The organism is Candidatus Jidaibacter acanthamoeba, from assembly GCF_000815465.1.
GTDB lineage: Bacteria > Pseudomonadota > Alphaproteobacteria > Rickettsiales > Midichloriaceae > Jidaibacter > Jidaibacter acanthamoebae.
In genome coordinates, this window is record NZ_JSWE01000096.1 from 173,015 (window position 1) to 223,849 (window position 50,835).

The following is a 50,835-nucleotide window of genomic DNA, read 5'->3' on the forward strand; positions in this document are numbered from 1 at the left end:
CATCATATCGGGAAATTAAGCGGTAATTCCTATGATACCTGCATTGAAGATTTAATAGCATTTCTACAAAGTAAAGCGGAAGAAAAGCAAAACTTTACCCTTTTCTTAGATGAGTGGCTGAGTAAGTATTAGTTTGCAGCGTCTGCTTAGCACTTGAAGAGAATGCTCAAATGCATGAAAAAATGCATCGGTGCACTTTCTTTTCCACTTGTGCTTGGCTTGGAGATCATAGTTGCCAAATGGGGTTGTATATTATTTTATTGGCAGAAGGATTGCTTCCCGTAGAAGTTTGCGAATATTTCTGTTTTACTGCGCTCTTCGTGCACAAATAGTGAAACATCTTTAACTGTTATAAGGCACACAAGTAGAATAAATTTTCTATACTTTTATAATAAGTAATATTGTATATTATCTCAGATAAATTTAATATTGTGAAAGGATTCTTTCTGAAATTTCCACTATTGCAGGGTTACCTATTTGATCTTTATTTATTGGGAGCTTATTTCTTGAGAAAACTATAATGCCTTCTTTTGATCTTTCCAGTTTCTTTTGCCTATTTATAGTTGGCTTATTAGTTACAGAAGGAGATGAGGATCTTACTTTGGACACTAATAAAGGTTTTTTATTATCTTCGTCATATTCTTTTTTATATCCGGCTGTTTTAACAGGTAAAGCTTCACGAAGGAATAATTTCCATCTTGTAATCACTTTGCTTGCATATTTTTCACCCAAGTGAGGAGTATGAGAATGATATCGTGCTACTGCCAACCCCCAGTTCTTGGTGTTAGTATAATGATTTTTCAAAAAATTAGCAGCATAGTTGGTGTTTATTACAGGGTTAAATGCTTGCTCAATATTAGAGAAATTTTTTCCGTGGTGGTGTAGATTAATTTGATTGCACCCGACATCAATGTTGCGTACTCCTTTATGCATCTGCTCTTTAACAAATTTCACAGCTTTATATTTGTTTTCAAAAAAATAAGGTTTGCCTTCTATCCCGACTGCCCAAGGCCAAGGGTAAAATTTTTTGGCACTTTTATCCCATCTTCCGGATTCAATAATAGCGATTGAATGAAGTAAACTTTCCGGGATATCATATTTATTTTCATAATATTTAATAGCAACACTGCATTGCTGTGCATCATATGAATTATAAGAGGCATTTGCCTTTAAACATATCACACTTAATATAGCGATAAAGAAAGCCTTTGCCCAAAACCCCATATTACTTATATAATTCCCTTCAGTATAACTAAAATCTAGCATAATTATTTGCCGGTTAAAACTACTTTTAACTAAGGGGGCAGAAAATTACCGACCGGATTACTTATTTACTTGTGGTTATTCAGATAATTCTTTTTAAAATATTTGTAGTAGTGGAAGGTACTTAAAGGTATTAGTAGAAGATAGGTTAATCCGACTATCGGTAAAGTTATCCACGGCTCAAGTACCATGCTTGCGATTAATAATCCGACACTAACCAACATTAGGGTAACATATTTTCTATTAATATTTATCTTTTTAAATGAAAAAGTCGGTACACTGCTTACCATAAGAATACCAATTACGAACATATAAGCGGCAATAATCCATGGAGAAAATTTTATATCTAATAATTCAAAGCTCGAAATCATAGGGGTTAATGCTAATGCAGCAGCTGCAGGCATGGGTATACCTGTAAAGTAATATTGTGCAGTGATTGCCCCCAATTTATCGGTAGTTTGTACGTTAAATCTTGCAAGTCTCAGCGCTGAGCAGGTAATATAAAACAATACTACTGCCCAACCGACACCTTTATAAGGAATTTCATGCAATGACCAAGTATAAATTACGATAGAAGGAGCTACTCCGAAGCTCACAATATCCGCAAGGGAATCAAGTTGAGCGCCGAAAGGACTTGTGCTGTTCAATAGCCTGGCAATTTTACCGTCCAAACCATCCATAAACGCTGCAACAATAATAAGCCCAGCTGCAATTTGCCATTTTGAGTCAATAGAATATCTTACTGCACTAATACCTAAACATAACCCTAAAATTGTAATCATATTAGGGAATAATTTTTGTATCGGAACTTGTAAGCTGGGCTTGTGTCTTTTTCTACTCACTTTAATAGTTACCTTACTTCGCCGATTCTCTTGTTTTGAACACCTTTAAGGTTAGCTATGATACTTTCTCCTCCGACTACTCGTTGGCCTTCAATTACTTGCGGCTCGATGCCTTTCGGTAAATAAACGTCAACTCTGCTACCGAATCTGATAATACCGAACCTTTCACCTGTTTTAACCTGTTCGTGATCTTTTAGATTACAAACAATTCTTCTTGCAATGAGCCCTGCAATTTGAACAACACCGACAAGTTTGTTTTCCGGGGTTTCAATTAAAATAGACTGTCTTTCATTATGCTCACTTGCTTTATCAAGGGAAGCATTAAAAAATTTGCCCGGATGGTAATGTAGTATCTTAACCTCACCTTCGATCGGAATCCTATTCACATGCACGTCAAATACATTTAAGAATATACTTACTCTGGTATATTCCTCATCTCCGCCTTCAAGCTCAGGAGGCAATTTTGCGGTAGTAATTCTTTGTACAAGGCCGTCAGCAGGGCTTATTACAAAATCCTTCTCAATCGGAGTAACTCTTTCAGGGTCCCTAAAGAAAAATACGCACCAAATAGTTAGAAGAACCCCAATCCAACCTAATTTTTGTGAAATCAGGAACAAAACTAGTGTAATTATAATAAATATAAGGATAAAAACATAGCCTTCTTTATGAATACCAGGGATAAAATCTTTTATGCTTTCAATCATCGACTTCTTAGTATATATTGTTATATCGTGTTTACTATATATCAGAATGGTAAACTTATTACAAAGAAATTTTAATATAAATTAGTTGAATATATGAAAATTAAAAGTGTTTGTGTATTTTGTGGGGCGCGGGACAGCGTAGATAAAGAGTATATTGATCTTGCCGCAGAGTGCGGAAAGATGATGTCCTCCAAAGGTATTGATTTAGTTTACGGCGGCGGTAGAACCGGTATGATGGGCGCTGTTTCAAAGGCGGTTACCGATACGGGAGGTAAGGTAGTTGGAATTTATCCGAAACTTCTTGATGACCTTGAGCCTTTGAATACAAATTTAGATAATACTATCTTTGTAAAAAGCATGTTTGAGCGTAAAGAGCTTATGATCGAAAAATCAGATGCATTTTTAATTCTTCCCGGCGGATTCGGAACACTTGATGAAATATTTGAAGTTGTTACTTTAAAAATTCTTAAGCAGCATGATAAGCCAATTATTATATGTAATTATAATAATTTTTGGCAGAACTTAATTGATTGTTGTGAGGAAATTATCAATAAGAAATTTGCTCGCACTCATGCAAGAGATACTTATGAAATAGCTGATACATTAGAAGACGTATTTGTTAAACTTGGTTATTAAAGTTAATGAAAGTTGGTATTATCGGTGCTTCAGGCAGAATGGGGCAGGAGTTGGTTAAAGTCGCTTTTGAAGAAATGGAGCATAATAAGTGCCAACTGATAGGGGCGAGTGTAAGGAACTCAAGCTATTTACTGGATAAAGAAATTATAAACCCTATAGAAAACAAATCTATCGGGGTCGCATATTCGGATAATATAGAAAATATTATCAAAAATGCTGATGTAATAATCGATTTTACCGGGGCTAGTTATTCCTTGAAAGTTGCCGAATTGGCTAATAAATATAAGACTGTTCATATCTGCGGCACCACAGGATTTAATCACGATGAATTCGACCGACTAACTGAGATAGCTAAGCAAACGGTGTTGTTTTGGTCGCCTAATATGAGTATTGCAATATATACACTATCAATGCTTGCTGAAAAAGCTGCTGCGCTTCTTGGTGAGTCATTCGATATCGAAGTGCTTGAGATGCATCATAAGTATAAAATTGATGCGCCGTCCGGCACGGCTCTTATGCTCGGCAAATCCGCCGCTAAGGGTAGAGGTATTAATTTTGAAGATTCTAAAGTTTTGAATAGATCGGGATCTAATGGCGTTAGGCAGGAGGGGAGTATAGGTTTTGCAGCTCTTAGGGGTGGAAGTGTAGTCGGAGAGCATTCGGTGATTTTTGCATCTGCAAATGAAAAGATTGAATTATCCCATACTATGTATAACCGTAAAGCTTATGCTGAAAACGCCTTTAAAATTGCATATTGGGCTAGCACACAGCTTCCGGGTAAGATATATACCATTGAGGACTATATAAACACCAAATAATAAAGATATATTAAACACTTCTCTTAAAAACAGTATTCGATATATAATCCTTTTTTACTCCTTTAACCGTATGTTTAATCTCAAAGGTTTCTTTGTTGTTATGGAAAATATACTTTGTATCATAGTTATCAGATCCGCAAATATGAGAAGCCATAGCTTGCCATTTTTCTATAGTCTTTCTAATACGCTCAAATTTTATTATATGAAATAAATCACCTTGTTTCCCATTATGATAAAAATATATCTCTAATACAGAATCTTTATATAGGTATATATATTCTTTATATACCTGCAAGGTTAAGTTATCAGTTATAAGCTCTCCATCCTCTCTATAAAGAAGAGAAAGATTCTTGCCCGTATTGCCGGCAGTAAAGCTCGCTTCTCCTATTACTCTGCCTGACCAAGGCGTGCCCACTATTACTCGGGTGAAATACCAATTACCTTTTAGTAAATCAAATATTTTAGTTGTATGCACAATTTAGTTTTCAAATTTATTGGTGTTCCAATAATATTCAAGTTAATTTCAAAGCTCAATGGCTTATAAGAATAATATTTTTATTGTATTGTAACAACATAATTGACATAGCACACAAACTCAATTATTGACTAAACTTAAGTAAGTCTTCAGGGCAGGGCGCGATTCCCTACCGGTGGTAAATTCATTGTAATTCAATGGAAAGCCCACGAGCGCTTAAGTAAATTTAATTTATTTAAGGACAAGCAGATTCGGTGTGAATCCGAAGCCGACGGTATAGTCCGGATGGGAGAAGGCAGTAGTTGGATATATATCATCTTGTATAAGGCGCTAACCTTGCAAGCTATTATCTGCCTAATTCTTTTGGTGACGACAAAAGTTTTAAGGGTTTTTAAGTGGAAGATAATACTCATTTATATTATATGAAAAAAGCTCTCGAGCTTGCGAGGAGAGGGGAATATACAGTTTCACCCAATCCTATGGTCGGGTGTATAATTGTAAGACAGGGTAATATAATAAGTGAAGGATGGCATGAAAGAGCGGGGGAAGCGCATGCTGAAATAATTGCGATTAGAAAATCTACTCCCGAGCTAACGAAAGATGCCGATATGTATGTCACGTTAGAGCCTTGTTGCCATTATAATAGAACACCACCTTGTACGGATGCTATAATAAAAGCAAAGATAAAACGGGTTATTATTCCGTCTCTTGACCCGAATCCAAAGGTTTCCGGGCGGGGGATAGAGATGCTAAGAGAGGCCGGTATTGAAGTAATTACCGGTGTACTGGAAAATGAAGCTTTAAAATTAAATGAAATATTTTTTCATTACCAAAAAACAAGGCTACCGTTTGTTGTATTAAAGTGGGCAATGTCATTAGATGGTAAGATGGTAACAAGCGCTCATGATGATAAAAAGCTAAGCTCAAAAGAATCATTGGAACATTTACACTTGAGCAGGGCAAAAGTCGATGCAATATTGGTAGGAGCTAATACTATAAGGGAGGATGATCCGCTGCTTACCTGTAGAAGTGATGAATATAGTAATAATAATCCGTTAAGGATTATATTATCAAACGACTTAAGTTTCCCGCTATCGGCAAAAGTTTTACAGGATCAGGATAAGGCTAAAACCTTAATCGTTACTACAAATAAGGTGAGTGTTGAGCAAATAGAAAAATTTTCTTCTAAAAATATTGAGGTGTTAGTTACTGAGGGTGATGAAAATGAGCAAGTTGATATAAAAGCTTTGCTTATCGAGCTAGGTAAGAGAGAAATCACCGGTTTACTCGTAGAAGGAGGGAGCAAAGTGCATGTATCATTTTTTAAGGCTAATTGTGTAAATAGAGTTGAAGCTTATATAACGCCTTACATAGTTGCGGATTTACCTAAAAAGCTTGCCCTTAAGCCGTTTGATTTTCAAGCTATGGGTAATGATATATTTATAAAATCAAATGTATGAGGAATAGTATGTTTAACGGCATAGTCGAAGGAACGCTAAAACTTTTAAGTAAAACTTTAAACAATAACTCATGTGTTATGGAATTCGAGCGTTTAGTAACTTTAGATGATTTAAAAATCGGGGGTAGTATTGCTATAAATGGAGTTTGCCTTACGGTTACTGAACTAACAAATGACAAGTTCTTTGCTGATATTATGCCGGAAACTTTAAATGTTACCGCCTTAGGTTATCTTGCGACAGGGAATGCTGTAAATTACGAAAGGTGTTTAAAGTTAAACGCAAGAATAGAAGGGCACTTAGTTAAGGGACATATTGACGAAATCGGAGTAATTGAAGAAATTTATGATGAAGGTAATGCTAAAATTATTAAGGTGAGTATTTCAGAAAATATTCAGCCTTACTTAATAAAGAAAGGTTCAATAGCTATTGACGGGATGAGTATAACTATTATTAGTGTAGGAAATAAATATTTTACCGTAGGGTTAATTCCGCATACGGTAAAAAATACTGTTGCCCGAGTTTATAAAGCCGGCACAAAAGTAAATTTGGAAGTTGACGATATGGCAAAATATATGTGGAACTTTATGCAAAATAATTTATTAAGTAAGGCTGGTTAAGTATGAACCGATTTAAAACTATTAGTAAAGCTCTAGATAGCTTAAAATCCGGCAAAATGGTTGTTTTAGTTGATGACCACGACAGGGAAAACGAAGGTGACTTAATACTTGCCGCTCAGTTTGTGACACCTGAAGCAATTGCTTTTATGTTAAAATATACCAGCGGCATAATATGTATTCCTATGCATAAGGAAAGGCTTGATGAGCTAGGGATAAAGCTTATGGTAAATGAATCCGAAAACACCAGCCGAAACAAAACTAAATTTACTACCTCGGTAGAAGCAAGACACGGGGTTTCAACGGGTGTATCGGCTCAGGATCGCACAACTACAATAAAAGCTTTATGTAATCCTGAAAGCTCAGCGAGAGATATAAGTCAACCCGGGCACGTATTTCCACTTGAATATACACCGCTTGGGGTAATTAAAAGAAGGGGGCATACAGAAGGTGCTATCGACTTGATGAGGGCAGCAAATTTAAATGAAACGGCAATTATTTGCGAACTTATGAATGAAGATGGCACAATGATGAGAGGAACACAGATTAATGAGTTTGCTGCTGAGCATAATATGGAGATAATTTCTATTGAGGATATTTATCAATATAGAATATATCATGAAACTATAGTTAGCAAAGAAGCATCAGCTACACTTCCGACCGAATTCGGAAATTTTAAAATTAGTATCTTTAAAACTGAGATCGATGATAAGGAACATATAGCCTTAACTAACTTAAAAGAAAATCAAAGCGAGGCTTTGGTCAGAATACATTCTTCATGCACAACAGGTGATATCTTCCATTCTCTAAGATGTGACTGCCAAAAACAGCTTGAATACGGGCTTAAGGAAATAGGCAAAAATGGAGGTGTTTTACTATATCTTGACCAAGAGGGTAGGGGTATAGGGCTAACTTCGAAGATAAAAGCTTACTTACTTCAGGAGAAATATAATTTTACTACTGTGGAAGCGAATGAAGAGCTCGGCTTTCCCGTAGATTCCAGGGAATATTTAATTGCCGCTCAAATCATTAAGCATTTCGGTATCACTTCGGTTAAGCTTCTAAGCAACAACCCTAAAAAAGTTGAAGGATTAATTAGAAACGGAGTAGCTGATGTTGAAAGGCAACCGGTACCGGTTTTTATAAATGAGCATAATAAAGCATATTTAGAGACTAAAGAAAAGGTTCTAGGACATATTTTAAAATAAGGATAAAAATGAATAATTATAAAATTGCGATAGTACAAAGCAGATTTAATCCCGAAATAACCGATAGCTTATCTTCTGCTTGTATAGAAAAGCTAAAACAGCATGGAGTGCATGAAGATAACATTAATTTATTTTATGTACCGGGTGCAGTTGAGCTTCCGCTTGCAAGTAAACTACTCGCTAAGAAAAAAGATGTTGATGCGATTGTTTGTATCGGGGCGGTAATTAAGGGTGATACCGATCATTACCAATATGTTTGCGAACAGGTAAACTACGGATGTCAAAAAGTAGCTTTAGAGCAGGAAATCCCCGTTATTTTCGGAGTTTTAACCGTGCCTACCTATGAGTTGGCTTTAGCGAGAGCAGGGGATGATTTAAGCTTGAATAAGGGGGTGGAATGTGCCGATGCGGCTGTTGAGATGTTGAAATTTATCAAGGAAATTGAAGCGGCGTAGAAAGAGGTTGAGTTATCATTACTTATTTTCTCTACGCCTTTTCCGGTTTTTTGATTTCTTATTACTACTGATACTTTATTGAAGCATAAGTGTAGAAGATAATTTATTCAATACTCGAGAAGCAAAGCTATCTTGGTTAAATGTCTTGAGATGCTCTTCAGGGATATTATTTTTAAGTAATGTATCAATAAATTTATTATGCTCATTAAAATTAAAATGTAGCATTGATGTAAAGCATAGTAACGGGAGATAACCGATTCCTAATATGGAAGTAGTAAGTGCAAAGAAACCTGCTAAAGGAACAAGCTTTTCTATATTATTTATTGTCAATTTGCGATCATTGTTATTTTCATATTCTTGCATCATTGTCTCAGCAAGCGGTAAACAGTAATTACTAATATTTGCCAAATATTTGTCGCCAAAACTAACCAAGCATTTTCCAAGGTTATCGATAGATCGGTAGTAGTTTAAACCTCCGAGAATCATTGTACCAACTGCCAGTGCAGGATACAATTGAGTTGTTGAGAGAGAGCTAAATAACTCTGACGAGATTATCCCGAGGTTGTTAGCTTCAAGTAAGGCTAAAGCTGCAAGGGCCAAATGGCTAGTATTTGTAAGGTTAATAATATTATATTTCATTTTATATATTAATAAGTTGATTTAGGTAAATTATATATAATAAATATGAATTTTTCAAATAAATTGCTGTTAAATATTTGTTAAGCTTGAGTTTAATGGTTTTTAAAATGCCTGCTTATGAGTCAGCATTGGCATGTTTAGGGGAACGGCTTAAATCTTAATAAAGGTGCCAAATATGCCAATGCAGCGGTAGAGATGTTAAAATTTATTCAAACTTTATAAAGGATATGGAGGTAACGCGTGGCTTACCTCCCTGCACTTATCTTTGGCTACCTATTTTAACTTTTTGAGAGCGTCTTTCATCGCTTACTTTCTTCACCAATTTATTTTTTTCATGTTCTTGAGTTTCATCAAGCGGTTTCTGCTTATCATTCTTCGAGTTTTGCGATTTAGTGTTTTTCTCACTTGGTTGTTGCTCATCTAAAGGGACTTGATTTCTTACTTTCTGTTTCGGTAGTTCATCAAGGGGAACTTCTTTACCAACCTCGTATTTTTGTGCTTGATCTATAGAAACAGTGCCGGCTTTCTTCAAAGTCTCTTTTAAGTAAAGCTTTTCCGAATTATATTCTTTTTGAAAATTTTCAATTTTATCTATTATTTCTTCTTTTGATTTAGATTTTGAAAGTTTATCTAAAGGCATCATTTCAAGGTCTTGTTTAAAAATTTCTGCAACTTGGTTTGAGGCTAGTTTCATATTTTTTTCAAATTTATCAGGGTTTTTCATACCGCTTTCAACAAAACTTTTAAATACTTCTTTAAAATTTGCTTGTAATTCTTGATGTTCTTCCCAGCGGTTAACAAATTGAGGATCCTTTTCATGAAAGTAAGACCCATAGTTTAATAAGTTAGAATGGTCAACAGATTTACCGTGTTTTTTGAAAGCTATCAAATGCATAACAAGTGGGTATTTGTTTATAATTAAATCTTCTAGTGCGCTAAGCTGTTCAGAGGTATTTGCTCCGTTTTTATTAGCTGTAATAATATCCTCTATTGCCGATACATCTCTTTTATAATCCTCTCTGGAAAAATCTTCATAAATTGAGTTAATTAAAATTTTCATCATATCACTTGTCATCATCAGATGTCTTCCATCACCTGAAATTAAACTTTTAGTTTTACCTGCTTTTAAATTTTGCATAAAATCTTCTAATTCTTGGGCATCTTTTGCTGGACCGCCTAACGAATCTCCCCATTTTGCGGATTTAGGCTTTACGATCATGTCTTTAGCCATATATTTATTTGTTTCATTCATGTGATTAGCTAACTTGACAAAGTGACTATACTCTTTAGGTATTAAGTTCTGGTTGTTAACAATATTTCTTACTGCTATTACCTTTTCCTCAGGCTCTTTCGCATTTCTGAAGTCTTCAATTAAACTGTCTACCTCGATTTTATCAAGACCGAAAATACTTTTTCTCATACCGCGGGGCAAAATTGCTTTAACAAGGTTACGTATACGACCATCGCTTCTTTCTTCAGGAATTTGTATAATTTTATTTCCCTTATCACCATCACTTCTTTTCATGGATATACCCCCACATATTTAATACATATATATAAAGGTATATTAAATTTATTAATATTTAGTTAATTAAGAAATTAATGATAAAATAAAATTTATTTGAAATATTATTTAAAATGAGCATAATTTATGTTATTAGGTTTTCTTCTTTTAAAGAGCGCTGAACCGGCTCTCTGGCTAAAACCTTTTTTTTGTAATCCGCAAGTAAAGGCCAGTTGGAAATATCCAGACCAACGCGTGCAAGCCAAGTTAATATTACAAATAAATAACCGTCGGGAAGCATATATTCTTCACCGAGTAAATATGCATTTTTCTCTAAGTGCTTATTAATAAAGTCTAATTTTTTTATCAATAGAGGTTTGAAAATTTTATCCTTTAAATCTTCCGGGATTTGGGAATTAAATAAAGGCGCAAAGCTTTTATGAAGATCCGAGGTGATAAAATTTAGCCATTCTAAAGCCCTATACCTGAGAAAATTATCAGCAGAGGGAAGTAAATTATAAGCTTGATAGGTATCAGCCAGGTATTGTTGAATGACTACATTTTCGGTTAATAATTCACCATTATCAAGCAATAATGCAGGCACAGATCCCTTGGCATTAACAGATAAAAAGTCGCAACCGCTTTCAGTAATCTTTGTAGCAAGGTTAACCGCTTCATATTCGCAATCTATTCCGATTTCATTAATTAAAATTCTTACCACAAGAGAACAAGAACCTTTTGAATAAAATAACTTCATCTAAATTACCTTAATTAAATTTTTACCACTTCGGCTGGTTTGCATTAAATTCTTCAATATTCAATTTTACTACATCAATTAATGAATTTGTAGTTTCAAATACTTGTTTCTGCCTTTGGGAGCTTGTTCCATTTTTGCATATACTTTTAATATCTTCAAAATATTTTTCATATTTTAATTTTGTAATATACGGCTCAATTTTATTAACCCATTCCAAAATATCATCTTTAAGCGGTTTAGTATCACCTTCGGTATTTGTCACGTAAATTGCTTCCATACCGTGTCTGATTACGCGCCATTTATTTTCTCTCAGTAACCACATCGGCGGTGCAGGGAAGCTATCAACCCAAGTGCCATTATCTTTAAACCAATGTGCAAGTGCATGAATGAATGCAACTATAGCGGTTGCTTCTTTTAGGGTGGCGGTGCCGTCACAGATTCTGATCTCTAATGTTCCGTAGTTAGGGCTGGGTCTTAAATCCCACCATAAATCTTTAAATGATTTTATAGCACCGCATTTTTGGAATGTTTTACAAAGGTGAACAAATTTTCTCCAATTCATACCTTGGTTCGGGAGTCCTGAGGTCGGCATTGATTCAAATATTGTCGGTCTGCATGATGCAAGCCCTGTATCCATTCCCTGCCAAAACGGAGAGCTGCCTGATAAAGCCAGCATATGGGGAATAAAGTGCATGAAAAAATTGTTAAATTGCATACATTCATCACCGCTTTGCATACCTAAGTGAACGTGTAAGCCGTATATCGCCCATCTTCTGGTTAACCATTGGTTTCTATCAATTAAATCCTTATATCTTTCCGCGGAATAAAGCTCCGAATCCTCATAACGGGCAAAAGGATGTGCGCCGGTTGAGGATAATAGGATCCCCAGTTTATTAGTAACGGAAGATAAGATATTTACGGTTGATAACAAATCCTGTTCCAACTCGGTTACTGTTTCACAAATATCACTATTTATTTCTAAAAAACTTTTAAATATTTCAGGCTTAATTTTATGAAAATTGCTAAACTCTTTTAAAATATCATCTACTCTTGGGCATAAGTTATAATTTGAAGGGTCAATCAGTTGAATCTCAAGTTCAGCTCCGAGAGTTAGAGGTTTTGAAGGTTTGAAAATGAGTTCATTTTTATTAAACTTATGAGTAAAAAAGTTTTTAAGGTTAGTTAGCATAAATATTTACTCGTAATTTATTTAAAATAATAGATTAATACTAACCTTTAAGAATTTCAATTATTAAATTGAAATAATTTTATAAGCTTGTAAATAAAATTGAAATTGCTCCGAGAGGAATTCCGGTTTTTTAATAGATAAGAATGTATTTAATAAAAAAATACATTCTTATTTTAAGATCAGTGCTTAAAAAGTATCTTGGTTAAGTACATTATTATCAATGTTTACTTGTAATAGGAAGTCTTTTTGAAATGCGGCTCTGTTAGAATCAGTTGCCATTAAAACTATAGTTTTATCAGGGATCAGGTCTTCAAGCACGGTGACTGCCTCAAAATTATCCGCCCAAGAATATCTTGCTTTATCTTCTTCAGCTGAAGCAGGATTGATTTCCAATAACTCAACTCCTGATACAGTTTCACCGCTTTCTACGCCGCCTAATTTAGAAGCGCTTACATATTTCAGTTTAATCCAGTATTTTTCCGCTGTTTTAGCAAAATTTCTCTCAAACATTCTTTCGAGAACAAGTAAGCCCCCATTGCTCAAGAATGTCATCCCTGAAACTCCATATCCAGGAGAGCTTTGATAATTAAACTCTTTAAGATTATTTAAAGTATTATAATCACTATTTACTGACCATAAATAGGCTTCATGCATGCTGTTGTTTTCATCTTGTTTATTTCTGCCGTATTCACTAACAGCAAGTGCAATACCTTGTTGTGAAATACCGAAAGCTTCTATGCCCTCATTTTTAGGTAAGGTTTTAATATTATCAGGATAGGCAAAACTTTGCTTTTTAGCGCCATTCTCAAAATCACAGCCTTTATAAACACTAAAATTTTCAATATTCAAACCTTCATGTGAAACAATACAATCACCCTTATAAAAGGTAACTTCTTCAATATCTCTAAGATTGTGAGGTAAAAATTTACCGTTTTCATCTTTGAAGTTACCAATTACGGAATCCTTAAATCCTGTGATTATTTCACCTTCTAATATAGGTTGAGCTTTTATATAAGCCCCGCGATCGGAAATAAGTATTAATTTCCCGTCACCATCAACCGTTGCCCCGGAAAACTCACCAAACCATTTCTCTTCACTACTAAACAAGGAAGCTTTTTGAGCATAGCCGTGTAAAACATTATTCTTAACTATCTTTACTCCTTCTTTTAACGCTCTTGCACCTAAATGAGTATAGAGGTGATATTCATTAATATCACTTAAGGTAAAGTTAAAACTTGTTTCATTTTTGATATCTTGTTTATTTAGCCTTAAAAATTTCCCGACATACGGTAAAAAACGGGAAGCCATCTGTTGAGCGCTTTCTAAAGCCTGCACCGGCCTATCCCAAAGCTGGCTTAATAATTTATAAGGGCTGTATATTGCCGGTTCTACTATCCATTCCTGTAAGTGTTGAAAGCTTGGAATATAGTTATATTCACTCGGTGCGGTCATTTTATCTCCTATAGTCGTTATTATGTTTTCTGCATGATGAATTATTGAGGTCTTATCTTGCCGTAAATCACTGAAATTTTCATAAATTTGGTGGGTAGCAGTTACAACCAGAGCTAGGGTTAAAGGCGCAGCAACCAAATTAACCCCGGGAGTAGCAGCTACTGCATACAAGGCAGGTATAACCGTTGAACTGAAAAGATTCACCATAAAAGCGGATGCGGCTCCTTCTATTGTACCCTTAATTAATGCTGTGCCGAAATTAGGTAACAATCTATACAGCTCTTCACATATAAGCTCGCCTGCTTCTTTATAATTCTGCTCTAAAAAATTTTCTTTGGCTGCTGAGATCGTATTCCAATTAACATCATTTATAATTACGCGGCTTATTTCGGAAATTATACCGGCAGGTATTTCAATTGCATATACTTGAGTATCGGCCGATAATATTCTATCGGTCACTCCGGTATCTGTGTTATATTTTGCGGCATATTCATAAGTAAAACCGTAATAGGAACCGGTATGTAAAAAACTTTTAGTACCAATATTTTTAATTGCTCCAAAAATTATTCCTCCTGTAAGCGGCATCTTTAAAAATTCCTTCGCAATATAACGTCCGGTATAGCTTAATACGGCGCTTGGTACATGAGAAGCTAATGCATCCTTAGCTAAAAACTCTTTCGATTCGGTAACATCACTGCACAATCCTTTAATAAACCAATTGGAATCGGTAATATTTCCGCAAGTGTTATATTGTAGGCTATTAAGGAAATTGGTACCCATGCCGATTAGAATTTCAAAGGCAATCGTATCGGAAATTTTTTCGGCTAATATTTGTGGTATGCTCATAATAATATATAATAAGTTGGTAGTTTGTCGGCACAATGAGATAATAAACAGTTCAAAGCAACCAACAATTGCGCACAATTATACCATTAAATCTATTTAAATAAACTAAAAGAATGTCTATATTTAACTATAAACATTACTATTTAAATAGCTTAATGAAGAAAATGTTATGTTTTATTAAATATTATTTATTTTTTATGAATGTTTTCTCGGTATATAATGATGTAACAAATTCCCATTTTCTTTAAGCCAAATATCAGCTTCCTTACATCTTGGGTTTACTTCCGCTAATAAGCTCCAAAAACGCTGATTATGACTCATCTCAAGTAAATGACATAACTCATGTGCAACAACCGACTCAATTACGAAAAGCGGAGCGAATGCAAGCCTCCATGAAAATGATATTCTTCCTCTTGAAGAACAACTGCCCCATCTGCCGCTCTGATCCCTTAAAGATATATTAGCATATTGAGTTCCAAGTTTTTCGCAAATCTCATCTGCATAAATATAAATCTTTTCTTTTAATAATGCGGAAAGATGTTTTTTGACTTTATTTAAGGAATTATTATCAATTTTAGAGACTAGGATTTTACTATCTTCAATTTGAATCTTCTTTGAAGTAGTATAGGTGGCTTGAATAGTATGAGGTATACCGAAAACCATTACTTCATTACCTACCGGACAAGTAGATTGAAACTTCTTTAAATTTTCTCTAATCCATTCTTCTTCAGTCATTAAGAAGTTATGCGCATGTTTAATGTTTACCGATATCGGAGTGATAAGGCGTACTCCTCTAAGACCGACATGAATTCTAAGCTTTTTGGCGCGTGCGCTTTGTCTTAGTTTTACTTGTATGACATCAGAACCATTGATTAATTCAATCGTTTTTATTTGATTTGCAACTATGGGGGTAGTTATATTCTTTTTCTTCATTTTTATTTGGGGTTAGTTAATTTATAAAAAGCGGTTTTAAAAGCAATACAATTTGTGGTAGAGGGCAAAATTAAGTAATTCAAATATATTTTTAAACCGACAAAAAATCATTTTAATAAGCATTACAATTTTATTAAGAATAGGTGTAAGTTAAAATCCTCATACATAGCTCTGGCACAAACTTATATCTTCTTATTGAGCATTCTTCAATTAGCAAATATAATAAGCTTTTAAAATATATAGCTAACTGTTGCACTTAGTTAACTATAATATAAACGGTGTATAATTTGGGTAAAAAATGGAAAGAAAGCGGAGAAAAGTAGAGGTTGTGGCTTATAAAGAGGAGTGGAAGAAGATATTTCATGAAGAAGCAACAAATATCAGAGAATTAATGGGTGAACTTATAACGGATATTTATCATATCGGCTCTACGAGCATTTCTAATATAAAAGCTAAACCGATCATTGATATAATGCCGATAGTTAAAGATATTACTCAAGTAGATGCTTTTAATATGAAAATGGAAGCCTTAGGTTATAAAGCTTACGGAGAATATGGGCTAACGGGGAGGAGATACTTTGCTAAATTTTCAGATTGGGATGAAAACATCAGGTTTGCACATGTGCACTTTTACCAGACAGATAACCCGGGAGTAGAGCAGCATTTATTATTTAAAGATTACTTACTTTCTCATCTGAAAGATGCTCTTGAGTACTCTGAGCTTAAAGAAAGCTTATCAGAAAAATATCCTAATGACATTGATAGGTATATGGTAGGAAAGGATTTATTCATTAAGCAAATCTTAAGTAAAGCGGGTTTTGCTCGCACATACTTGCGTGAAGTAAAGACGGATAATGAATGGGAGCAATATCATATTATCCGCGAAGCCGAGCTTTTTAAAAATCCTGATAATAAATATGATAGAATGCATCCGAGCTTAAGCGACTCAAATAATTTGCATTATGTATTTTATAAGGGAGCCGATATAATCGGAGTTATTCAAATAGAGCAATTGACTTCTGAGAAAGTTGCTTTTCGAAATATAGCAATAAAAGGAAATTTTAAGAACCGTGGTTTCGGTAGTGACCTGATAAAACAGGCTGAAAGAATTGCAAAAAATAAAGGCTATAAATTAATTTTACTTCATGCCGCCAAGGAGGCTTATAACTTTTATAAGAGAAACGGATTTAGTGAGATGGAGTTTAAAGAAGAGGTTGAGTTTAACTTGGAATGTATTGATATGGGCAAAAAGATATAAACTTTACAGTGTTAGTGCTAATACTATTTAGCAGACTTATTATCATCAATAATATCTTGCAAAGTATGTTTAAACTTTTTATCCTTTAACATTTCGGCTAGAAACGAACGAAGTTTAATACATATGCTGTTGCCTTCGATATCATGCACATCTACACAACTTTCTTTACTATAATTGTTTAAAAGATCTTCGGCTTTTATCCACATGAAGTCATCTTTCTCTTTGTGAGTTGAAATATTTGAGTTATTACGATTATTAATTAAAGTATCTTTCTTAGTATAAAATGGCGCTTCAACAAAGTTTATCATTACTTCACGATTAACTGATCTTTGATAACAAGCTTTGCCGTTCTCAAGAATATATTCACTGTCAAGCCTATAGGTTCCTGCCGTCTCTTCCTCTAATTCTCGTATACTTCCCTCTAAAAAAGACTCTGAACTTTTATTAGGTTTTAATTCAACACTTCCACTGAATTCCGAATATTTACCTGAGGATACGGGGTCATTAACATCTTGTTTTTCTCTACCGATTAGAATATAAGCTTTACCTTTAGAATATGTGTATAACATGACTCCTGCGGTCGCTTTCGGGCGCCCGTCTTTTTTAAACATTTTAGGTTTTGAATGCAATATCCTCTCCTTTGAAGCTGTATCATAAGAGCAGCGAAATAACGGATCACTTTGAGTTGCAAAAGCAAAGTTGTTATTAACAAGTATAATATAACATAGAAAGAGTCTAATTAGTATATACATTTTATTTAAATAACCAATAGCTGCAATTAAAAAAATATATACTAAAAGTTATTTAAATAAAACTTTATCTTTATACGTCAGAATTAGCTTTTTTATTTATACGTTCAGTTTTTTTAGCAGTAGAAGCTTTTTGCGAGGCTTTAGAAGAAGGCTTTTCACTTTCATAAATTATAAACGGCTTAGAATTATTTTTTATAACTTCTTCAGTGATGATGACCTCTTTAACACCTTCAGCACCCGGAACTTCATACATAAGTTCTAGAAGAGTATCTTCCATTATTGCTCTTAAGCCGCGTGCACCGGTTTTTCTTTTAATTGCCTTATTAGCTATTTCTTCTAAAGCTTTTTCTTCAAATTTAAGATTAATTTTCTCCATTTCAAAAAGCTTAATATATTGCTTAACTAAAGCATTTTTAGGCTTAGTTAAAATTTCAATAAGCGCTTCTTTATTTAGATCATTAATAGTTGCGATCACCGGAAGTCTTCCGACAAACTCAGGTATTAAACCATATTTCAACAAGTCTTCAGGTTCAACTTTGGTGAGTAATTCTCCGACATTTAGGTCTTCAGGATTTTTTACATCAGCACCAAAACCGATAGCAGAAGTTTTACCTCTTGCGGCAATCACTTTTTCTAAACCATCAAATGCACCGCTACAGATAAAGAGAATATTAGTAGTATCAACTTGTAAAAATTCCTGTTGAGGATGCTTTCTGCCGCCTTGAGGCGGAACTGCTGCAATAGTACCTTCCAGAAGTTTTAATAATGCCTGCTGCACCCCTTCGCCTGAAACATCTCGGGTGATGGAAGGACTATCTGATTTTCTGGAAATTTTATCAATTTCATCAATATAGACTATTCCTCTTTGTGCTCTCTCCACATTATAATCAGCAGCTTGTAATAACCTTAAAATGATATTTTCAACATCTTCACCAACATAACCCGCTTCGGTCAACGTTGTTGCATCAGCTACAGCAAAAGGAACATCAAGAATTTTAGCTAAGGTTTGCGCAAGTAAAGTTTTACCGCAACCTGTAGGCCCAATAAGAAGAATGTTAGATTTAGAAATCTCAACATCATTGCTTGCACCTAAGTTGGAAAGTCTTTTGTAGTGATTATGAACAGCAACGGAAAGAATCTTTTTAGCTCGTTCTTGGCCGATAACATAGTCATCCAATGTGACTTTAATATTCTTGGGCTTAGGTAATTCATTACCTTGAGCAATTGTATTTCTGCTGTCTTCTTTAACAATATCCATACATAATTCAACACACTCATTGCAGATAAATACAGTAGGCCCCGCAATAAGTTTTCTTACTTCATGTTGGCTTTTCCCGCAAAATGAACAATATAATGTATTTTTTATTTCAGTCATGATTCCCTATCCCCCGATTTTATTTCTTCTCCTGACGAATCTTTTAGTGCCGCTCTTTCAGAAAGAATTTCATCTATTAAACCAAATTCTTTAGATTCCAATGGAGACATAAAATTATCACGCTCCATACTACTTTTTATTCTACTTATATCTTGACCGGTGTGTCTAGCATAAAGTTTATGAAGCATCTCTTTTGTTTTTAAAATCTCTTTAGCATGTATTTCAAAGTCAGTTGCTTGCCCTTGGAAACCGCCTAAAGGTTGATGTATCATTATTCGTGAATTAGGAAGGGAATATCTCATTCCAGGCTCTCCGCCGGTAAGTAGAACCGAACCCATTGAGCATGCCTGTCCGAAACAAAGGGTAGCTACTTTAGGTTTTATGTATTGCATGGTATCGTAGATTGACATACCCGAAGTCACAACGCCGCCCGGGGAATTAATATACATAGATACTTTTTTATCAGGGTTCTCGGATTCAAGAAAGAGAAGCTGTGCAACGATAAGTGAGGCCATATTATCTTCAACTTGACCTTGCACGAAAACAATACGCTCCTTAAGTAAGCGTGAAAATATATCGTATGCTCTTTCACCCCTGGAAGTCTGCTCGACGACCATTGGTACTAAGCCCATGTTAATACTATCTTCAATTAAGTTATTAAACTTCTTTCCCATAAATCCCATAGAACCCTTAGTAATAATATATATTAGTTTGCAGCTGTTAAATCCTTAGCATAATTTTCGAAAAACTCTTGAGAAGAGATCATCTTTTTATTAGTCTTAACTTTTGTTAAGATGAAATCAACAGCTTTTTCTTCAAGTAATGGACCTTTTAAACGTTCAAGATTTTCTTTCTTACTGTAGAAGTCAATTACCAACTTCTCTTGACCTGGTCTTTGCATTGCTTCCGCATAAACTGCCTGCTGTAAATCACGCTCTTCAACATTAATATTGTTGTTTTTCGCTGTTTCTGCAAGTAATATGCCGAGTCTTACTCTTCTTGCCGCAATTTTCTTATACTCATCTTCAAGCTCATCAAGCGGCTTGTTAAAGTTTTCTGGATTTTTTTCATGCTGTTTCTTAATTTCATTCCACATCATTTCAAAATCAAGTTTAAACATGCCTTCCGGAACTTCAAAGTTATATTTGCCGTCAATAGCATCAAATAAAAGCTTTTTAGTTCTTAGCCTTGCAACGCCTTCAAAGTCGGCTTTGATTTTTTGCTTAATCATTTCATTGAGTTTTTCTAAAGATTCTAAGCCTAGTTTTTTAGCAAATTCGTCATCGATATTATCAACCGCTTCCGGAGTTAATACCTCATTTACTTTAACTTCAAACGTAGCTGCTTTTCCAGCTAAAGCTTTGCTTGTATAGTCAGCAGGGAAGGTCACGTTAACATCTTTAGTATCACCTTTTTTAACACCGATTAACTGATCTTCAAAGCCGGGGATAAATTGATTAGAACCCAACTCAAGTCTGATACCTTCGCCTTTACCGCCTTCAAACTCTTCGCCTTCGACTTTGCCGATAAAGTCAATCATTACGGCGTCGCCTTTTTTAGCAGCATAAGAATCTTCGGCAGCTTCAAAGTTTTTAAAATTTTTCAAAATATCTTCATGTGCTTTTTTAAGATCTTCATCGGTAACTTCAATATCAAGTGTTTCGATTTCCAACTCATCCCAATTTACTGTAGGAACTTCAGGGAAGATCTCTACTTTAGCTTCAAAAACTAAATTTGACTTATCATCAAAAGATTTAACTTCCACATAAGGCTGAAGTGCAGGTCTAATATTATTTTTTGAGAAATGATCGCGTAATGCTTCATCAATAACTGTTTCAATAGTTTTGCTAAGTACTTGTTCTCCAATTCTTTTTCTTACGATCGGGAGCGGAACTTTTCCGTCTCTAAAGCCGGCCATTTTAAATGTCTTTGCTTGTTCTTCAATTTCTTTTTCTACTTTATCTAAAATCGGTTTTGCCGGAAGCGAAAAACTAAACTTCCTATTAAGTCCGTTACTTTCTAAGGTTTCAATTGATGTAGGCATTATTGTATCTCTTTAATATGTTAACACTAATGTTGTTTATCTAAAATTAACTATCATAAGATAGTGCTTTTTATTTGATTGTAAACTATATATTTTAAACGCTAAAGCAAAACTTAAGGGGCTTGATGAAAAATAATAAGAAATGTTTACATTGTCAGCTTGACTTATCTAAGAGCCAAAGAAGTTTCTGCTGCTTCGGATGTGAAGCCGCATATAATTTAATTAACAAATTGAATTTAAAAGATTATTATAAATTTTGTAAGAACATTTATAATATATCTCCTATGAAGGTCGAAGAAGTTAAGAACGAATTAAATTATGTTGAATCAATTATATATAATAAAGATAAACATCAACATGAAATTAATTTATTAGTTGAAGGTGTGCATTGCGGATCATGCATTTGGTTAATTGAGAATACTCTAAAGCAACAAGAGGGGGTTAAACTTGCAAGGATTAATATATCTACTCAAAGGCTGTTTTTGGCTTGGGATGGAGAGGAGGATATAATATATAAGTATGTAGATATTATACAAAAGCTTGGTTATAAATTGATTCCTTTTGATTATAGTGAATTTATAAACGAGAGTGATAAAAGAGAATCTTTTCTTTTAAAGAGTATTGCAGTATCGGGATTCGCCACCATACAGCTTATGATGATTGTTATGGGTATTTGGTTTGCCGAGCGTGAAAATTCCATGGGTGAAAATACCAGAAATTTACTGCATCTTATCTCTATGATTGTTGCAGTTCCTGCAATATTATATTCCGGTTTACCGTTTTTTAAATCAGCATTTGAGGCATTAAAAAGCCATCGCAGCAATATGGATGTTCCAATATCTTTGGGTATTATAGCGACAACTTTGATAAGCATTTGGGAATTTATCAGAGGTGGTGCTTATACATATTTTGATTCGGCTGCAATGCTGATTTTTGCGTTACTGGTGGGAAGATACATGGATATAAAATCCAGAAATAAAGCTAAGGAAAAAGCAAGAGAACTAATTTTAAGGCAAGCTAAAACCGTAACATTAGTTGAGGGAAATGAATTAAAATTGCTTCCGATAAGCAAAGTTAAAATTGGTGATGTTATCCATGTAAGCGTCGGAGAAAAGGTACCGGTGGACGGAGTCGTGATTGAAGGTAGCAGTGAGGTGGATAATAGTATAATAACCGGAGAGACCCTTCCTGTTATTATTAATAAAGGAATGAATGTTTTTTCAGGCACGATTAACTTGCTTGCCCCAATTAAAGTTGAAATTAAAAAGCTTGGCGATTCAACTATATTAGGAGAAATTATTAAACTTATTGAAAATGCAGAGCAGGGTAGAGCAAAATATGTAAGAATTGCCGATAAGGTAGCCGGGCTTTATACACCGGCAGTTTTACTATTATCCGTTTTAACGTTTTTAATGTGGTATTTACTCGGTAGTAAAATTGATAAAGCTATTCTAAATGCCGTTGCGGTTTTAATTATAACTTGTCCGTGTGCGCTTGGGCTTGCTGTTCCCGTGGTGCAGATCATTGCTTCTTCCAGGATGATGAGCTTAGGGATCTTAATAAAGTCACGTGATGCACTTGAAAGGTTATCCCAAGTGGATACTATTATATTCGATAAAACCGGAACTTTAACACTCGGGGAGCCGAGTTTTATTAATCCGAATAACCTTAGCGAATTAGAGATAAACATAATTTCATCACTTGCTGCACAAAGTAAACATCCCTTATGTAAAGCAATTTTAAAAGAGTTTAAGGGGGAAATTATTCCGCTTGAGGTAAATGAAGAAAAAGGAATGGGCTTGAAATCAAGCTATAATGGCGAAGCAATTAAACTCGGTAACAAAAAATGGTGTAATGTAAAAAATTCTGAAGAGTATGATGATATTTATTCGGAAATTTGGTTTAAGCGGGGTGAACGAGAACCTATACGCTTAAAATTTTCTGATTTGATCCGAGATGAAGCTAAAAATGTCATTAAGGTGCTTAAAGACAAAGGATATGAAATATGGATGCTTTCAGGTGATAGAAAAAGGGCAGTAGAGCATGTGGCGCATTTGCTTAGCATTAAAAATTATAAAGCTGAATGTAAACCCCAAGAGAAATATAATTTTGTAGAGAATTTACATAAAGCAGGGAAGCTAAGTGCCATGATAGGTGACGGATTAAATGATTCTCCGGCTTTAAAAAGAGCACATGCTTCAATGTCTCCTTCTTCTGCAATTGATCTTTCGCAAAATATAGCAGATATAGTATTTCAATCCAACTTAAATGCTATTTTAGAAAGCATAAATACTGCTAAAAAATCGAATGTACTTGTAAAGCAGAACTTTATTATATCGTTTATATATAATATAGTAAGCATACCTATAGCAGCTTTCGGGTTTATAACTCCCCTTGTCGCTGCTGTAACCATGTCAGTTTCTTCTATATGCGTGATACTTAATTCGCTTAGATTAAATAAAAAGGATTCTATATGAACTTAATAAAGCCGAAAGCAATAATTTTTGATTGGGATAATACTTTAGTGGATACATGGGACATAATCCATGCAGCACTTGGGTGTACTTTTATTGAGTTTGGTAAAACCCCTTTTACTTTGGAGGAAAGTAAGATTTATGTTCATAAATCAATGAAGGATTCTTTCCCGTCTATATTCGGTGATGCTTGGCAAGATGCGGCAAAAAGATTTTATGTGCATTATCTGGATAATCATCTAACTCATCTTAAATCATTGGATAATACCATTGATACTCTTAACATACTTCGCGAGAATAATATTAAAATGAGCGTGCTCAGCAATAAGAGGGGAGACATACTGAGGAAAGAAGTGGAGCACTTTGGCTGGACTGAATATTTCGTTAAAGTAATGGGCTCTTTAGATGCTGCCGAGGATAAACCTTCCGCTGTTCCCGCATTTGAAATAATGAAATGTATGGAAATTGATTCTCCTCAAGATGTGTGGTTCATCGGCGATAGTATAGCAGATATGGAATGTGCCGTAAATGCAGGGTGCGTGCCAATATTTTACGGGGCTAATGACGGTTTATATAGTTATTCAGCTGATAGCCATATAAATTTAGCTAAGCTTTTTAACTTAACGCATAAGTCATAAGGATTTTTCTTGACGTATTAAAAATATATATGCATAATCTGGACAAACATTTAGATTTATTTAGGTTGTAAAATGAAAGGTGGTAAAGGTTCTAAAAATAACATTGCTAACCGTGGAGCGAGTGCAAAAGTTAAAGAAATTAACGGTAAAAAAATAATTCCCGTTGCATACAGAGGAGCAAATGTTGGTCATGGCAACTTTATAGCCGGCATGTATGAAGATACCAAAAAATTAGTTCTGGACCCTAATGGTGTACCGGTTCCTTATCAGTTAGTTTAGTCCTGTTCAAGTTTTCTGAATAGAAAGAGCATATATATTGTGTCATAATAAGATATGCTGCTAATAATATTAAAGTACCTATAAAAAGCTTTATTAATCATTTATTAATCTTTTATTGCTAACCTAGCAGAATAAAGTAATTAACTTGTTCTGTATGTCTGCAACAGTTGAAAGGGTATTTAGTAAAGTTCCGGTTGAAAGTATAAAAACCCTTTCAACAAATGATATGGCTGTTGTTGCTTTAACTATACAGAATTTTATGGATATAATGTTTGAAGAAATTAAAAAAGCGGGCTTTCTTAATTTAGAATTTTTAGAAAAGTCAGAGATGTTTTTACGTGCCGTTACGCCTAGCTATCTTAGGAAAGAGTTTGACACATTATTAAGTGTATTCAACCAGATTGAGCAAAATTTTCAAGAAACTAAATTTTACTATGGATTAACTGCTTTAAGGCAATTATGCACCCATGAAACGGATGAAGCAAAAGTATTATTAGACATTGCGGGGATTAAAATAGCTGATTATGCACAAATAAATTCTTCTCTAATAATATTTTCAACTCATTTAGTGGAAAATATTATTAAATTCGTGCAAGGAATGCGTAAATCAAATCAACATAAAAATACTCCTATTGACGAGCTAAAATTTAAAATTAATTCAAATTTTCAGTATTGCCTGCTTAATACTGTTGCGGAAGTAAATATGACTATTAATAAGTTAAAAGCTTAAGGTAAAATTTCTTTTAAGTAGGTTCTCTTTATAGTTACGTAAGCATTTATTTATATTATATATCTATTTAATTAAATAGTGGTAATAAGATTATGAAACATATGGATAAATGCATGGATAAACCGGTATTAGGAAAATGTACCAATGAGCAAGAGTTTGGTGTTGAATATAGCTTAGATCACTCACATACAACATCAAGTTTTGAAATAAGCAAAAGGTTAACGATCATCGATGAGTGTATAGCAACGTATATAAAAAGAATAAATAATAAAAAAGAACTAATATATAGTATAATGGTTGGGTACTTAAATTATAGTGAGCATGATATAGTAAGTAAATTGAATGATATTTTTAATTACCCATTATATGATAGTGAGATTTTTAAAAGCGCAAGACAGCAATTATGCCTTAGTCCTTTAAAAGCTACTTTAACTACCTGCTTATACACACTTACTGAACTTTTAAATAAACATAATATTCGAAGAAGCCACAATAATTTAAGTGAGCAGGAGATTGAACAAATATGTATTGGTATTTATGAGAAAAATACAAATTACCGTCAGGTCGAGGGAGTGATGCGTAGTTTATCTTTATAAGATAATATTATTTTTAACTAGATCAACCCGCTGTTTTTAAAAGAAAAAGTTTTATCCTTGGATATAATAAGATGATCATGTACAACTATACTTAGCGGCTCCAGCGCTTTAATTATTTTATGAGTGATCTCAATATCCTCGGGTGAAGGTGAAGCCTCACCGCTCGGGTGATTATGAACTAAAATTATAGCTGAGGCTGAATAAGATAAGCTTTTTTTAGCTATTTCTCGCGGGTAAATAGCAACTCTATCAACTGTCCCGGTTTGCAAAATTTCATCATGAATTAAAACATTCTTTTTATTTAAATATAATATTCTGAATATTTCACAATTTTGAAAGCCCATTGTGAGGTTGCAATAATTCAATACTGCATTCCAGTTACTTAAAATATTAATATTCTCTTCCGAAGAAATAAAAAGTCGAGAAAATATATCTTGGAGAAGTTTTATTTGGTAGAGTAATGAATCACTTGCCTCAGCCATATCTTTTATTGTCTCTAAATCTGCGGAGATTAAAGCCTTAATGCTTCCGAACTTATTAAGCAAAGCTTTAGCTTTCGGCTTGGTGTCTCGCCTTGGATAGCAGCTAAACAAAAGCATTTCAACCAGCTCATAGTCAGGCAAAGTGCGAATCGGAGCCTTAAGAAATTTTTCTTTAACTCTCTTCCTATGCCCTACATAAATATTCAGCTCTGTTTCTTTACTTTTATCTTTACTGTTCATTTATTATAAAGGGAGGTTATCATGTTTTTTCCAAGGTTTTTGAACACTTTTTGTAGTAAGCATGGTAAGCGCTCTACATATTTTAAATCTTGTGTTAAACGGTCTAATAATATCATCTATAAATCCTCTTGATGCGGCAACGAAAGGATTTGTGAACTTCTCCTGATAGTCATTAATTTTCTTTTCAAGTTCGGCAGGGTTATTGGCAACATCCCTATGTAAAATCGCCGCTGCACCTTTAGCACCCATTACTGCTATTTCGGTGTTTGCCCAAGCAAAGTTATAATCCCCCCTTAAGTGCTTGGAATTCATAACTATATAAGCGCCTCCATAAGCTTTTCTGATAATAATTGTGATTTTGGGTACCGTGGCTTCGGCATAAGCATAAAGTAATTTAGCTCCATGTTTAATAATGCCATTATGTTCCTGATCTACTCCCGGCAAAAACCCGGGTACATCAACTAAGGTAATAAGCGGAATATTAAAAGCATCACAAAATCTTATGAATCTGGCTGCCTTCACTGAAGCATTAATATCCAAACAACCTGCAAGGTGCATAGGTTGGTTAGCAACGATCCCGACCGTTCTGCCTTCAAATCTACCTAGGCCGGTGATAATATTTTTTGCATATTCCGGTTTTAACTCAAAAAAATCACCTTCATCAACAATTTTTTCAATAAGTTGTTTGATGTTATATGGCTTATTAGGGTTATCCGGCACTAAATTTTCCAATGACATTTCTACCCTATCGGCCGGATCAAAAGAAGGCCTAACCGGAATATCGGTTTTATTTGAAAGCGGCAGAAAATTAAATAACCTTCTTGTTTGCTGCAAACAATCAAGTTCATTATTAAAAGCAATATCGCATACTCCGCTCTTTAAAGCATGAATAGAGGTACCCCCGAGCTTTTCATGAGTTACGGTTTCATGAGTTACGGTTTTTACTACATCAGGTCCGGTTACATACATATAAGAGGTATCTTTGACCATAAAGGTAAAATCGGTAAGAGCTGGGGAATAAACCGCCCCGCCGGCACAAGGGCCCATTATTAAAGAAATCTGCGGGATTACCCCTGAAGCATCAACGTTCCTTTGAAATATTTCCCCGTATCCGGCGAGTGAGTCAACACCTTCTTGAATGCGCGCACCTCCGGAATCATTAATACCTATTATAGGAGCACCTAACTTTAATGCCGCATCCTGAACTTGGTTAATTTTCTTTGCATTGGTTTCACTTAAGGAGCCCCCGTAAACAGTAAAGTCCTGGCTATAAACAAATACCAGCCTACCGTTAATGGTACCATGCCCGGCAACTACTCCATCACCTGAGATAACGTTATCCATCATACCGAAATGGGTGCAGCGATGCTCAACAAACATTCCTATTTCATCAAAAGAATCCGGATCAAGTAATAATTCTATCCTTTCTCTAGCAGTTAATTTTCCTTTTTCATGCTGCTTATCAATTTTCTCTTGCCCACCACCAAACCGTGCAGTTCTGCGTTTTTTTTCCAATACTTCAATAATTTTCATTAAAAATTTGCTCCAAGCTCACTTTAGGTAAAGGAAATTTAATACAAAAATTTAAAAATTACAACATGTTGCACGAAACAAGTTAATAATATCAATAGATGAAATAACCGTTATATGCTTAAAGTTAAAATTAATTCTTTACCTAAATGGTTGATAGTATTACTCTAATTATGTGGTGGGTAATTTACTTGTGTTTTAATGTTAGAGAGGATTTTTAAGAAGCATAATAATATACATGTCTCTATTGGAGAAGAAGGTATAGCAGTTGCTTACTTTATAGGGAATAAAATTGCGAGAAAATTATTTATTAGAAGCACAAGTGATGCAGACACCATTGAACTCAGGAAAATATTATTAGGCGATGAAGAAGCTTCTTTACATCTTTATATTGATGTTCTAGACCAAACGTATATACAGCGAACCCTCCCTGCAATCAGCGTATTCAATATTAACAAGCTTGCAGAGCAGCGTCTTGAGAAAGAAACCATAAAGACTCATTTAAAGAGCTTTTTACAAGTCGGCAGAACTGAAGTCGGCCGTAATGATTGGATTTATATGTTTATTTCTACTGCTTTTGAACCTCCGATCTCTACATGGGTTAAGTTTTTTGAGGAATACAGAAATATAATACAAGGAATCCATTTTTTACCTGTTGAGTTAAGCACTGTAATTAAAAAGCTAAGAAAGAATCAGGTAAATAGTACTAATAAATTACTAAAGTTTAAAAAATTATTTTCTTTATTTAAAAATAAAGAAAATAGCGGAATATCTACCTGGGAAGTTTTGCTGACATTAAATAAATCTGGTGGGTTCAGGCAGGTAGTATTTCAAAACGGTAGGGTGATTTTTACCAGGCTTTTAAATAGCTTGATTGATCCGAATCCTGTGGTGATCGCAGGAGCTATTGAGCAGGAAATAATTAATTCTATTGAATATTTAAGAAGATTGTCTACCAAAGAGAAGGTAGAAATTTATATTAATATTCTCATATCCAATGAAATTAAAAAAAATATTCGCCGTAATAAATTTAATGCAAAAGAAGTAAATATATATACACCATATGAAGCAAGTAACATTCTAAAAATTCCTCCTGATATAACTACTGAGAATGACCGTTTTTGTGATCCTCTAATCCTCTCCTTAATGCACCTTGATAAAAAAAGAGTTATTACCGTCCATACCGAAGAAACAAAAAAAGTTTATATCTATACCAAATTATTCAGCTATTTTCTTACCCTGCTAAAGCTTGCAGTACCTATTACCATAATATTATCTTTAATTGCAGTATTTGATGCCTTCACGCTAAGTACTGAAATGAAAAATTTTCAATTTAATGAATCAAAATTACTTGCAAATTTAGATAGTAAAACGAACTTTAAAGCTAATGAGCAAAAAAAGTTAGGTAGTGACGTTAATGCACAGGAAGTAGAGGAAATAGTTGAGTTATATGAGCAGTATAAACAATATAATACTAATCCTGTAAAAATATTGCAACAACTGGGAGAGATAAGACCTGACTTAGCTAAAGTAAGTAGGATTAATATTTCTTATCAAGCCCCGAATTTAAAATTTACTCCGCAATCTAATAATAGTTATGAAAAATCTTTAATAAATAAGTTTTCTTTTATCGGTAGATTTACGGTAACTTTCCAGAATTATGGCTCTACCTATGATGAATTAAAAAATAATTATAATGATTATACGGTAGGGCTTACTCAAGTATTTAGGAACTATAGTGTAAAAGTTTCTTCACTACCTGAAAGTTTCTCTTTTGAAGATTTTAAAAAAGCGCTTACCTTACAAATAGTTATTCAAACGCCGACACAAGATAATGAGCAGCTGAAATGAAGTTAAGTAATTTAAGAGCATATTTTATTTTACAAGCATCCAAGCCTGGGGCAATTCTACTAGTATGTTTATTAATATTAGGAGGGGTGTCTTATGTACAAAATTATTTTTCGGGTAAGTATTCTTTTCATAAACAAAAATATGATGATTTAAGATCTAAAATTTTTACTATTGATCATAATATTGCGAAAACTAAGGCTGCACAATTAACCTGGGAAATAATAAAGAATAATAATTTTAATAAAATCGGGTTAAGGATTGAGGAAGCTAAAAAAGTTATTGATACAGCAAGTAAAGACCACTTTATTAATAACCTAAGCATCAATTTATCAAGCCCGGTTATTAGAAAGGACGTAATCAAAAGTAAGATAGGTTTAGAATATAGCGAAATAGATATCGGGTTAAGCAGCTACCTCGATACTGATGTTTTTAATTTCATTGATGAGTTAGGCAAGAAGATCCCCGGGTTGCTTAACTATACTTCAATAGATATTTCCAGTTTAGATATAGATATAAATGATTCTTTGTTGCAAAATATAAAGCAAGGGGGATATAAAGATTTAGTGCAGGCTAAGATAAATATAGTTTGGCAGGATTTTATAAGGCTTAAAGAAAGTAATATTAATGATGAAAATAAATAAATTAGTAATTGTTTTGCTGCTATTGTTAATTTCTGCAACAGCAAATGCGGTAGAAAGAATAGGGGATAATATCCTGAGTAATACACCCAACTCTGGGTATGTATCTATCCCTCATAATGATTCGACATCTAAACCGACTGATACCTCTTATCCTTTTAAGGTCACTAAGAAGGTTGATATAAAAGAATATAGCGTACAAAGCTGTAAAGATTTGCCGCTTAACTTTTATAATTGCTCGGTGTCAATTTGTTATGAAAAAGCTCCCTTCGGTAAAATTTATCGTAAGGTTGCAGGAATAGATAATGGAAAGTGTAAATATATTGAAAGAGTAGAAAACTTCGGAGGGATTAATTGTGCTTTTCCAAATGATAATCTAGTAGAAATTTCGAACATATTAAAGAAGCATTATATAAGCTTATATGATAATAGTGTTCAACTTAATGATGAAGAGACAAGCCAATTAAAGGAAATATATAAAGCTTATTGTGAAGTTTTACCAAGCAGTTCATTTACAAAAGTTATGACAATGAATAATAATTTAGGTAAAAATGAATTAAGTGAAATAGTAGAATTTACCAAACTTAATGCTAATCAAAATAATACGGTTAAAAGTGAAACAAAGCCGATAACTCAAAATGATCCTGAGTTTAAAGAAGGAGAAATCCGCTCTATAATGTTTACTAACAGTGAAGCTAAAGGAATTTTAGCGGCAGTTGAGAGCTTTATCAACCTTAGTAAGTTAAAAAACCAAATTGCTAAAATAGGAAGTATAGAAGAAGCTAAAAAAGAGCTTACTTCATTTTATCTGAATTCGATAATATATCTTTCAAACCAGAGTTGGTCAGTGTGGCTTAATAACTATAAGGTTCAAGAAAAATCACTCGGGGGAGTTTTAGTCGACAAGGTAAATAATGATTCAGTTGAATTTATATGGAAGACGGCTAATTTGGATGTGATTTCTCCGGAGTGGCAGTTAAGACTAATTAAAGATGGTGAGTATTATAAATCTAAAGATAATAGAATTAAAATTAAAAATGATAACGCAGAAAATGCGACAATTCATTTTATATTAAAACCTAATCAAACTTTTGTTGTTGATACGCTTTCAATAATTGAAGGTAAGATTAGAAAGAATTAACTAAAGGGAGAGAAGTTTATAGTGTTTGTGCTTGAAGTAAAGGAAATCGAAAAAAAGTTTAAAAAATCCCAAGTATTAAATAATATATCTTTTTGCATAAGCCAGGGGGAAGTATTTGGTTTAGTCGGCTTAAACGGAATAGGGAAGACTACCTTAATCAAAATCATTTTAAATTTGCTTCTTCAGGACAAAGGTGAAGTTACCATATTTTCAAATCCGAATGCGGATTTAAAATCAAAATCCTTAATTGCTTATTTGCCTGAAAAGTTTAATCCTTCCCCATTTTTAAAAGGTAGAGAATTTTTAGAGCTGTCAATGGGTTATTATGGTTTGGATTATAATTTACAAGAAGCAGAAATATTATGTAATCAACTAGGATTAAAATTTGAAGCATTAGATAGGAGAATCAGTAATTACTCTAAAGGAATGGGGCAAAAACTTGGATTAATATCAGTTTTCTTAACTCGTGCACCTTTATTAATTTTAGATGAGCCAATGAGCGGGTTAGATCCGAGTGCAAGAATAGCTCTTAAAAAGAAACTCATTTCCTACAAAGCAGAGGGCAACTCAATATTTTTTAGCTCACATATACTTGCGGACATAGAAGAGATATGTGATAAAATAGGGGTAATCCATGAAGGAGGATTAATATTTGAGGGCAGTAGCAAAGAGTTTATTAGTAAATACCCGGCTAATAGTTTGGAAGAATCTTTTTTAAGTGCTATAAATTTGTGAAGTAAAATATGTTTATTACGTTTGAAGGCGGTGAAGGTTGCGGAAAATCAACCCAGGCAAAATTTTTAAAAAAATATCTTGAAAGTAAGAGTAAAAAAGTTGCGCTTACCAGAGAGCCGGGCGGCACGGAATTTGCTGAAAAGCTAAGGGAAGTATTATTATCGGGTGAAGGGATCTCTGATCCGTTAACGGAATTTTTGCTGCTTTCGGTAGCTAGAAGAGATCATGTTATTAATTTTATTAAGCCAAAACTCATGGATGGTGAGGTGGTAATATCAGATAGGTTCATCGATTCATCGTTTGTATATCAGGGATATTTAAAGGAATTACCCTTAAATGTGATTGAGCAAATAACCAGATTGAGTATCGGTGATTTTATGCCTGATATAACTCTTTTTCTAACTATAGATTCTGAAATAAGTATGAAAAGAGTGGTGGAGAATAGGCAGGTTCAAACCTATTATGATAAAAAAGATATAAGTTTTCATACAAAAATTAATGATTCTTTTTTAGATCTGGCTAAAAGCTATAAAAGCAGAATCAAGGTTATAGATGCCGCTGGCAGTCAAGAAGAGGTATTTGAAAGGATAAAAAATGTGATTGATGAGAAGATTGAATAAATAAGTTAATATGATTAAAATACGTATTGAGCAAATTTTTTTATTATCTCAAAATCCTGAGCAAAAATTAAATGTTTAATCATTTTCAACCCAATTACCGCTTTCATCCTTGTGGTATTTCTTTTTTACTGCGCTCCAGGCTACTTTATGAGATACTTCTTCCCTTGTTTCTTCGCCTCTACGTTTATCAGAGTCTTGGTATTCTTCCCAAGCATTATTAAAAGCTTTTAGATAAATTTCTTGCGCTTTAATAGGGAGATGATTTTTTATGCTATAGGGTAAGTCGTGCGTAGAATTATAAGGCATATATTCTCCTAAAGATAATATTAGCTTAAGGCTTATAATTTAGCATTATTAAATATTCCGTCAAGTTTTTAGCGTTAAAAATATATATTAATTGATATATTAGAAAATAAACATTATTTTGGTCTTCCAGTTTATCAGCCTAACAATTTTTTATAATGCTAAACTTTTCAAGTAGCTTTCCTTCTAAGATGCTTACCTCTGTTCACGCTTATACAAAACCTTTTGCATTATTAAATGAAATATTCTTTGATGATTTTGTTGCTAGTAGAGATCGACATGATATTTATTTTCCTTCCGGCTGTCCTGAGTTTCTTATAAAGAATTATAATATTATTTCAAATGAATTAAGAAGTGAAATAGAAATAAAATTTTTAAGAGAAATGAAAAAGTTAGGTTTTAAATGGTCAGAAGCATATATGGTTTTTAGTTGTGACCATAAGAAAGTTGGAAAGGAAGATACGCAAGCGCATTATCGATCTCCTTCTCCCCCAGACTTATGGAGTGATATTAATGAACCATCTGTAAATAAAAGTACTGACATTTCTTCAACTTCTACAAGCGTAACATCACCTACTATAAGAACTTTAAAAGAACGTACAATCAGCTCGTCATCCACATCACCAACCTTGCAAATTATAAGACAAAAAATTGCTAATAAATTAAGAGACATAATACATAATAAAGAATTTAAAGAAGCAGATGATGAAATCCGTTTTATAATTAAAGGAAATGAGGATCAAATAAGAAGCTATTTACAGGAAGATTTAGAATTAGGGGAAAAATCAATTAAAATAGAAATGCTAAAAGATGGTAAGCTAGAAGTATCAATAAATAGGGAAGAGTTATAGGATTTAAAAGTAAAACTACCCAAGCATGATATTAGTATATCCTTATAATTAGTATAAATAACTAAATAAATTCACATTAATTAGATTGATAATATTAATTATAAATAATAAAGTTATACAAAATAATTTTAATAATAAGGTTGTTATGAGAGAAATAGATAAAAAACTTATTGTTTCTGTAAGAATCAAGTAAACAGAAGATGTTAGGAACTACATAGCACAAGGGGCGGATGTTAATGCAAAAGATAATTTAGGTTTTTGTGCGTTATTTTACGCTGTTCATAGCTGTTATAGAGATATAGCGATGTTATTACTAAATCAAGAAGGAATAAATATAAATATTACAGATCGTAGTAATATTACTCCCTTGCATATAGCTGCTGCTAACGGATATTTAGAAATGGTTGAGTTGCTATTAAATAACTCAGATATAGATGTTGACGCAACAGATATAGGGAATGAAACAGCGCTATATAAAGCAATAAATAATTATCATATTAAAGGAATGGATAAGATTGTGGATCTACTACTAGTTAGGAGAGCTAATTTGAATATACAAACTGATAAGAAAGGGGAGACTGCCCTGCATGCAGCTGCTGTTATAGGTGACCTTAAACTGTGCAAAAAATTACTTGAGCATGGTGCAAATCCTAATTTAAAGATAAAAGAATATATGATCAAATATGATGAAAGGGATGCAGATGGAATTAAAATGGCACCTAGAACAGCATATGAAATATATTTGGAAGAACATCCTAGCAAAGCAGCTAAATTTAAAGCTGTTGAAGAAAAGCTATTAGAAAAAGAACATAAAAAACAAAGAGGAGAGAAGAGGAAGGCTGTTCACCTTAAAAGCCAGGAGCAGGAAGGCAGCACCTTTAATAACGAACAAGGATCAAAAAATACAAAACAAGAATTCGATAGGAGTTTTACTAAACGCCATCAAAAACATATAGATGATACTAAAAATGCAAAAAATAATCCTAAGGGTGATTGGCGAAGTTATATCTTAGTCACTAATAATCAATATACAAATAATACAAAGCAGATAAGCTAATAATCTTAGTAGTTTCTTAGCTCTAAAATTAAATAAATTTCTCGTTCAATTTTATTTATTGTAACACTGCATTTTGCTCATTGACTTAGTCAATTGATACCACAACTGCGGGTAAGAAACTTACATTCACCTGAGTTCGGTATAAAGGATGTTGTAAAAGGGTATTGAGATAAAGAAGGATGCGAAGTAAGTTATCCTTTAATTGGTTCTAACATCAATATGAGGTAACGATGTTCGCATCCCTGATTGATATATTCTGTGCGGTTGACGATTTTTGTAAGCATTTTGATAAGAGTTGCGGCAGATATTTAATCGGAGGAAATAATAAGCGAAGGCGAAGAGCATGTAGGATGACGTTATCATCATGATACTATTTCATATAAGCAACTACCGGCATTTAAAGAATACTATAAAGATTGCATACTCAATCATCTTAAGAGCTATTTTCCCCACTTGGTAAGCTATAACCGTTTTGTAGAACCGATATCTGTAAGCATAATGCCGCTTTTTTCTGCACGGTATGAGAGGCAAAAAGACCGATATATATTTTAAGAAATAAAAGTTTGTTATATAGCGAGGAAGAAGCGGCATAGAGTATTTACAGGTTATGCAGCGAAAGACAAAAACTCTATGGGGTGGTTCTTCGGGCTAAAGTTACATTTGGTAATAAACAATCGAGGGGAGTTGATGGCTTGTTCTATAACAAGAGCGAGCACTGATGACAGGAAGCCTTTGCCGAAGTTAGTTGAAAAGCTTAAGGGATGGTTATTTGTAGATAAGAGATATTTAGGGAAATCTTTAGCAGATGAGCTAAAGGCTCAGGCTATGGAAATATTTACCAAAGTAAGAAAAAATATGAAGAAGCGTATAATCAACAAAGCGCAGAAGTTCTTTTTAAGCAAGAGAGGGATAATTGAAACCGTGATAGATCATTTGAAGAATTGCTACCATATAGAGCATTCACGGCATAGAAGCCTGGTAAATGCTTTTGTAAACATCATCTTTAGTTTAATCGCCGAACTAATTTTATTTTAAAATATGTGTAAAATGGGTAGCATTGCTTAATCCATATTTGAGCGACTACGCCGTTGTAATTGACAGCTGTGATGAGAAGTTATTATGGTATGTTCGAAGTAAACTACTAAGTAATTATTAAGTGTTTTTTAAAAACAATTTAATAACTGCCTTTAAAATGCTGATTTTAAGGATAAAACATCAAAAATAATATACATTCTATATCTCAATTTTAATAAAAGAGTGATTGCCAGTTTGAAAGCAATAAAACAATGTTTTACTTGTTTTTAACTACTTGTTTTATAAAGGATGCTTTTTAATAGTTTAATAAATTGCAGAACCCCCTCTTACTTAATATGGTAAGCAGCTTTAAAGGGTTTTCGGATATTGAGATAACTATATTTAAAAAAAGTCTAATATTTTAAGTAAGTTTATGAGCTTAACCATAATTATTATTAGTAAATTAGAAAGTATTAAATAGAAAGGAGCATAGATATGCAATTATCAAAAGAAGATATACACCTACCAAATAAGTATCAATACGAAAACTTAATATTTGAAGGAGGAGGGATAAAAGGTTTTGCATATATAGGAGCTATCGATGTACTTGGTAAAGAAAACATACTTGCGGGTGTAAAAAGAGTAGCAGGTACCTCGGCAGGAGCTATTACTGCCCTGTTGTTAGGGCTTGGTTATGATATCGGTGATTCTAGAAGAGAGCTGGAAAAAGTTTTTTTTGAATCCTATAACTTAGGGGATACTCTACTTAAATGGCCTTTAGTACTAAGAAGAATAAGAACACAATTTGGTGCTGAGTCGGCAGAATTCTTTTTAGAATGGGCAGAAGGGATAGTAGAGCGGAAATTAGGCAGTAAGAACGCTACATTCAAAGATGCTCATAAAGCAATATTAAGCCAAAAGGCAGAAGTATACAAATACATGTATTTTACAGGTACTAACATAAGTACTGGGTATTATGAAATATTTTCTCATGAGCACACTCCTGATATGAAGATAGCGGATGCAGTTAGAATATCGATGTCAATACCTCTTGTATTTACCGCTAAGCGATATGCTAAGCCTGGGAGTCATATAGAGGATCTATATGTAGACGGAGGGGTCGTTAACAACTATCCGTTGCATTTATTTGATGAAAGAAGCCAGCCTAATATGAAGACATTAGGGTTTAGGGTAGATCCCATTGAAGAGCTGGCGGTCTTAAGAGATGGTGCTGAGCCTATAAGAAGCGAAATAACAGGGTTTATTTCTTATGCAAAAGCATTGTACGGTACTACTCAAAATGCAGTGAACAATGTAACCAGGAGAAGCGATGATAAGTTAAGAACGGTATTTATAGATATAACCGGAGTAGATACGTTAAGCTTTAAACTAAGTGAAGAAACCAAAGAGAAACTGATTAGGTCGGGAAGAGAGGCAACCAAAGGGTATTTAATAAGCAGACCTGATAAATTAAAAACAAGTAATAGTAGGCTTGAGAGATTTGATCGTAAGAAGATATATGAGAAAGCATGTGAAATATACTGCTGTGAAATTGGAGAGGATACGGCAAAGATACAATATTGGTTCAAAAATATTGATAACTTAAAAACGATAAATAAATATGTTGATAGAATAAAGGAGCATGATAGAACAATTGTGTCCGAAATATTTACCGGAGCAGTCGACGATAAGATAAAAGTAGTTGAAATAACTACTGCTATATCTTCACTAAAAGAAATAAAAAAATGGGATAGCAGCACTAAAAAAGCAAGTCAAGACTTAAAGAAGATAACAGATTTACCGTTGGTTAAGGTAGAAAGCTGGAAGCGACAGGATTATGTAGAGTTAAAAGCTAAGAAAAAGCCGGTATCCTTAGAATTAATAGAGGCAGTACATGCAGGAAATATAGGAAAGACGGTAGACCTATTGAGCTCGAATATATCGCTAGATGGTGTAGATAAATTCGGTTGTGCGGCATTACATTATGCTGCAGAGTTCGGGTATTATAAGATAGCTGAAACTTTATTGCGTAACGACCCCGCACCAAATATTAATTTAAGGGATAACAGTGGGGAAACAGCCTTACATAGAGCTGCTTTGCAGGGGTATACTAATATAGTGAGACTATTGCTTACACATAATGCAAATATAGATGTAAGAAGTTCATACGGAGCTACGGCATTACACAGGGCAGCATACCATGGACATAAAGATGTTATGGCGGAATTAATAAGATTCGGCAGTTCAATTAATGAGGCGGATGAAATAATGCAAAATACACCGTTACACTGGGCAGTAGCACATAATCACAAAGAAGCTGCAGAACTCCTTTTGAAGCAAGGAGCCGATACTATGCTAAGGAATAAGGAAGGTAAACTTGCATCCGAGTGTGCACAAAGCTTTGAGATGAAAGAGATATTCCGCAAATTTAGTAAGAACGAAGAAATATCCAGGGCTATATAAGTAAAACTAATCTTAAATCCATTTAAACAAAACCGAGCAGGAGGTTGAATTGAGGAATGAAATAGAAACTACGGTATCAAAAAAATACAGTAGTAAAAACTTTTATACGAATGTTCAACCTTTGCCGACTGATGTATCAGTTCCGTTATTGGCAACTTCAAGTTCTGAAAAAATATACTTACCTAATAATGAACCTATTAATAAGGTGCTGATAAAGTTATGTGATCAATTTTATACCTTCTTGGAAAAAAATGAGCAAACTATTGTTATTAGTTATTATCAGCAATTAATACGCCAACTAAATACGTTTGAACCGTTATTAATCGATGAAGTGGTAATATCCAAGATTTTTAAATGTATTGATTTATTTATTAACTACTCTGAAAATTTGGATTCAAGTAATTTTGTTCGCATTATAACCCTACAAACAAGTATGGTCGATATAATAAAGCGTCACTACAACCATACTGAATTATGTAAAATTAAATCCTCATTATATAAGAATGTAGGTTTTTTAAAAACAAAAACTTTCGTCGAACAAAAAGAAACGGCCGTTTCTTTATATGTGCTACCTAAAGATTTTGGGGTGATAGAGTTTTATGCGCAAGCATTAAAAGAAATTGTTAGGCAAGAGGAGATTAAGGGTATAGCTTCAGCTTTAGATAAAGAAATCGATAAATATATCTATCAATTATCCCATAAGTGTCTATATGAATTTTTAAGCGAAAAAACTCTTAAGTTAATACCTAAGGAATCACCTGCATTATTTAAAAACATATTAATCCAATACCGTATAATTTTAGAAAGGCTAGCTGTAAATGAAAAGGAATTAAATTTGAGCTCTTTAATGAGAAACTTTTTGTATAAAGCGGGGGATATCATTGATACTTATCGTAATAAACTGAAAGAACCTACTGGTGCCAGTTATAAATATAGTTTGACTGATTTGGATGATTTAACGACATATGTTACTCAATTGCTTGTTGACAGCGACAAAATCATAGCGTGTGAAAGTAGCAATAAATGGAGGGAGAACTGGAATAAATTTAGAGAAATAAGAAGAGAAGTAATTAAGATAGAAGACATTATAGAACGGCAATTATATTTATCTCAAAAAATTGAAATCCTGATATCACAAATGGTTAAGGAAGGAGAGATGATACTTGGTAAGCCGCCGTGTGATTATATAATGCTTAGTTTAGGTTCTTTAAGTAGAAAGGAATTTTTTCCCGGCTCAGATTTGGAATGTTTAATTATTTTAGATGCTGAAAATAAGAGTGCAGGAATGATTCCTGAGTATTTTAAAGCATTAGCCGGATTGTTAAAAATACAAATACTAGCTGTAGGGGAATCAAAGGCAGGTTTTGCTTTAGATGGTAACGATCCAGCTACAAACTTTGATGAGTTCGTGATTACAATTAACAAATTACCTGAAGCTTATAATGAACACTGTAAAAATCAACATATCTTGGGATTTAGTCTACTTAGGCCTAGCCTGCTTTATAGTTCAAGGGAAGATGATATATTTTTTGAGAGATACAAAGATGTAATGAGTGGAATACTGGCCTCTACCCATAAACAGCAAGCTATTAATCAATTGGAATACCATACTAGTAAATTTTTGTTGGAAAGTAGAGATAATTTAAGTTTTATGAAATTGGGGGCAGAGGTGGCTCGCAACGAAAACAAATGTTTTGATATAAAAGAATGCTTTTATTCACCGCTTGTTTATTTAGCCATAGATCTAGGCTTATATTATAATATTAAAACTAATAATACACTTGAAATATACGAAGAATTACATAATAGGGATGTGATATCAACCGAGTTTTTCACTTTCCTTAAAGAAGCATACTGCTACATAGTGGAACTTAGATTTGAAGCACATAACTTTAAAAAATCACATTATGATGAAATATACTTACCTAATAGTACTAAAAGCGGTTGTCTCGTACTTGAAGAGGAAGCATTTGAGAAGTTAAAGAAAATTAACCTGGAAGTAATAACTCCGCTATATAAAGCAGTTGAATTAATAGTAAAAAACAAATCATACAATCATTCCGGAAACAAAACTATTGAAGACCAAGCAACAATCACAAATATTGATCATGTTGCAGATTTATACTGCCGAACACATTGTAAAAATAATGAGGCTCTAGACAACCCAAGTATATTTGCAGAGTTAATCTCTATATATCACAGGTATTATACTAGAGAATATAAACTGGAGATACTAAGACAAAGAGAAGAGGTATATCTGCAGGAAGGACTAAATAGTCTCAGTATGCCGCTTCCGTCTAAAATACCGGAAAATGCCGTTATAGTTGAAGAAGCAGGTAATAAGTATATGCTTAAGCCTGAAGTGGCTGAGAATATAATCACTAAAGACGGTAGTATAGTTAAACAGGAAGGAGGATATGGGCGGCGTAACGTAGTAGGTATAACGCATAACGGTTATTCACTGCATATTAAAGAGAACCCCGAACTTCCCGGTATGGAATACACACTGGGTTCACTGATCAGAAAGATTGCCGGACAAGGCGCTCCTGTTACTAAGCTACTTAAGTTCACTGTAGATAACAGAGTTTATCCTGTACAGATATCCCGAACCGTTAAGGGAATTAATTATCAAGATGCATTAAACGGAAAAAGTTCATGTTTAAGTAAGATAAGCAGTAAAAGCTTTGGTATGATGTATATGGCTTCTTTACTTATCAACCCGGAAGACGGAAAGCCGGATAATTACATACTTGAGCCTGTGAAAGGAGGAGAAGGAGAAAAATACAATATTGTGTGTGTTGATAATGACCATGGCTTAGTGCCTGCCTTAGTAAAGGAAAAGTCACATACTAAGCTGATGGTTAAAACAATATTATATTGTATGCCGCAGATGTATGAGGATCTTGATAAGGAAGTAAGAGAGCAAATACTTGCTTTAAACCATGATGAGTTACTAAATGAATGGCTTACTGAACTGATTAAAAAAGATAATGAGTATAGGTATCTATTTACGGTCAAAGAGCAGGAAATACTGCTAAACCAAGGAGAAAGAAGAGGAATATTTACTCGTAAGTATGAAAAAGAAGGTGCACTACCGGTGGTAATACCCATTATGTTAAAGCAAGGTGCTGTAGCAACACTATATCAAAAGTTTATTCAGTTAAAATCTATATTGGAATATAGTGAGAAAATTACTCCTATGCAGTTATTATACAATATAGAGCCATTACTTGCCAAGTATTATGATGATCCTAAGCTCAAAGGTTTAGGGGCTAAAGAGGTATTCTCGGTTTTATGTAAGGATCAGTATTCAACCGTTATGGCCGGTAGATTCGGTACAATGGTAAACAGTAGACAACTTTTACAGTCGGTATTGCAGGAAATACCGAACTTGGAAGATATAGTAAAAAAGAAACATACACCAGCCCAAGCAATAGACGAAATTAAAATAATAAAGTTACAAAGTTCGACATTAAACCGAGTAAGGGAACAGCTATTGGCAGGAAATGATAAACCGTTTAAGGAATTATTATTAGATAGCTTCAGAGAAAGAGTTATAAACGGCACTAAGGGAGGAAATAAGAGAGTTAATTTTGCAGGATTAAGTGAAAGTAAACAGTTATTTATATTACAGGCTATGAGAGGTAGTTCATTTACCGAGCTTTTACTTAGTAACTGTACTGTTTTAACTGATGCCATAATAAATGATATATTAAAAGATAGTCCCGGACTTATGGTTCTTAATCTAAGCGGCTGTGTAAGCCTTACCAATTATGCGGTAAGAAGTATAGCAAGCTATTGTCCACAGATAGAGAAGTTGGTTATAAATAATATACCTAACTTATCTTATATTGGTACAAAGACCGGAATGAGTAGTTTAGTGTTTTCTAATTTAAGAAGGTTGGATTTAAGTGATAACCGGGATTTAGGCAATGTTTGGATATATGCTCCTAAACTGGAGTGGTTGGATATAAGCGGGTGTAAGCAGATTACTGATAAAGGATTATGCTATTTAGTCGGTAATAGTTCTTACTTAAACACTTTGATGCTTGAGGGGTGTGATAAGATAACTAACATGCAAGCTAAAACATACCACCCGCAATTAGCATTATTAAAAGCAGAGTTACTATACAAGGCAGAGATTTCTAAAGATACGGTAAGCTTTAAGCATGTTAAGTTTGCTAAAAAAGATATAGATGCTTTAGGTAAAGTAATAAAAACTAATGCTACTATTAAGACATTATATCTTAGTGATAATAATATATCCTATAAAGGAGATATATCAGGATTAGATGGCCTTCAACCCAATACTACTGTTTCCGTATATAATAGTATTGGTACCGAAGGATGGAAAAAAATAGCAGAAGCCCTAAAGAGTAACTTCACCATTACTACCTTAAATCTTGAATATAGTGGTATGGATACTGAAGTAAAAAAGGAAATATTAGATGTTTTTAAAAAAAATGCTTCTATTACTACCTTAAATTTAAAAGGTAATAATATAGACGATGAAGAGGGAAAATTTATAGCTAAAGCTCTTAGAACTAATATGACTCTTACAGAATTAAATCTCACAGAAAATGAAATAGAACCTGAGACATTTGGCCACATTACTGGCTATTTAGCTAGGAATAAAATATTACGAGACGATACTAACTTAACTTGCCTTGATCTTAATTATATTAATATAGGTGATAAGATATTAAAGAATATAATAGAGGCAATCAATACTAATACTAATATATCAATATTACATCTTGCCGGCAGTAATATAGAATTTAAAGGAGGGAAAGCTATTGGTAGGTTGCTTAGAACCAATAATAGTATTACAGAGCTATACCTTGGAAACAATAGAATAGGTGATATGGGCATTATACTGATAGCTAGTGCTCTCAAAACTAATACTATACTCACCAAGTTATTTATTAGTAATAACAACATAAGTGAAGAAGGGGGAAAAGCAATAGCTAAAGCATTAAAAAATAACACTACTCTTACTGATTTAGATCTTAGAGGTAATCATATAAGCAATAGTACATTATCCGAAATTGAAACTTATCTAGAGAGAAATAAAACGAGCAGAAGAGAAATAACAGAACCAGCATTAGCTGCTAATGAATTTAATGGGAGTGTACTGGAATCAGCTAAAGGTAGCACAGGAAATGATAATACTTCAAATACAAAACTAGAAATAGTAGAAATCAAGGCTAAAAAAACAACTGCTTCACCTCAGGTAAGAAAAATTGCTGAAAGGAGAAGAGGTGTTATACTTTCCAGGCCTCAGCTTACTGATGATCTGAATGTAGATATAAGTGAAGCAAAACAGGAAGAAGCAAAAACAACTAATACAGAATACCAAAAACTAACCCCAAAAAATGTAAATACTGATGTAGAATATAACACTCCAGATAAGCAGAAGGGATATAAATTATATGAAGCAGCAAATACAGGTAAAGTTGTTACCGTAATGGGGTTATTGAGGGACGGAGCAGATACTAACTATGTAGACGATACAAGCGGTAAAACTGCTCTACACCAAGCAACAGAGGCTGGGCATACAAAGATAGTAGAACTATTACTTAATCATAGTGTTCCAGTGCAAGTTAATTTATTAGATAAAGTGAGAGGAGATACAGCATTACATATAGCTGCTGATAAAAATCACTTAGCCATAGCTAAAATGCTATTAGATAAAGAAGTAGACACTAATCTATGTAATAATTTTGGCTTTACCCCTTTACACTACGCCGTATCAGGCGATCACAAAGACTTAGTTAATTTACTGTTAGCACATGGAGCTGACCCATTTATACAAACTAATGAAAATAAAGTTGCATTAGATTATGCCCAAAGCTTTGAAATGAAGGAGATATTTCGTCAGTTTAGCAAAACACCTGAAGTATCAAGGATATAAAATACATGAATACTTAAACACTAGATAAAAGAGCAAAATAGGAGGCTAACTTGAAAGAGAACACAATAAATATCGGCCTAAATGAATATAAAAGTAGTAATTATTACTTAAATAATATTCTTCCTGTAAAAAAAATAACTATTCCGGAGTCAGACCAAGAGGATACTCAGCCGCAAGTAATTTTTGAGATTGATATAAATGATTTATTAATAGGCTTTTGTGAGCAGTTTAAGTTAATAATTGATGAAGGTAACCATGACGCCATAATTGATTACTACTGCCAGCTTGTCTATCAATTAAGCCTTTCTGAATCATTAGATCTCCATAAGAAAACTACTAAAGAAATAAGTAAAGCTATAGTTGCTTTTATTGGATACATACAAGAATCGGGCTTAAATAATTTCAAGGAGATAGTCTTATTACAAGAAAAAGTTGCCAACGTTATTAACAATAATTATAGCCATACTAATTTAGGGCAATATTTAACCTTGCTCTATAAGAATATAGCTTTTTTAAAGCAAAAAAGTCTTTCTACTTCTATATCTACACCACAGGAAAGAACTCTTTCTCTAAAGATAGATCCTAACCAAGTATTAGAAATATTAAATGATATTTCCATGGCATTAAAGAAATCACAGTGTGAAAGAGAAGCTTCAGATACAGCTTTAGAAATAGACAGTAATATTAGTAAGTATACTTACCAACTATGTTATGAAATATTAGAACAAACATTAGAGGATAATACATTAAAAAATAGAGGTGATAACCAAGCTCCTGATAAATTCACAAAGACTCTTAACAACTATTGGAATTTATTAAAATTATTATCTTGTTCGAATAAAGATATAGATGTGGAGCCCTTAGCAAGGAATATTATATTCAAGGCTAGTGAAGTTATTAATACACATCAAACTCGTTTACATGGGAATTCTATAGAAAGCCAGGGCTATCAATATAGTTTATCTGATCTGGATAAGCTAGTTACCTATAATACTCAGTTAATGCTGGAAAGTTATGATCTATCTTCAAATAGCCCTCATTTTATATGGAGAGAGAATTGGAATAAGCTAAGAGATATTAGAAGAGAATCTGTAAATTTAAATGCTCTAGATCAACAAGTATTTTTGTCAGAAGAAATAAGTAATTTAATAAGAAGATTAATACAAGAAGCCGGTGATATCCTTGGAAAACCTCCTTGTGAATATATAGTACTTAGTTTTGGTTCTTTAAGTAGGAAAGAATTATTTTCTTGCTCTGATTTAGAATGTTTAGTTGTTTTAGATACTGAAAATAAATTAGTTCCTTCAGTTACCCGGTACTTTACTATATTATTTAAGCTAATTGATGTGCAACTTAGAACCTTAGGAGAGTACGGAGAGGGGCTCGGTTTAGATAAAAACAACCCTGTCTTAAATTATGATGAATTTGTAATTACAATTAATAACTTAGAAAAAGTTTATAATTTACATAGAGACGATACTAAAGAAAGCTATCACTATAGTTTACTTAAACCCGACTTACTTTATAGTTCGAACGAAGACAACTTACTATTTGAAAAATATAAAGAGATAATGAGTCAAACATTATCTTCGATAAATAAAGAGCAATCCCTGAAGCAATTGAAAACTCATATTGAAGATTACTTTCGTTTAAGTAATGAACAATTGAATTCTGTAATGTTGGGTAGCAATAAGAATAGCTATGCTAATAAAAATATAGACTTAAAAAAGTGCTTTTATTCCCCACTAGTATATCTGGCAATAGATCTAGGCTTATATTATAATATTAAGTCTAATAACACTCTTAAGATATATGAAGAACTATATAAACAAGGTTTTATATCCGGCAAGTTTTTTGAGTCATTGAAAGAAGGTTATTGTTACATAATAGAGTTAAGAAATGAAGCACATATTCTTAAAGGATCGCAATACGATAAGGTGTTTTTACCAACTAACAATAAAAGCGGTCATCTTGTTCTTAGAGAAGAAGCATTTGAGAAGTTAAAGAGAATTAACCTAGAAGTAATAACTCCGCTGTATAAAGCTTTAGAGTTAATAACAACAAATACTCAATTTATAAAAGATGCGCTTGATATAACGGTATCATCCGGAGAGTTAAATTTAGCTTTTCACGCTTTGACTGGAACCAATGAGGAAACAACCATATATTTTCCTGATCAGATAGCTAAGTATTATTATGAAGCACGTAATGCAAATATTAATAACACTGAGCATGCTTTAGATGATCCGATAATATTATCTGAACTAATCGCTCTATACCAGGATCATTATAGATGGCAATATTGTTTAGAAAGCATTACACAGGAGAATATGCCAACAGAGCATCCTATAATACAAATCAACTCTATTAATTTAGGAGATAAGTACCTAATACCGGAAGTATCAAAGGAATTATTTAATAGTAACGGAAAATTTATAGCAGATGAGGCATTGTCAGGTACTCACCAAGTAAAGCCTATAGAGTACGGAACACATAAATTACATGCTAAATTTTCCCCTGAGTTACCCGGGATCGAAAAAGCAGTAGAATTACTTAGCCAACTATTGGTGGGGTCAGGGACTACTTCGCTCACTGAGTTTATAAGATGTAAAGTTATAACCAAAGATAAAAAGGAACATACATATCCGTTACTACTTTCAAGCACTATTGAAGGAAAAACAGTCGCGAGTCTAGACGTATCAAAAATTAAGTTTGATACCAGGGAATTAAGTAAAGCATTAATAGCCTCGGCGGTAACTCGGCAAGAAGACGGCCACCCTAAAAACTATATAATTGAATTATTAAACAGTAATACTTATAGGTTAGTATGTATAGATAAAGATCATGGCTTTGTAGAGCCAATAATAACTAAAGATACTAAGCCTATATTAATGTTTACTTCAATTATTTATTGCTTGGAACAAGTAAAGGAATTGCACATAGACACTGCAATAATTAAAGACTTAAGTAGAATAAATATTGATATAATGCTGACCAGATGGCTTGAAGAATTGGATAAGATACATAAATATCATGTAGGGTACCAACAACCGGACGGTAAGCATATACAAGGTATATGGTCTGAGTTAGAAATAGAAAAATACTATAATAAGAAAGAAGGGTATTTACCGAATTTCTTAGGTGAAAAAATAGATGAGCCACGCTGTATAATCCCTATAGTGATTGGAGAAAAAACATTACGGGAAACGTATGAGTTGTTATGGCAGATACAACAAAATTTACGCGAGAAAGATATATTTACTCCCCAATTAATATTAAAATATATTAACCCTTTAGTAAGTAAGATATATGAAAGGATGCTACCAAAAAAGATACATAATGCTTTTAAATATTTTAATACTTTATCTGAAGTAAAAGCAAGTTACTTTAAGGTGAATAAAGGCAATAAACAAATACAGAGTAATATTGAAAATTATCAGGACAGTAGAGTTACAATAGATCAAAGAGTGCAGTCAATTGCAGGTAAGATATTGACACTTAAAGATATAAGAGAGCAAAAGCACTTAACTCCTGCAGGAGCGCTAGAGGAGTTAAAGTTATTAAAAAACTGGCAGGCTTTTATAAATGAAGCAAAGGAGGAAATTAAGCAAGGTAAGATTAGCAATATATATAATAAATTACTTCCTATCCATAGAGAAATATTAATAAACAATATAGATGCAAAAGAAATTGGAGGTGGGCAAAATATTATAAGTCTACTAAAAACATACAAAACTAATTTCCATAGATTAATTTTAAAAGGATATAACTCTTTACCCGATGCAGAGTTATGGGATTTAATATGGGATAGTAAGATGTTAATATCTTTAGGCCTAATAAATATTCGTGGTCTTACCGGTACATGTTTTAGTGATGGAGTAATGTATTATGGAATAGCAGGGCATTGTAATTTATTGGAAAAGCTTATTTTAGAAAACTTAACTAATTTGAATTTCTTAGGTACTAGAAAGCATATTACATTATTTGCCAATCTTAGAAGATTAGAAATAAGAAATTGTGATAAACTACAGGTAGTAAATATAGAAACCCCTAAGCTAAATGAATTAGAACTTAGTAATTGTGAGTCTTTAGCTAAATTTATATTTAGAACCAATGAAACTATGCAAAAATTTATGCTACCTAAGAATTTAGGTAAAGTATCTTTAATTGGCTGCACGGTAGATAACGAAGAATTATCAAATGTTGATATTTGGGGTAAAGATGAATGTAATTACGGGGTTGGATTAAAAGTAATTTATGAGGATTTGAAAGCTCAAGGTAAGATTAATGTTGTAAACTTATTGCTTGCTAAGAGAGGAAAAGAAGTATCTTTATCTTATAGTAAACAAGGAAAAATTAATAAAAAATTAAAACAGTATAGTGAAGCAATAGATAGTTATACTAAAGCAATTGAATTAAATCCAAATGTTGCATCTCATTATAATAGTAGAGGAGAAGTCTATTTTTGTTTAAGAGAATATGATAAAGCAATAGCAGATATTGAGCAGGCAATACATATTAAACCCGGTAATGCATTATACTACAATAATAGAGGAGAAGCTTATTATTATTTGAGAAAATATAAGGAAGCAGTAAAAGATTATACTCAAGCTATACAACTTTATTCAATTTCTGCCGTATATTACAATAACAGAGGAAAAGCATATAACTATTTAAAAGAATATGACAAAGCAAAAGCAGATCATGTTCAGGCAATAAAACTAGATCCGACTAATGCAGCATATTATAATTATTATGGGAAAACTTTATTTGATCTAAAACAATATGATAAGGCAGTAATAGAATATAGCAAAGCTTTAGAATTAGTAAAAAGTGATAGTATATATTACAGTAATAGAGGATTTGCATATAAGAAACTTGGTTGTTATGATAAAGCAGTAAAAGATTATGATAAAGCTATAAGCTTAGATTCAAATGAAAGCTATTACTATTATGAGCGTGGAGATATTTATTATCATCTAAATCAATTTGATAAATCGATACAAGATTATAATCAAGCAATAAGAATAGATTCTAATAAAGCTGATTATTATAGCAGGAGAGGTCTTAGTTATCTTAGTATCAATCAATTTGAATTAGCATCAATTGACTTTGGACTTTCAATATCAATTAACGAATTACTACCCAACCCTTATATAGGAAGAGCAAAAATATACTTATTAGAAGGCAAGTTAAAAGAAGCACTGAATGAAGTTAATCATGCTATAGGACTTATAACTTACACCGGTGCCTCATATGTATTAGCTTATACTACTAAAGGCCAGATCTTTTATTCCATGAACAGTTTTGAAAAGTCATTAAAATGTTATAAAAGAGCTTTAGAAGTTGATGTAAATTGCGTTGAGGCAAGTAACGGATTAAAAGAAGCAGAGAAAGGTCTGATAGAAGAAAATGGAACCTTTGCACATAATATATTTAAAGAACTAAATGCAACAGCAATGAAGCTTTGCAAAGCAACTATTCCCTTATCTCAGGCGTTAAGGCATCAAATGCAATTCACATCCAGTAGAGATATGAATTTATTAAGAAAAAGTGAAACGTGCTGTATTTCATATTTACCTATAGACTTAATAGTGCATACTTTAAGTTTCTTACCTGAAGCTGAGATATTACATAAAACCACAATCACAAAATTATTAGAAAGTTTCGTTTCTAATAGAGTAGTAAGCCGAACTAAAATAGAGGATGATCTTCTCAAAATACCTGAGCAAATTTGCTTTACAGTAAAACTAATGTACCAAAGAAAAGAGGTAGTAGTTCGAGAAAGTATTTAAAACTAAATGTTCTTTCTTAAGCACTAACCACTTATGGGTGCATGAGCAACAATGGACTGTTCAATCAATGCAGTAATGCTACCTTAAACAATGAAATTATAAAATGTTGCATTGTAAATTAGATTGTTAAGTGAGTTATAATTAAGCCTTTTTCTTATCGTATGTCCAATAAATGAGTGTTTATTAGACACATGTAAAATGACACTAAAACAGTATAAGAAAGCGCTTAAAAACCTATTGAAAAAACAAAGTAAGAATAT

The 50,835-nt window shown here is 33.3% G+C and carries 42 protein-coding genes and 1 riboswitch (1 of these 43 running past the window's edge); of the genes, 25 read left to right on the top strand and 17 right to left on the bottom strand.

Annotation, left to right across the window (positions count from 1 at the left end; genetic code table 11):
- On the top strand, positions 1 to 132 hold the 3' end of the coding sequence (locus NF27_RS05000; RefSeq protein ID WP_039456484.1) for a 3'-5' exonuclease. It extends 678 nt beyond the left edge of the window; the window shows 132 of its 810 coding nt (coding positions 679–810); its start codon lies beyond the left edge, outside the window; the stop codon is at positions 130 to 132.
- 291 nt (positions 133 to 423) lie between these two features.
- Here the strand turns inward: NF27_RS05000 and NF27_RS11170 are convergent, their stop codons facing one another.
- From NF27_RS11170 to NF27_RS05015, 3 genes are all read right to left on the bottom strand, one after another.
- Positions 424 to 1,266, bottom strand: coding sequence for a transglycosylase SLT domain-containing protein (locus NF27_RS11170; protein ID WP_053332595.1), 843 nt, complete (start codon positions 1,264 to 1,266; stop codon positions 424 to 426).
- A gap of 65 nt (positions 1,267 to 1,331) precedes the next feature.
- On the bottom strand, positions 1,332 to 2,105 hold the full coding sequence (pssA, locus tag NF27_RS05010; protein ID WP_053332596.1) for a CDP-diacylglycerol--serine O-phosphatidyltransferase: 774 nt from the start codon (positions 2,103 to 2,105) through the stop codon (positions 1,332 to 1,334).
- An 8-nt stretch (positions 2,106 to 2,113) separates the two neighbouring features.
- Positions 2,114 to 2,827, bottom strand: a complete 714-nt coding sequence (locus NF27_RS05015) for a phosphatidylserine decarboxylase (RefSeq protein ID WP_275574610.1) — start codon at positions 2,825 to 2,827, stop codon at positions 2,114 to 2,116.
- 75 nt (positions 2,828 to 2,902) lie between these two features.
- Between NF27_RS05015 and NF27_RS05020 the strand changes: the two genes are divergently transcribed.
- Positions 2,903 to 3,445: an LOG family protein gene (locus tag NF27_RS05020; protein WP_039456489.1), complete on the top strand. Its 543-nt coding sequence runs from the start codon at positions 2,903 to 2,905 to the stop codon at positions 3,443 to 3,445.
- Between the two features lie 5 nt (positions 3,446 to 3,450).
- Positions 3,451 to 4,263 (top strand): 4-hydroxy-tetrahydrodipicolinate reductase, encoded by an 813-nt coding sequence (dapB, locus tag NF27_RS05025; RefSeq protein WP_039456491.1) that lies wholly within the window; start codon positions 3,451 to 3,453, stop codon positions 4,261 to 4,263.
- A 10-nt stretch (positions 4,264 to 4,273) separates the two neighbouring features.
- On the opposite strand, the gene NF27_RS11175 is transcribed toward dapB, so the two are convergent.
- On the bottom strand, positions 4,274 to 4,738 hold the full coding sequence (locus tag NF27_RS11175; RefSeq protein WP_053332597.1) for a DUF6314 family protein: 465 nt from the start codon (positions 4,736 to 4,738) through the stop codon (positions 4,274 to 4,276).
- 141 nt (positions 4,739 to 4,879) lie between these two features.
- Positions 4,880 to 5,039: riboswitch (FMN riboswitch) on the top strand.
- Positions 5,040 to 5,133: 94 nt separating this feature from the next.
- Here NF27_RS11175 and ribD point away from each other — a divergent pair.
- From ribD to ribH, 4 genes are read left to right on the top strand one after another with little or no spacing between them, the layout of a single operon-like run.
- Positions 5,134 to 6,198, top strand: coding sequence for a bifunctional diaminohydroxyphosphoribosylaminopyrimidine deaminase/5-amino-6-(5-phosphoribosylamino)uracil reductase RibD (gene ribD / locus NF27_RS05035; protein ID WP_053332598.1), 1,065 nt, complete (start codon positions 5,134 to 5,136; stop codon positions 6,196 to 6,198).
- A gap of 8 nt (positions 6,199 to 6,206) precedes the next feature.
- Entirely contained in the window at positions 6,207 to 6,815 is a 609-nt protein-coding gene (gene ribE, locus NF27_RS05040) for a riboflavin synthase (protein WP_039456609.1), read from the top strand.
- A gap of 2 nt (positions 6,816 to 6,817) precedes the next feature.
- Positions 6,818 to 8,020, top strand: coding sequence for a bifunctional 3,4-dihydroxy-2-butanone-4-phosphate synthase/GTP cyclohydrolase II (locus tag NF27_RS05045; protein ID WP_039456493.1), 1,203 nt, complete (start codon positions 6,818 to 6,820; stop codon positions 8,018 to 8,020).
- Positions 8,021 to 8,028: 8 nt separating this feature from the next.
- Positions 8,029 to 8,475, top strand: coding sequence for a 6,7-dimethyl-8-ribityllumazine synthase (gene ribH, locus NF27_RS05050; protein ID WP_039456495.1), 447 nt, complete (start codon positions 8,029 to 8,031; stop codon positions 8,473 to 8,475).
- Between the two features lie 75 nt (positions 8,476 to 8,550).
- Here the strand turns inward: ribH and NF27_RS05055 are convergent, their stop codons facing one another.
- The 6 genes from NF27_RS05055 to NF27_RS05080 form a co-directional block, all read right to left on the bottom strand.
- The gene (locus tag NF27_RS05055) at positions 8,551 to 9,114 is read right to left on the bottom strand and encodes a hypothetical protein (RefSeq protein WP_039456497.1); all 564 of its coding nucleotides are present in this window, start codon (positions 9,112 to 9,114) and stop codon (positions 8,551 to 8,553) included.
- Positions 9,115 to 9,373: 259 nt separating this feature from the next.
- Positions 9,374 to 10,639 carry a hypothetical protein gene (locus NF27_RS05060; protein WP_039456499.1) on the bottom strand — a complete coding sequence of 422 codons (1,266 nt, stop codon included), beginning with the start codon at positions 10,637 to 10,639 and terminating at the stop codon, positions 9,374 to 9,376.
- Between the two features lie 124 nt (positions 10,640 to 10,763).
- Positions 10,764 to 11,375: a glutathione transferase GstA gene (gene gstA / locus NF27_RS05065; protein ID WP_039456501.1), complete on the bottom strand. Its 612-nt coding sequence runs from the start codon at positions 11,373 to 11,375 to the stop codon at positions 10,764 to 10,766.
- Between the two features lie 22 nt (positions 11,376 to 11,397).
- The gene (locus NF27_RS05070; RefSeq protein ID WP_039456504.1) at positions 11,398 to 12,564 is read right to left on the bottom strand and encodes a carboxylate-amine ligase; all 1,167 of its coding nucleotides are present in this window, start codon (positions 12,562 to 12,564) and stop codon (positions 11,398 to 11,400) included.
- A 186-nt stretch (positions 12,565 to 12,750) separates the two neighbouring features.
- Entirely contained in the window at positions 12,751 to 14,862 is a 2,112-nt protein-coding gene (locus NF27_RS05075) for an esterase-like activity of phytase family protein (protein WP_039456506.1), read from the bottom strand.
- A 195-nt stretch (positions 14,863 to 15,057) separates the two neighbouring features.
- Positions 15,058 to 15,795 carry a M48 family metallopeptidase gene (locus tag NF27_RS05080; RefSeq protein WP_039456507.1) on the bottom strand — a complete coding sequence of 246 codons (738 nt, stop codon included), beginning with the start codon at positions 15,793 to 15,795 and terminating at the stop codon, positions 15,058 to 15,060.
- Positions 15,796 to 16,093: 298 nt separating this feature from the next.
- Here NF27_RS05080 and NF27_RS12410 point away from each other — a divergent pair, with 298 nt between their 5' ends.
- A complete protein-coding gene (locus NF27_RS12410) occupies positions 16,094 to 17,053 on the top strand; it encodes a bifunctional GrpB family protein/GNAT family N-acetyltransferase (RefSeq protein ID WP_068982007.1) in 960 nt (319 codons plus the stop codon).
- 23 nt (positions 17,054 to 17,076) lie between these two features.
- On the opposite strand, the gene NF27_RS05090 is transcribed toward NF27_RS12410, so the two are convergent.
- The 4 genes from NF27_RS05090 to tig form a co-directional block, all read right to left on the bottom strand.
- On the bottom strand, positions 17,077 to 17,682 hold the full coding sequence (locus NF27_RS05090; RefSeq protein ID WP_152606846.1) for an NUDIX hydrolase: 606 nt from the start codon (positions 17,680 to 17,682) through the stop codon (positions 17,077 to 17,079).
- Positions 17,683 to 17,875: 193 nt separating this feature from the next.
- Positions 17,876 to 19,180, bottom strand: a complete 1,305-nt coding sequence (clpX, locus tag NF27_RS05095; protein WP_053332599.1) for an ATP-dependent Clp protease ATP-binding subunit ClpX — start codon at positions 19,178 to 19,180, stop codon at positions 17,876 to 17,878.
- Entirely contained in the window at positions 19,177 to 19,812 is a 636-nt protein-coding gene (gene clpP / locus NF27_RS05100) for an ATP-dependent Clp endopeptidase proteolytic subunit ClpP (protein ID WP_039456615.1), read from the bottom strand. The genes clpX and clpP overlap by 4 nt, the downstream gene beginning before the upstream one ends.
- A gap of 74 nt (positions 19,813 to 19,886) precedes the next feature.
- Positions 19,887 to 21,224 carry a trigger factor gene (tig, locus tag NF27_RS05105; RefSeq protein WP_053332600.1) on the bottom strand — a complete coding sequence of 446 codons (1,338 nt, stop codon included), beginning with the start codon at positions 21,222 to 21,224 and terminating at the stop codon, positions 19,887 to 19,889.
- 125 nt (positions 21,225 to 21,349) lie between these two features.
- Between tig and NF27_RS05110 the strand changes: the two genes are divergently transcribed.
- From NF27_RS05110 to NF27_RS05130, 5 genes are all read left to right on the top strand, one after another.
- Positions 21,350 to 23,701: a heavy metal translocating P-type ATPase gene (locus tag NF27_RS05110; protein ID WP_039456510.1), complete on the top strand. Its 2,352-nt coding sequence runs from the start codon at positions 21,350 to 21,352 to the stop codon at positions 23,699 to 23,701.
- Entirely contained in the window at positions 23,698 to 24,336 is a 639-nt protein-coding gene (locus NF27_RS05115; RefSeq protein WP_053332601.1) for an HAD family hydrolase, read from the top strand. The genes NF27_RS05110 and NF27_RS05115 overlap by 4 nt, the downstream gene beginning before the upstream one ends.
- A gap of 72 nt (positions 24,337 to 24,408) precedes the next feature.
- Positions 24,409 to 24,615: a hypothetical protein gene (locus NF27_RS05120; protein ID WP_038537730.1), complete on the top strand. Its 207-nt coding sequence runs from the start codon at positions 24,409 to 24,411 to the stop codon at positions 24,613 to 24,615.
- 154 nt (positions 24,616 to 24,769) lie between these two features.
- Entirely contained in the window at positions 24,770 to 25,345 is a 576-nt protein-coding gene (locus NF27_RS05125) for a hypothetical protein (RefSeq protein WP_039456513.1), read from the top strand.
- A gap of 92 nt (positions 25,346 to 25,437) precedes the next feature.
- On the top strand, positions 25,438 to 25,941 hold the full coding sequence (locus NF27_RS05130) for a hypothetical protein (protein WP_039456514.1): 504 nt from the start codon (positions 25,438 to 25,440) through the stop codon (positions 25,939 to 25,941).
- A gap of 17 nt (positions 25,942 to 25,958) precedes the next feature.
- Here the strand turns inward: NF27_RS05130 and radC are convergent, their stop codons facing one another.
- Both radC and NF27_RS05140 read right to left on the bottom strand, forming a co-directional pair.
- A complete protein-coding gene (radC, locus tag NF27_RS05135) occupies positions 25,959 to 26,663 on the bottom strand; it encodes a RadC family protein (RefSeq protein WP_053332602.1) in 705 nt (234 codons plus the stop codon).
- A 3-nt stretch (positions 26,664 to 26,666) separates the two neighbouring features.
- The gene (locus tag NF27_RS05140) at positions 26,667 to 28,196 is read right to left on the bottom strand and encodes an acyl-CoA carboxylase subunit beta (RefSeq protein WP_039456516.1); all 1,530 of its coding nucleotides are present in this window, start codon (positions 28,194 to 28,196) and stop codon (positions 26,667 to 26,669) included.
- 198 nt (positions 28,197 to 28,394) lie between these two features.
- On the opposite strand from NF27_RS05140, the gene NF27_RS05145 reads away from it, so the two are divergent.
- The 5 genes from NF27_RS05145 to tmk are packed head-to-tail and all read left to right on the top strand — an operon-like array spanning position 28,395 to position 33,178.
- Positions 28,395 to 30,044 carry a hypothetical protein gene (locus NF27_RS05145; protein ID WP_039456517.1) on the top strand — a complete coding sequence of 550 codons (1,650 nt, stop codon included), beginning with the start codon at positions 28,395 to 28,397 and terminating at the stop codon, positions 30,042 to 30,044.
- Complete coding sequence (locus NF27_RS05150) at positions 30,041 to 30,685, top strand: hypothetical protein (RefSeq protein WP_039456519.1); 645 nt, start codon at positions 30,041 to 30,043, stop codon at positions 30,683 to 30,685. Before NF27_RS05145 ends, NF27_RS05150 begins: the two co-directional genes overlap by 4 nt.
- Positions 30,672 to 31,823 carry a hypothetical protein gene (locus NF27_RS05155; RefSeq protein ID WP_152606847.1) on the top strand — a complete coding sequence of 384 codons (1,152 nt, stop codon included), beginning with the start codon at positions 30,672 to 30,674 and terminating at the stop codon, positions 31,821 to 31,823. Before NF27_RS05150 ends, NF27_RS05155 begins: the two co-directional genes overlap by 14 nt.
- Positions 31,824 to 31,850: 27 nt before the next feature.
- Positions 31,851 to 32,558 (top strand): ABC transporter ATP-binding protein, encoded by a 708-nt coding sequence (locus NF27_RS05160; protein ID WP_161791807.1) that lies wholly within the window; start codon positions 31,851 to 31,853, stop codon positions 32,556 to 32,558.
- Positions 32,559 to 32,566: 8 nt separating this feature from the next.
- Entirely contained in the window at positions 32,567 to 33,178 is a 612-nt protein-coding gene (tmk, locus tag NF27_RS05165) for a dTMP kinase (protein ID WP_039456524.1), read from the top strand.
- A gap of 75 nt (positions 33,179 to 33,253) precedes the next feature.
- Here the strand turns inward: tmk and NF27_RS05170 are convergent, their stop codons facing one another.
- A complete protein-coding gene (locus tag NF27_RS05170; protein ID WP_039456525.1) occupies positions 33,254 to 33,484 on the bottom strand; it encodes a ChaB family protein in 231 nt (76 codons plus the stop codon).
- Between the two features lie 155 nt (positions 33,485 to 33,639).
- Here NF27_RS05170 and NF27_RS05175 point away from each other — a divergent pair, with 155 nt between their 5' ends.
- From NF27_RS05175 to NF27_RS05200, 7 genes are all read left to right on the top strand, one after another.
- Positions 33,640 to 34,332 carry a hypothetical protein gene (locus NF27_RS05175; protein ID WP_039456527.1) on the top strand — a complete coding sequence of 231 codons (693 nt, stop codon included), beginning with the start codon at positions 33,640 to 33,642 and terminating at the stop codon, positions 34,330 to 34,332.
- Positions 34,333 to 34,546: 214 nt separating this feature from the next.
- On the top strand, positions 34,547 to 35,389 hold the full coding sequence (locus NF27_RS11180) for an ankyrin repeat domain-containing protein (protein ID WP_084212805.1): 843 nt from the start codon (positions 34,547 to 34,549) through the stop codon (positions 35,387 to 35,389).
- A gap of 230 nt (positions 35,390 to 35,619) precedes the next feature.
- Positions 35,620 to 35,757 (top strand): hypothetical protein, encoded by a 138-nt coding sequence (locus tag NF27_RS12415; protein WP_161791808.1) that lies wholly within the window; start codon positions 35,620 to 35,622, stop codon positions 35,755 to 35,757.
- Between the two features lie 187 nt (positions 35,758 to 35,944).
- On the top strand, positions 35,945 to 36,424 hold the full coding sequence (locus tag NF27_RS11185) for an IS982 family transposase (protein WP_084212807.1): 480 nt from the start codon (positions 35,945 to 35,947) through the stop codon (positions 36,422 to 36,424).
- A gap of 474 nt (positions 36,425 to 36,898) precedes the next feature.
- Positions 36,899 to 38,866, top strand: coding sequence for an ankyrin repeat domain-containing protein (locus tag NF27_RS11190; protein ID WP_053332605.1), 1,968 nt, complete (start codon positions 36,899 to 36,901; stop codon positions 38,864 to 38,866).
- A gap of 49 nt (positions 38,867 to 38,915) precedes the next feature.
- Complete coding sequence (locus NF27_RS05195) at positions 38,916 to 44,780, top strand: ankyrin repeat domain-containing protein (protein WP_039456529.1); 5,865 nt, start codon at positions 38,916 to 38,918, stop codon at positions 44,778 to 44,780.
- Positions 44,781 to 44,830: 50 nt separating this feature from the next.
- Complete coding sequence (locus NF27_RS05200) at positions 44,831 to 50,575, top strand: tetratricopeptide repeat protein (RefSeq protein ID WP_039456531.1); 5,745 nt, start codon at positions 44,831 to 44,833, stop codon at positions 50,573 to 50,575.
- Positions 50,576 to 50,835 lie beyond the last annotated feature (260 nt).

Excerpts from the sequence above, each read along its gene's own strand:
- NF27_RS05175 (WP_039456527.1), top strand. The coding sequence starts at position 33,640 with ATGCTAAACTTTTCAAGTAGCTTTCCTTCTAAGATGCTTACCTCTGTT.
- ribE (WP_039456609.1), top strand. The coding sequence starts at position 6,207 with ATGTTTAACGGCATAGTCGAAGGAACGCTAAAACTTTTAAGTAAAACT.
- NF27_RS05145 (WP_039456517.1), top strand. The coding sequence starts at position 28,395 with ATGTTAGAGAGGATTTTTAAGAAGCATAATAATATACATGTCTCTATT.
- NF27_RS05150 (WP_039456519.1), top strand. The coding sequence starts at position 30,041 with ATGAAGTTAAGTAATTTAAGAGCATATTTTATTTTACAAGCATCCAAG.
- NF27_RS05125 (WP_039456513.1), top strand. The coding sequence starts at position 24,770 with ATGTCTGCAACAGTTGAAAGGGTATTTAGTAAAGTTCCGGTTGAAAGT.
- ribH (WP_039456495.1), top strand. The coding sequence starts at position 8,029 with ATGAATAATTATAAAATTGCGATAGTACAAAGCAGATTTAATCCCGAA.
- NF27_RS05080 (WP_039456507.1), bottom strand. The coding sequence starts at position 15,795 with ATGAAGAAAAAGAATATAACTACCCCCATAGTTGCAAATCAAATAAAA.
- NF27_RS05070 (WP_039456504.1), bottom strand. The coding sequence starts at position 12,564 with ATGCTAACTAACCTTAAAAACTTTTTTACTCATAAGTTTAATAAAAAT.
- NF27_RS05020 (WP_039456489.1), top strand. The coding sequence starts at position 2,903 with ATGAAAATTAAAAGTGTTTGTGTATTTTGTGGGGCGCGGGACAGCGTA.
- clpP (WP_039456615.1), bottom strand. The coding sequence starts at position 19,812 with ATGGGCTTAGTACCAATGGTCGTCGAGCAGACTTCCAGGGGTGAAAGA.
- NF27_RS05155 (WP_152606847.1), top strand. The coding sequence starts at position 30,672 with ATGAAAATAAATAAATTAGTAATTGTTTTGCTGCTATTGTTAATTTCT.
- NF27_RS05045 (WP_039456493.1), top strand. The coding sequence starts at position 6,818 with ATGAACCGATTTAAAACTATTAGTAAAGCTCTAGATAGCTTAAAATCC.
- NF27_RS05060 (WP_039456499.1), bottom strand. The coding sequence starts at position 10,639 with ATGAAAAGAAGTGATGGTGATAAGGGAAATAAAATTATACAAATTCCT.
- NF27_RS11170 (WP_053332595.1), bottom strand. The coding sequence starts at position 1,266 with ATGCTAGATTTTAGTTATACTGAAGGGAATTATATAAGTAATATGGGG.
- tig (WP_053332600.1), bottom strand. The coding sequence starts at position 21,224 with ATGCCTACATCAATTGAAACCTTAGAAAGTAACGGACTTAATAGGAAG.
- tmk (WP_039456524.1), top strand. The coding sequence starts at position 32,567 with ATGTTTATTACGTTTGAAGGCGGTGAAGGTTGCGGAAAATCAACCCAG.
- radC (WP_053332602.1), bottom strand. The coding sequence starts at position 26,663 with ATGAACAGTAAAGATAAAAGTAAAGAAACAGAGCTGAATATTTATGTA.
- NF27_RS05110 (WP_039456510.1), top strand. The coding sequence starts at position 21,350 with ATGAAAAATAATAAGAAATGTTTACATTGTCAGCTTGACTTATCTAAG.
- gstA (WP_039456501.1), bottom strand. The coding sequence starts at position 11,375 with ATGAAGTTATTTTATTCAAAAGGTTCTTGTTCTCTTGTGGTAAGAATT.
- NF27_RS05055 (WP_039456497.1), bottom strand. The coding sequence starts at position 9,114 with ATGAAATATAATATTATTAACCTTACAAATACTAGCCATTTGGCCCTT.
- NF27_RS05170 (WP_039456525.1), bottom strand. The coding sequence starts at position 33,484 with ATGCCTTATAATTCTACGCACGACTTACCCTATAGCATAAAAAATCAT.
- dapB (WP_039456491.1), top strand. The coding sequence starts at position 3,451 with ATGAAAGTTGGTATTATCGGTGCTTCAGGCAGAATGGGGCAGGAGTTG.
- NF27_RS05130 (WP_039456514.1), top strand. The coding sequence starts at position 25,438 with ATGAAACATATGGATAAATGCATGGATAAACCGGTATTAGGAAAATGT.
- NF27_RS05120 (WP_038537730.1), top strand. The coding sequence starts at position 24,409 with ATGAAAGGTGGTAAAGGTTCTAAAAATAACATTGCTAACCGTGGAGCG.
- NF27_RS05075 (WP_039456506.1), bottom strand. The coding sequence starts at position 14,862 with ATGAGCATACCACAAATATTAGCCGAAAAAATTTCCGATACGATTGCC.
- NF27_RS12415 (WP_161791808.1), top strand. The coding sequence starts at position 35,620 with ATGTTCGCATCCCTGATTGATATATTCTGTGCGGTTGACGATTTTTGT.
- NF27_RS12410 (WP_068982007.1), top strand. The coding sequence starts at position 16,094 with ATGGAAAGAAAGCGGAGAAAAGTAGAGGTTGTGGCTTATAAAGAGGAG.
- NF27_RS11190 (WP_053332605.1), top strand. The coding sequence starts at position 36,899 with ATGCAATTATCAAAAGAAGATATACACCTACCAAATAAGTATCAATAC.
- clpX (WP_053332599.1), bottom strand. The coding sequence starts at position 19,180 with ATGACTGAAATAAAAAATACATTATATTGTTCATTTTGCGGGAAAAGC.
- NF27_RS05140 (WP_039456516.1), bottom strand. The coding sequence starts at position 28,196 with ATGAAAATTATTGAAGTATTGGAAAAAAAACGCAGAACTGCACGGTTT.
- NF27_RS05115 (WP_053332601.1), top strand. The coding sequence starts at position 23,698 with ATGAACTTAATAAAGCCGAAAGCAATAATTTTTGATTGGGATAATACT.